The sequence below is a fragment of the Candidatus Phytoplasma oryzae genome (assembly GCF_003263355.1).
GTDB classification, from domain to species: Bacteria; Bacillota_I; Bacilli_A; order Acholeplasmatales; family Acholeplasmataceae; genus Phytoplasma; species Phytoplasma oryzae_B.
In genome coordinates, this window is record NZ_JHUK01000002.1 from 57,672 (window position 1) to 113,482 (window position 55,811).

A 55,811-nucleotide genomic window follows, 5' to 3' on the forward strand; every position below is an offset into this window, starting at 1 on the left:
TTGATTCTATCTTGAGAAAATGTATCTCTATTTCTGATGGTAACTGTATTATCTATTAAAGTTTGATCATCTATTGTACAACAAAAAGGTGTGCCTATCATATCTTGTCTTCTGTATCTTTTACCAATACTTTTATTTTCATCATAATCAATTTCAAAAAAATAACATATCTTTTTTCTTATTTCTTGAGCTTTAACACTATGTTTCTTTTTAATTAACGGCAAAATAGCTAATTTATATGGAGCTAAAAAAGGATGAATTTTTAATACTATTCGATAATCATTTTCTTTAATTTTTTCATTACATAAAGAATTAACGATAATAGCTAAAAATAATCTTTCTACTCCTACAGAAGGTTCAATAACAAAAGGCCAAAATTTTTGTTTATTCACTTCATCAAAATATTTTAAATCTTTTCCAGAATATTCTTGATGAGTTTTTAAATCAAAGTCTGTTCTAGAAGCAATTCCCCATAATTCATCAAAACCCCAAGGAAAATGAAATAAAATATCAGTGGTTTTATTAGAATAATGACTTAATTCTGTAACTTTATTTTCTCTAAAATCTATTTTACTTTTATCAAAACCTAAATTTAAAAGAAACTGATAAATATATTCTTGCCAAAACAAAAACCATTTTTGATATTGAGAAGGTTCACAAAAAAATTCTAATTCCATTTGTTCAAATTCAAAAGTTCTAAATATAAAATTACCCGGAGTAATCTCGTTACGAAAAGATTTCCCAATTTGACCTACTCCAAAAGGTATTTTTCGTCTCGTAGTATTTAAAATATTTTTAAAATTTATAAAAATGCCTTGGCAAGTTTCTGGTCTCAAATATATAGAAGAAGAATTTTCTTTAATAACTCCTTGATGAGTTTGAAATAATAAATTGAATTCTTTTACTGAAGCCCAATTTTTAGTTCCTAAAATTTTATTTTTAATTAAATATTCTGTCATTTGTTGATAACTCAAATTATTAATGTTTATATTAACATCATGTTCCTTAATTAAATGATCAACTCTATAACGTTTATTATTATCTTTATTTTCCGCTAATAAATCCATAAAAAAGTTTAAATGGCCGGAAGCTTCTAAAATTTTTGAATTTAATAAAATAGAACTATCTAATAAAATATTAAATTCACTTTCCTGAATAAATTTTTTAATCCAAGCTTTTTTAATATTTTGTTTTAATAAACTACCTAAAGGACCATAATCAAAACTATTAGCTAAACCTCCATAAATTTCACTTCCTGCAAAAACAAAACCATTTTTTTTTGCAAAAACAATTATTTCTTTTAAAGATATCATGTTATTCCTTTTTTTATTTGATTAAATAAATAAAAATTACAAATTATATTAAAATGAGTATATTAAACTTAATATAATAAAATTGAAAAAAATATTAATTATCTAAAATTAATCATAAATTAAGATATTATTTTATTTTTTATATTCAATATGAAATAATATAAAATATAATTTTTTTTAATTATAAAAATATTTTCTTTTCTACTTTAACCCACAAATTAAGAGAAACTTTTGTTTGAAAAATTTTACTAATATTTTTTTGTGATTGGATTCTAATTTTTTTTATTTTCTGTCCTTTTGTTCCAATAATAATTTTTTTTTGACTATTTTTTTTGACTAAAACTAAAACAGAAATATCAGTTAAATTTAAACATTTATTAAAATTAATATTATCTACTAAAACATTACAATAATGTGGAATTTCTTGATTAATATAACAAAGAATTTTTTCTCTTACAAAATCTGATATTAATTCTTCTTGAGTCAGATTAGTTAAAATATTTTGAGAAAAATAAGGTGGTTTTTCTTTTAAATATAACAAAATTTTTTGTATTAAAATATGAAAATTTTGTTTTAAATGACATGACAAAGGAATTATTTCATCAAAATAAAAATTTTTTAAAAAACTAATAATAATTTTATCAATAAATATTTTTTTTCGAAAAGAGTCAATTTTATTAATTAATAAAAAAATTTTTTTATTATATTTTTTTAAAATGTTCAAAACTACCTGATCTTCCGGTTTATATTCTCTATCAACCATAAATAAAATAATATCTAATTCCTGAATATAATTTAAAGATAATGAATTTTGTTGTTTTGGAAAAATAATTTTTTTTTTAAAAAAAATTATTCCTGGATTATCAATAAAAACTAGTTGATATTTTTTTTGATTATAAATACCCATAATTTGTCTTATAGTAGTACCTGATTTAATACTTGTAATAGAAACTTTTTTTTCTAAAATATTATTTAATAAAGTAGATTTGCCTACATTCACTTCTCCGATAATAGAAATAAAACCTGATTTAAACAATATATTTAACCTCTTTATTTTTATTAACAAAAAATCTATTTAATACCTGTTTTTGTACTTTAACCATTTTTTTTAAATTATCTTCGGTATTATCTGTATAACCTTTTAAATGTAGATAACCGTGTAGAGTTAAAAAACACACTTCTTTAATTAAACTATTATTATATTTTTTAGCTTGTTGCGAAGCTTTAACAAGTGAAATAAAAATATCTCCTAAAGAATCATCTTTTATTTCATTAATAAATGTCAAAATATCTGTAGAATATTTTTTTTTTCTATAATAATAATTCATTTTTTTCATTTTATTATTTTTAATAAAAATAATATGCATTTTTTTACTATCTTTAATATAATTAAAAACTTTAAATAATTTTTTTTTTAAAAAATTAATTTTAATTTTAGTTTGATTATGTATTTTGATATTCACTAAAATTTTTTTATTATTACTCCTTAATATTTATTAATAAAAAATAAAAAAAATTAACTTTGAATAATTTAATAAAAAAAATAAAAAATAAAAGCAACTTTTTTTAATTTTTATATTATTAGGTTGCTTTTTTTACTATTAATCAATATTATTAAATTTTATTTATGTGTTTTTTTACCTTTTAAAATAAATTTTTTTCTCTTTTTCATATTATTTTTTATACGAGCTTTTCTCGCTACGCTGGGTTTAATATAATATTCTTTACTTCGATATTGAGCTAAAATACCTGATCTTGAAACTTCTCGCCTAAAACGACGCAAAGTATCGTCTAAATTTTCTCCTTCTTTAATAAAAACTTTAGTCATTATATTTATTGATCAACCTCCTATTTAATTTTATTTGATTTACTTAATTCTTATTTACTCAATAATTTTATTTATTAAATATCAAAAATTTATTTTCCTAAATACAAATAAATACATTAACAAATATATTAACAAACTAAAATATAAAAAAATCTTAAATAATTATAACATAAGTAATAATGAAATAAAAAAATTAAAAAAAACTATAAAAAATTTATTTTTAAATTTACATAAGAATGTAAAAAAAGCATAACAACCAAAAATAATATTAAAAAATTTAAATAAATTTCAGATTTTGGTATAACATAATTACCATATTTTTCAGCAAACATATCTATAACACTTTTTTCAGAAGAAAATAAAATAAATAAAATAATTAAAATACAATCCATATATAACCAAAAATTTGTTTTAAATAAAAAGATATTATACCACATTATTGTACATATCTCCTTTCGGAATAACTAAAGCCTTCAAAAAAAGATCTTTAGCATTTTCTATTGCAATAATTTCCAATTTATTTCGTACTTCTTCAGGTATATCATCTATATCTTTAATATTATCTTTAGGAATAAAAATAGTACTCAAACCGCTTCTATTAGCAGCAATAGCTTTTTCCTTTAAACCACCAATAGGTAAAACAGAACCCCTTAAAGTAATTTCTCCTGTCATTCCTATTTCTCTACGAACAAATTTTCCTTTAATAGCAGAAAAAATAGAAGTGGCTATCGTTATACCAGCTGAAGGACCATCTTTAGGAATAGCACCTTCTAAAAAATGAATATGAAAATCGTTTGAGTTAAAAACTTCATATTTTATACCTAACTTTTTGGCATTTGATTTTAAAAAACTAAAAGCAGTTATAGCACTTTCTTCTAAAACCTTACCCAAATGACCAGTAAGAACTAATTTTCCACTTCCTTTATAATAAGTTACTTCCACAGGTAAAATATCACCACCAAAAGCAGTATAAGCTAATCCATTCACAACTCCTATTTGATTTTTAGAAGAAGACAACAAATGTTGATAAATAATTTTTCCTAAAAATTTTTCAATATTGTTTGTACTTATTTCTATTTTCTTAGTTTTATTAATTAAAATATCTTTTACTGTTTTTCTTATCAAATTAGCTATTTGTTTATTTAAATTTCTAACTCCGGCTTCTTTAGTATAATGTCTAATAATATACATTAAAGTTTGATCATCAATCGAAAAAAACTCATCTTTAAGACCGTGTTCTTTTAATAATTTAGGCAATAAATATTTTTTAGCAATGGATAATTTATCTTGTTCTGTATATGAATTTAATTCTATAATTTCTAAACGATCTTTTAATGGTTCAGAAATATTACTCAAATCATTAGCAGTTGTAACAAATAAAACTTTTGATAAATCAAAAGGTTCAGAAAGATAAAGATCCACAAAATTTTTATTTTGTTTAGGATCTAATACTTCTAATAAAGAAGAAGCAGGATCATGTTGAAAATTATTAACTAATTTATCTATCTCATCTAATAAAAAAACAGGATTCATAACTCCTACATCTTTCAAACCACTTAAGATACGACCGGGCATAGCTCCTACGTAAGTTCTTCTATGTCCTCTAATTTCACTTTCTTCTTGTAAACCACCTAAAGATTGTTTAACAAACTTTCGACCTAAAGCTTCTGCAATTGAAATAGCTAAAGTAGTTTTACCAACCCCAGGAGGCCCTACCAAACAAATAATAGTTTGTGGATTTGTTTTAGTCATAATTTTTACAGCAGCATATTCTATAATACGTTCTTTAGCTTTTTTCAAACCATAATGATTTTTTTCTAAAATAAATTGAATTTTTTCTAAATCATTAATATCTTTGCTATTTTTTCCCCAAGGCAAAGCGATTAAAAAATCTAAATAACTTCTAATAACGAAAGAATCTGCAATAGCTGAGGAAATACTTTGATAACGCGATAATTCTTGCAAAGCTTTTGTTTTTATATTACTAGGCATTTTAGAACAATTAATTTTTTTTCTTAATTCTTCTATTTCTTCTTCTTTTTTAACTCTATCTCCTAATTCATTTTGAATAGCACGTATTTTTTCTCTTAAATAAAATTCTTTTTGATTTTCATCAATACTTTTTTTAACTTCTGAATTGATTTTATTTTCTAATTCTATAATTTCAGTTCTAAATTGTATATCTTGCAGAATATACAATAATCTTTTATTTAAATTAGTTTCTTTTAGATACTTATATTTATTTTTTTCTTCGATTTTTAATGAAAAAATAATCAAATCTGCAGCTTTTTCAGTAGTAACTCCGTTTTTTACTTGTTCTAAAAAAGCATTTTCAGAAATTAATAAAAGTTGATTAACATTACTAGATATTTGTTGTAATATTAATTTAATCAAAGCTTTTTCTTCTTGTAAATCGCCAAATAAAGTAGAAACGTTTTTATATTGAGTTAAATAAAGATGATTATCCTTAATAATTTTTTGAACTTTAACTCTTTTGATAATACGTAATTTCACTTTATAAAGATCATCATCTATTTTTATAGAAACTAAAATTTTTGATAAAACGCCATATTGTTCTATATCAGATATTTTTGGATCATCTTTTAAAAAATCTTTTTGTAATAAAATAACAATATAAGGGCATTTGTTTTTTTCAGCTAACTTCAAAGCATTAACTGAAAAAGAACGACCTATTTCAATTCTTAGATCATTGAAAGGGATTGGTACAACATCTCTTACAATAATAGAAGGTAATTCTTTAGGAATAGCTTCTAAATCTATTTTTTTTTTATCTTCCATATTTTATATACATCCTTATTTTTTCAACAATTCAAAATAAAATCTACAATTATCACTTATTATATATATTATACAATAAATTAAATTTCATCTAAAGATATTTGGACAATATTCAAGCAAAAAATAAAAAAACATATTCACATACTTGTTTATGTTTTTTTTATTTTTTTTCTATATTTTTTCCAACTGTATATTTTCTTTATTTTTTTCAATAGAATTTTTTATTAAAAAATCTATTATTTTACTTTTTAAAATATTTTTTTTTATATCTTCCATTAAAAAAAAATTTTTTTTTATTTGATCAACAGATATATTATAACTAAAACTCATTTCTTGAGAATAATAATCTAATTCTGTGGGTAAAACTTTTATATTTTCTTTTTCAATTATTTCTTCTAATATTAAATCAATTTTGATATTCCTTATAGCTTGTTTTCTAATTCTTTGTTCAAATTCTTCCATATTTATTTTATAAATATTTAAATATTTTTCTATATTTAAATTATTTTTATTTAATTCTTGGTTAAAATTTTTTTTTAAATCTTCTATTTCATAAATAATTAAGTTTTCGTTTATTTTTAAAAAAGAATTTTTAACTAAGAAATCTAAAATTTCCTTTTCTTGTTTTTGACGAATTTTATTTTGCTGATCTAATTCTAACTTTTTTTTAATTTCTTTTTTTAAATCACTAATTGTAAAAATACGTGGTATTTTTAAACTTTTAATAAATTCATCATTTAAGTTAAACTCTTCTTTAATTTTTATACTTTTTAAAAAAACTTCAAAAAAAATCTTCTTAGAAGCTATGGATTGATCATAAAAATTATCCGGAATAATTAAAGAAAAAATTCTATTTTCTTTGACTTTCATACCTATTACTCCATCATCAAAACCCATAATAAATTGATTATTACCTATTTCTAAAGAAAAATCACTAATCTCGCTATGTTTGATACTTTTTTTTTCATCCAAAAAAATACTTAAATCAAAAATAGCTAAATCATTTTTTTCTAAAGATAAATATTGTGGTTTAAAATTTTTAAAAGTATTTTGTTTAATAATATCATTAATTTTAATTTGTATTTCTTTTTCTCTAATAGAAATATTATCAAAAAAAGTCACTTTGATATCTTTATAGTTACACAAGATAACTTCAGGTTTAAGAAAAAATTCTAAAGCAAAATCAAAAAAATCTTTTTTTTTCAAATCTTCTATATTACAACTCACTAATTTAGGTTGACCCATAACCATAAATTTTTTTTTATTCTTTATGATCTCTTCTGATTTTTTTTTTATTAAAATTTCTAAAGCATCTTTATAAAGTTTTTGATCTCCAATTTTTTTTTTAAAAATAGATCTAGTAACAAAACCCTTACGAAAACCCTTGATTTCAATTTTATCTTTAACTTTTTCAAAAGCATAACATAAATAATTTTCAAATTCTTCGTTATACAAACGAAATTTAAATTGTAAAAAATCATTATTAACTTTTTTAATTTGCATCTTTTTTTCCTATAATTTTATTAAAAAAAATTTAAATAAATTTTATTTATTTTTTAAAATTAATTTTTTTAAAAAAATTATAAATAAAATTTTACTCTATTTTATAAATTTTCTAAATTAAATTTTAATACAGTTTTATTATCTTAATTCTTCAATTTCTTTAGTTATCGTAAATTTAAATCAAATTATTAATATTCTATACGAATATTAGAAATAAATTACACTTTAAAAGATTAAAAAAAAATTATAAAAATATCTATGATAATATAACATAACAATTATAATAGATAAAATAATAATATAATAAACATTTATTTATATGATATTATAAGATTGTAAGATACAAAAGAAAAATTAAATAAAAAACTAATAAAATATAATAAAGTTTAATATTTTTTCACTAAATTAAATTAGCAACTATAAATTAAATTAAGAAAATGATACAATGCATAATTTTACAAATTAAAAAATATAAACAAAACTAAATTTTAAAATTATATATTTATAAACTAAAACCATAATTTAAAGACATTCAATACAAATTTAATCAAATAATAAATTTATCGAAATAGAAAAATATAAATACTTTTTCCTAATATTTTTTTAATTAAATTTTTTTTATTTATACAAATATTTACAATAAGATCATTTTTTTAAGATTTAAAATTAATATTTCATTATAATTAAAATAAATTAAAAATAATTTCTATCAAAATTCAATATAATAACACTCTAAATTATTTTTAATTTTAAACTATTTTCAATTTTGTTTTAATAATAATAAAATAATATCAAAAAATATTAAAAAAATTTATATTTCGCAATAATATGAAAAATTAAATTAACCAAAAAATTCAAAAATATTATTTTATGTTATAATGACTGGTATAAATTTTTTTTATTAAAATATTAGAAAAATTTAAATTTTTTATAAAAATTATCATAATTTATAAAATAAAATTAAATAAAAACAATATTTCAAATTTAAATATGATATTTAGTTAAATAAAATTTTAGTTACTAGTGTAAAAACATAATTATAAAGGAGAATATTCATTAAATAAATGATTAAAAAAAATGATTATAATGCTGAAAGTATTGAAATTTTAGAAGGTTTAGAAGCTGTCAGAATAAGACCAGGTATGTATATAGGTTCTACTTCTGAAAAAGGGTTATATCATTTAATTTGGGAAATAGTAGATAATTCTATAGATGAAGCATTAGCTGGATTCGCAAATGAAATTATTATAGAAATTTTTCCAAATAATATAATTCGTGTATCTGATAATGGTAGAGGGATTCCTGTAGGAATACATCCTAAAACTAAAAAACCAGCCGTAGAAACAATTTTAACTACTTTGCACGCAGGAGGGAAATTCAATAATAATTCTTATCAATTTTCTGGAGGATTACATGGAGTAGGTGCTTCTGTTGTAAATGCTTTATCCAAGTGGTTTCAAGTAGAAATACATTTAAACAATAAAGTGTATTTTCAAAAATATGAAAAAGGAATACCTATAACTTCTTTACAAATCAAAGATAATACTGAAAAAACAGGAACTATTATAACTTTTTTACCTGATAATGAAATTTTTAAAGAAATGGATAATTTTGTCTATAAATTAGACATTATAAAAAACAGAATTCAACAATTAGCTTTCTTAAACAAAAATATAAAATTAAAAGTCATTGACACAAGAACAGAACCGAAAAAATATTTTAATTTTTGTTATGAAGGAGGTATTAAAGAATATCTTAAATATTTAAACGAAAACAAAAAAAACATTGGTACAGAATTTTATCAAGAAAGTAAAATATCTGATATTTACTTTGAAATATCTTTTCAATATTCTGAAAATTATTCAACACATATTTATTCTTTTGTTAATAATATTCATACCTTCGAAGGAGGAACTCATGAAGAAGGTTTTAAAATGGCGTTAAATCGAATATTAAATAAATATGCAAAAGAAAAAAATTTTCTAAAGAAAGATATTAATAACTTTATTAGCGAAGATACTTTAGAAGGTATTACTGCTATTATTTCTTTAAAATATGGTAATCCTATATTCGAAGGACAAACAAAAACTAAATTAGGTAATACAGAAGTTAAACAAGTTATTTCTAAATCATTTGGAGAAAATTTTGAAAGATATTTATTAGAAAATCCTAAAGAAGCTAAAAAAATTGTTGAAAAATGTTTATTAGCTATAAAAGCAAGAATAGCTGCTAAAAGAGCACGTGAAATAACACGTAGAAAAACACCTTTAGATTCATTTGGTTTTGCTTCAAAATTAGCTGATTGTTACATAAAAGAACCTTCTTTATCAGAACTTTATATTGTCGAAGGAGATTCAGCAGGTGGTTCAGCTAAACAAGGAAGAGATTCAAAATATCAAGCAATTTTACCTTTGAGAGGCAAAATTATAAATGTAGAAAAATCTCGTTTAGAAAAAGTTTTAAGCAATAATGAAATTATTTCTCTCATACAAGCTATTGGTACAGGAATCGATAAAGAATTTAACTTACAAAAATTAAGATATCATCGTATTATTATAATGACTGATGCAGATGTTGATGGAGCTCACATCAGAACTCTGCTGTTGACTTTCTTTTTTAGAAACCTAAAACCTCTCATTGAAAACGGATTTGTTTATTTTGCTCAACCTCCTTTATATAAAATTCAAAGTAATAAAAAAACTAATTATATATATAACGAACAAAAACTTAAAGAATTTATTGAAAACAATAAAAATAAAATTTACTTACAAAGATATAAAGGATTAGGTGAAATGAATCCAGAACAACTTTGGGAGACTACAATGAATCCTGAAAAAAGAACTCTATTACAAGTAACTTTAGAAGATATAGTAGAAGCAGATAAAACTTTTAATATGTTAATGGGGGAAGAAGTTTCTACAAGAAGAGATTTTATTAAAGAAAATGCAATATATGCAGATTTAGATGTTTAATAAAAAAAATATTTTAAAATAGAATCAGTATAAGGCGATAATTATGTCAAATAAAACAAAAACAAAACAAAAATCCAAAGAAATTTATTTAAAAAATGGAGACAATAAATTTCTGAATAATTGCGGATTTATTAAGAAAATAGATATCAAAACAGAAATGGAAAAATCTTTTTTAAGTTATGCTATGAGTGTAATTGTATCCAGAGCTTTACCAGAAATTAAAGATGGTTTAAAACCTGTTCAAAGAAGAATTTTATACGGAATGAAAGAATTAGGAGTTTATAATCATTCCAGTTATAAAAAAGCGGCAAGAATTGTGGGCGATGTAATGGGTAAATTTCATCCGCATGGTGATAGTAGTATATATGAAGCAATGGTAAGAATGGCACAAAATTTTAATTATCGTTATCCTTTAGTAGATGGACATGGTAATTTTGGTTCTATAGATGGAGATGCTGCTGCTGCTATGCGTTATACAGAAGTAAGAATGTCTAAAATAGCAATGGAAATGATTAAGGAGATAGAACAAAATACAATTGATTTTGTTAATAATTATGATAATAGTGAAAAAGAACCAATAATTTTACCTACTAGTTTCCCTAATTTACTAATCAATGGTTGTTCTGGTATTGCTGTTGGCATGGCTACTAATATTCCATCTCATAACTTAGGAGAAGTAATAGATGCTGTATTAGCATATATAGAAAATAAAAATATCACAATTACAGAAATCATGAAATATATAAAAGGTCCTGATTTTCCAACTGGTGGAGAAATTTTAGGTTCTGATAACTTAAAAGAAGCTTATGAAACCGGAAGAGGAAAAATTTATATTAGAGCTAAAACAGATATTATTAAATCTGAAAAAAATAGATATTCCGTTATTATTACTGAAATTCCTTATCAAATTAAAAAAACAAGTATTATCGAAAGAATTGCTTTTTTAGCTAAAGAAAAAATTATTGATGGTATTACCGATTTGAGAGATGAATCTTCTAATAAAAAAGGAATTAGAATTGTTATAGATCTAAGGAAAGATGTTAATCCAAAAGTTTTTTTAAATAATTTATATAAACATTCTCAAATTCATATTTCTTATAACTTTAACATGATAGCTTTAGTTAATGGTATTCCGCAAATAGTTAATTTAAAAAAAATTATTCAAGAGTTTTTTCTTTTCAGAATTGAAGTTATCAATAGGCAAAAAAAATTTGAATTAAAAAAAGCTGCAGATAAAAAACACTTGATTGAAGCTTCCGTAATAGTTTTAAATGATATAGATAATGCTATAGAATTAATTAAAAAATCTGAAAATATTCCAAATGCAAAAGAAAAATTAATAAAAAAATATAATTTTGATGAAATACAAAGTAAAGCTATTTTAGAAATGAGTTTGCAAAAAATTACAAATTTAGAAATAGAAAAAATTAAAAAAGAAGAACAAATTCTTATTAGTAAAATTGCTGAATACGAAAGTATAATCAATTCTCAGAATAAAAAAGAAAAAATATTAAAAAAAGAATTATTAGAAATTAAAAAAAAATTTCAAGATAAAAGAAAAACTATAATTAATAAAAAACAAGAAATTTTAGATATACCAAATGAAGATTTAATAGAAGAAGAACATATTCTGATCACTGTTACTAACAAAGGTTATGCTAAACGTTTGAATTTGAATACTTATAAAAAGCAAAATAAAGGAGGAAAAGGAGTTATTGGTATTACAATAAATGAAGATGATTTTGTAGAACATTTTATTATAACTTCTACTCATGATTATCAATTATTTTTCACTAATAAAGGTAAAGTATACCAATTAAAAGGATATCAAATACCGGTTTTTTCTCGACAATCAAAAGGAATACCATTGATAAACTTAATTCCTTTAGAAAAAGGTGAATTTTTAACTTCATTAACAAGTATCAAAAATTTCAAACAAATAGAAGGTTTTTTAGTATTGATTACTAAAAAAGGATTAATAAAAAGAAATGCAATTCAAGAATATGAAAATATAAGAGTAAATGGAAAAATAGCATTTGTTCTAAAAAATGATGATGAAGTATTATCGGTTTTAAAAACTTCTGGAAATCAAGATATTATTCTTGCTGCTTCTAACGGGAAAGCCATTCGTTTTAATGAAAGTTCTATTCGTAAAACATCCCGTATGAGCACAGGCATTATAGGTATGAGAATTTTATCAGAAGATAATATTATTGGTTCAGCCGCAGTTTCTACTCCTGAACAAGATATTTTAGTTTTAACAGAATTCGGATATGGTAAAAAAACAAAAATTAATGAATATCGAAAACAAAAAAGAGGAGGAAAAGGAACAAAAACTTTAAAAATAACCAGTAAAAATGGTAAATTAGTTTCCTTAAAAACAGTTTTACCTCAAGAAGATCTTATATTAATTTCTGATCGTGGAAAAGTTATAAGAATGGAAATTGATAAAATTTCTACTACTAAATCAAAAGTAGCTCAAGGAAATAAATTATTTAATTTAGATAATAACCAAAAATTAGTTAATGTAGTTGTTGTAAAAGAAAAAATTAAAAAAATTTCTGATTTATAAAAAATATCATTTTAATAAACTAAAATAAGAATATTAATAAAATATTACATTATGAAATTATATAAAAAACAAATAATATTATCTATAATTTCTGTCTCTGCATTTGATACAAAAAAAATAGGTTATAAATTTGCTCATTTTTTTTTAAATCACAAAGAATTCAAACAAAAAAAAAATATCATTTTATTAGAAGGTTGTATAGGTTCAGGTAAAACTACTTTTATAAAAGGAATAGCTAAAAAATTAGGCATTACAAAAAATGTTAATAGTCCTACTTTCTTTTTATTAAAACATTATCCAGGAAAAAATATTCAATTATATCATTTAGATTTATATAAAATATTACAATTTAAAAGAAATGTTATTTTGACTATCATTGAAGAATTAACAGAAGATATTGAATTAGGTGATATGTTAGTAGTAGAATCTACTCAAAATATTTTGTCTTTTTTTCCAAACTGGAATTTTAAAATAAAGATTTATTTACTAGATATTAAGAATAGAAAAATTTTAATAGAAAAAAATGAATAAAAAACTGTTATCAAAATAACAACTTAAAAAAGATATATGAAAATTAAATCAATAAAAGATAAAGAAAAAAAATACCTTATTTTAGATATTTCGATTAAAACAAAATTAATTATTTTAGCTACAAAAAATAAAATTATTGATATGATAAAATTTTCTATATCTAAAGAATTTGTAGAAAATATAATACCTTTCATTCAAAAAATAATACATAAAAATAATATAAAACTAAAAGACTTAAATGGTATTATCGTAGGACAAGGACCAGGTGCTTTTATAGGTATTCGTATAGCTGTTTTAACTTCTAAAATTTTATCAATAGGTTTAAATATTCCTTTATACAAAATTAGTAGTTTAATTCTTTTATCTAGTGGTCATATTAATAAAAATAATATTATAACACCTAAAATATATGCTTATAATAATCTTTATTATGGGATTAGCTTTCAAAAAAATAAAATAATTTTATCCGAAAATATTTATAATAACTCTGTTTTAAACCGATTTAGTAATCATTTATTATTAGATCTAAATAATATAAAAATATCTTTATTACAAACTTTTTTTTATATGAAAAAAGTACTTAATCCTCATTTTTTAAAACCGAAATATTATGATATAAATTAAAAATAAATTATTAAAGGATTCTTTTTCATTATGAATATTTTATCTATTGAAACAAGTTGTGATGAAACTAGTGTCGCTGTAACAAAAAATGGGAAAACAATTTTATCAAATATAGTTTTTTCTCAAATTCATTATCATAAAAATTTTGGTGGAGTTGTACCAGAAATAGCCGCTAGAAAACATTCAGAATCAATCACTATTATCTTAAAAAAAGCATTAAAACAAGCTAATATAAAAGAAAAAGAAATTGATCTAGTTGCAGTTACAGAAGGACCTGGTTTAATTAGTTCTTTGCTTGTAGGAATAAACGCAGCTAATACATTTGCTTATATTCACAATAAACCTTTAATAGGTATTAATCATTTAATAGGACATATTTATTCTGCTCAAATAGAAGAAAATGAATTAAAATTTCCAAATTTAGCACTTCTTATTTCCGGAGGTCACACAGAACTATTTTATATCCAAGATCATTTTAAAATTCAACATATTGGTTATACTTTAGATGATGCAGTAGGAGAAGTTTATGATAAAATTGCTAGAAGTTTAAAATTAGAATATCCAGGAGGTCCTATAATAGAAAAATTAGCTAAAAAAGGAAAAGATGTTTATAATTTTGTTCGACCTTATTTAAAAAATAAAAATTTAAATTTTAGTTTTTCTGGTTTAAAAAGTAAAATTATTAATTTTATTTCTCAAAAACAAAATTATAAAGAATTTATAAATGATATATGTTGTTCCTTTCAAGCTAGTATTGTTGATGTTTTATTAGAAAAAACCAAAAGAGCTTTTAAAAAGTTTCCTGTAAAACAATTAATAATTGTAGGTGGAGTTGCATCAAATAAATTTTTAAAGAAAAAATTTCTAAAAAATCTAGATTTTTTAGAAATAATAGTACCTAAAAAGGAATATTGTACTGATCAAGCAGCTATGATTGGTATTGCTGCTTATTATAAAAATAAATTTTTTCAAAAAGCACAAAAAAAATATAATTTAAAAGGAAACGCAAATTTATATTTTTAAAATAAACCAATTATCTTTAATTTCATTTTAAATAAATTAAAAAAATAATAGTTATTTTAATGAAAAAAATAAATAATTATTATTTTTTTAATTTGAAAATTTAATCTATTTTCAAAAAAAATAATTCAAACAATTATTAATTGTAATTATATATAAAAATGGATAAAATAAAAAAATGAAAAATATAAAAAAAATTTCTAACTTTATCAAAACTATAATACAAAAAGATTTAGACAAAAAAAAATATAATAAAATTATTTTAAGATTTCCTCCAGAACCGAATGGTTTTCTACATTTAGGGCATGCTCGTGCTATTGTTATTAATTTTGAATTATCACTTTTTTTTAAAGGAAAAGTATATTTAAGATATGACGATACAAATCCTAAAAATGAAAAACAAATTTATGTAGATGCTATTTTAAAAGATATAATTTGGTTAGGTTATAAACCAACAAAAATAACTTTTGCTTCAGATTATTTTCCACAAATGTATAAAAAAGCTTTAATTCTGATTAAAAAGAATAAAGCTTATGTGGATGATTTAACTACAGAAGAAATTAAAATTTATAGAGGTAATATCGTTCAAAAAGGAAAAAATTCTCCTTACAGAAATCGTACGATGGAAGAAAATTTAGCTTTATTTCAAAAAATGAAAAAAGGTTTCTTTACAAAAGGGTCGAAAGTCTTAAGAGCTAAAATTGATATGTCTAATCCTAATATTAATTTAAGAGATCCTATTTTATATCGTATTTTAGACGATTTTACACTAAAAAACAAACATTGGTTTATTTTTCCTTCTTATGATTATGCTCACCCTTTGGAAGATGCAATAGAAAAAATAAGTCATTCTTTATGTTCTTTAGAATTTGAAGATCATAAACCTTTATATAATTGGATTCTACGAGAAACAGAAATTAAAAATCCTCCAACTCAAATTGAATTTGGTCGTTTAAATATAAGTCAAACTTGTTTAAGTAAAAGAAATTTAAATTTATTAGTTCAATCTTCTTTAGTAAAAGGATGGGATGATCCTAGAATGCCTACTTTAACAGGATTAAAAAAAAGAGGTTATACGCCAGATTCTATTAAAAATTTTATTCTGGAAGCTGGTGTAGCTAAAAATAATACTAGCGTAAAAATAGAAATGATGGAATATTTTTTAAGAAATGATCTAAAAAATAAATCTAAAAAAGCTATGGCTGTTTTAAATCCTTTAAAAGTTACAATTTCAAACTATCCTGAAAATAAAATAGAATTTTTAAAAGTTCCTTTTTATCATAATCCTATTTCAGGAGAAAGAAAAATATTTTTCTCCAGACATATTTTTATCGAAAAAGAAGATTTTTTTATTAATAAACCAGATGAGAAATATAAAAGATTATTTTTAAATGGAGAAGTCAGACTATTAAACGCTTATTTTATTAAAGCTTATAAAATAATAAAAGATGATAATGATAATATAATAGAAATTTTAGCTAAATATGATGAAAGAACTAAAAGTGGTACAGGTTTTAACGAAAGAAAACCTAACGGTACTATTCATTTTGTAGAAAAAAATACTGCCAAAAAAGCTATTTTTAACTTTTTTCAACCTTTATTTATGCAAGAAAATAATTTTGATATTCATAATTTTAATCATAACTCATTAATTAAAAAAAAATCTTTTGTAGAAAGTGCTTTAGAAAAAATAAATAATTTAGAAAAAATTCATTTTATGAGGCATGGTTATTTTAATCTAGAAAAAAAAGAAAAAGAAATTTTTCATTTTAACGAAATTGTTCCTTTAAAAAAAACCTATAAATAAATAAATCATTTTAAAAAAAGAATAATTTATGGTAAAAATTAATGAAAAATAATATAAAAGTAATTATAAAAAATTCATATGAATTAGAATTACAAGAAAATGCAAAAAAAGGAGATATTATTAATTTAAAAGAAAGCATTAAACTAAACATGGATATAGTGCAAAAAAATATTCATGATCAAGAAAGAAAAAAAATAGAAGATTTTTTTAAAAAAGAAAAAGAAGAAGCTTTAAAAAATTTTCAAAATCAAAAAAAATTAGAAATACAAAAAATAATATATGAACATGAAAAAAATAAAATGAAATTAGAAAATGAAAAAAATCAAGAAATTTATCAATTAAAACTAAATAGAAGTTATTTAAATAATAAATTAATCGGAGAAAAACTAGAAAAATGGTGTGATAATGAAATTCAAAATCAAATGTTAATTTTAAATGATATAAGTTGGCATAAAGATAACGAAATTATTAAAGGTAGTAAAGCAGATTTTATATTTAAATTATATAGAAATAAAGAAAAAAAAGAAGATGAAATTTTAACATCTGCTATTTTAGAAATGAAAAGTGAAATAAAAAATATAGATTTTTTTAAAAAAAAACAAAAAAATGAACAATATTTTAATAAATTAAATATAGATCGTCAAAATAAAAATTTAGAATTCGCCCTTTTAATAAGTGAACTAGAATATGATCAAGAAAATGATTTACCAATTAAAAAAGTTCAAGAATATGAAAAAATGTATATTATTAGACCTCCTTATTTAGTTACTTTTTTAAATATTATTATCGCTTTAGCCCGAAAAAATAAAGAATTAATTTATCAAATAAAAAGAAAAAAACAAGGTTTTAAACAAGAAAAAGAAATAAGAGAATTATTTGAAAATATGAAAAATAAAATTTTAAATAATTATTTAAAAAAAATAGAAAAAAATTTAAACGAAATTATAAAAGAAAATAAAAACATAAAAAAAACAGCAGAAAATATTTTATCATCATATCAAAAAATAGAACATAAAACTCAAATAATTTTAGCACATCATTTTAAATTTTTAATTAAAAAAATAGAAAATTTCCAAATAGAAAAAATTATTAAAAAAATAAATCAAAATAAAGAAATAATTAAAAAATATCAAAAAAAAGTATAATATTTTTAAAAAATTAAAAAATTTATCAAAAAAATAAAATAAATAATTAATAAAAAGCAAAAATGAATATTTATAAAAAAAACGATTATCAACATAAAAAAAATTTTAAAAAAAATATTATTTATTTTTTAGTTATTTTTATAAATACAAATGATAAGATTATTTTGCTTTAATAATTTTAAGATAATATATTATTTTGAAAAAAAAAGGTTATAAATAATATTATTATGTTCAAATCTAAAAATAGTTTGTTTATTTTTAATAAATTATTATATTTAAAAATAATTTTAGTTTTATTTTTTTATTAATGAATCACTATTTAGATAAAAATAAAATTTTTGGTTTTTATGATGAAAAAAAATAAAGATATTTTAATATCATCAAAATAACAAGAAATTGACAATAACTCAATAGAAGAAGTTAATTTAATAATAAATAACCAAAACAAAACAGAAGAAAATAACAAATTAATAATGAACCAATATAAAGATTTTTTAAATGAATTAGTTTATGGAAACACTATCTAAAATAATATATTTATATTCGCAAAAATAAATAATTTAACCTAAACAATAACAATACAAAATCTTAAATGATTCTAAAAAATTTTTTTAAGCAAATTAAACAAAGATTCATTAAAAATCATAAAAGCCATAAATAATTTAGTAGAAAATAAACATTATTTTAATAATAATCTAATAACAAATATTATAAACATATATACGGAAACATTGCCGCTAAAACATTAGAAAGTTCCTGCTCATCTATATTAAAACATTATCTATTAGATGAAAATATTATCAGACAAATTTATTCTGCTATAATAGAACAATCTCCTGGAATAAAACCTGTTCATCAAATTTTGAGATAATTGAAAATAATATTAGATAATTATTTTATAATGGATAAAATTTTATATAACAATTTTATTTTATTTAAATTAAAAAAATAACACAATGAACAATTTAATAAAAATATAATAAAAAAACTAAAAAATGTATTTAAAAACTTTTTAACTTTAAAAAAACTTCTAAATAATAATAATAAATATTACTTATAAGTATTTTATTTTTTTATTAATTAAACATATTAAACATTTTAAAATATTCATTATAATATATAACAAATAATGAAAAAATAATAGAAAATATAATAAATTATGTTGTTTTATTAAATTGAAAATTTACTATATTAATCATTTTATTTTTTTAAACAAACAATATTTTGTTTAAAAAAAATAATTGAAATATTTATAATACAAAATATAATCATAATGTTATAATTCTATTTTTAAAAGAATTGAAAAAAATTTAAAAAATTTAATTATTACTATTTTATTTACATTCTGACAAAATTATTTTTTTATATCAAATTATTTTAAATTTAAGTCAATTTAAAAATAAATAGTCAATTGTTAATCAAAGCAACAATAAAATTAAAAAAAATAAATTATATGTAAAAAGATTTATAATATTACATTTTATTTTTTTAAAAATATATTATTTTATTTTATAATATTGTTATTTTATATTTTTTTAATTTTAATTAATACTTTCATACTTTTAAATAATCGTATATTTTTATTTATTTTATCTTATTCGTTATTTTATATTTTATAATTAAAATGAATTTTTATTAATATATTAATAAAAAAAGTTTTTAAAACTATTTTTGAAATAGATCCATATAAAAAAATAATAACCATATATAATATATATTATTTATTTATATAGCTATTATATAAAAATTAAACATTTTTTATAAAAAAAATATTTTCAAAATTTAAAAAATTATTCTAATAAATTTAAAATTCTTTTTCGACAAGTAAAAAAAGTTGGAATAAGCATAGCAACAAATGAAATTAAAATAGAAAAAAATGCTAAATAAGAAAAAAAAGTTATATTTCTCATCATACAAGAAACAACAAAATATGGATGAAAAAATAAGGTATAAAACCTTAAAAAACGATAATATTGATCTTTATTTTGTGGATATTTAGATTTTAATAACATCGATATTGAACTAGATGATATTTTTGACATATCTAAAAATGTGAAAATATTTACATCAAAAAAATGATTAAACATAAAAAAAAGGAAAATGGATGTTATAGTTACAAGAATAAAAGCAAAAATAAAAGCTTCTAACAAAAAAATCTTAATAACATTAAAAGTATTACAACCTAAAAGTCGTAAAGTCCCTATTTCTTTTTTTTTCAAACGTATGCAAGCGTTGAAATAAAGAAAAATCATAAACACAGGAAAAATAAACAAAATAAATAATATTACACAACCTACTTTTTTTTCATCTGCTATCCAACTTTTAAAATATAAATAAAAAGAATACAAAATATTTTTGTTATTATAAAAAGCATATTTAGATACGCCAAATCCTAAAGTAATAATATTTAGTGATAACGCTAGACAAGAAGTAACTAAAACAAAAAATAAAAATTTTTTTTTAAGCCATAAAGATTTAAAAGCTATTTTCCAACGAAAAAGAAAACTTAAATAACTTTTTGAAATTCTAAAATCATCATCTACAAAAGAAATATTTTCTAATTTTGAAAGTTTAGTAGCAACAAAATTTTTGTTTTGTATTTCTTTTTGTTGAATATAATCTTGATTAAATTGATTAGATTTTATTTTTTCTAATATCTCAGGAGTAATAACAGTACCAACTGCAATTTCATTTTCTTTTGATTCTAACTGAACATCTTTTTTATCTTTGATACGAGAAATATCAACTTCCATCACACCATATTTCATTTTAATAATACGATCTGCATATTTATAAGCATTTTGTTCATCATGCGATATAACAATAACTAATTTTTCTTTAGATAATTCTTTAAATTTATTAAAAATTTTCAAACTTGTCAAATTATCTAAATTAGAAGTAGGTTCATCTGCAAAAATAATTTTACAATTTTTTACTAAACCACGAATAATAGAAATTCTTTGTTTTTGACCACCTGAAAGTTCACTTATCCTTCTATTTTTAAAAGAATAATCTAAACCAAACTCAGATAATAATTTATCCACTAATTGTTCATTTGGTTTTTGACCTTGTAAAACAAAAGATAAATTAATGTTTTCTATAACATTTAAATCATTAATTAAATAACATTCTTGAAAAATAAATCCAATCATTCCGTTTCTATAATGATCTAAAGATTTTAAATTTAATTTAGTAATAGAATTATTAGCAACAAAAACTTCACCTGAATATTTATCTTCAATACCAGCTAAAATATTAAATAAAGTAGTTTTTCCAGATCCCGATTCTCCTAAAATAAAAATTAATCCTTTTTTAGGTAAATTAAGAGAAAAATCTTTCAAAGCATGTACATTATTTTTAGATATTTTAGTAACATAATTCTTGTTAATTTTTTTTAATCGAAACATATTCAACAATCTTTCTTTATAGTATAATAATCTTTGATATATTAATTTTTACATTCTTAAAATAATAAAAAATAATAAAATATTATTTACTATGAATTTTCAGATATTTTAAAAATTTCATTATGTAAAAAATAATTTCTATTATATTATATAATAAAATTAATTACAATTTTTTCATATATTAGTTTTTTTATTATATTAAAACAAAAATAATTCAAAATAATTAAAAAAATTATATAATTAGTTTACAAATAGATAAATATTTTTCACTATTTAATTTTTTTAATTTTTTTTAAATAATTTTTTTAATAAAATCAACAAATTTTAAACCCTTCTAAATTCATTTTTCTTCAATGCACGAGCAGAAACATAAATTTTACAAATCTTTCCTCTTTTATCTAAAATACGAATCTTATGTAAATTGGATTTCCATTTTCTTCTTGTAGCATTCATCGCATGACTTCGTTTATTCCCAAATAAAGTACTTTTTCCAGTTATATAACATTTGCTCATTTTCTATATCAAAAACCTTTCTTTGATAAATTTTTAATCATTTTAAATAACAATAATAAATGAACATAAAACAATCATTTTTATTATACATTATATAATTAATATATTCTTTTAAAAAAATTTTAAACTTATTATTTAACATTATTTTTTTATCAAAAATTTTTTATTAAAAATAAAAATATATATTTAATAAAAAAATAAAAATTATTAGTTAATATAAAATAAACAAAATATATGTTTAATAAAAATTTTAAATTTAAAAAAATTAATTTCAAAATAAAAATAACTAATAAAAAAATTATTAACCAAAAATTTTAATTATAAAATTCCAAATTATAAATTTAAGTTTATAATTTTTTTTAATAAAAATAATTAAAATTTATTTTTTATAAAAGGTTTATTAAAAAAATGTTATTAAAAAAAATAAAAAATTTACCTAATTCTCCAGGATGTTATTTATTTAAAAACCAAAATAATGTTATTATATATATAGGAAAATCCAAAAATTTAAAAAAAAGAATTGAAAACTATTTTTCTCCAAAAGAAAAAAATAAAAAAACAAATTTGTTAATTTCCGAAATTAATAATTTATCTTATATTTTAACTAATAATGAGTTAGAAGCTCTTATATTAGAATCTAATTTAATTAAAAAATACACACCTAAATATAATTTTAAATTAATAGATGATAAAACTTACCCTTATATTGAAATAACTAATGAAAAACACCCTAGACTAAAAATATCCAGATACAAAAAATTACCTCCAAATAAAAATATTTTCGGACCATTCCCTAATCAAAAAGAAATTTTAAAACAAATAATCAATATTTTGTATCAAATTTATCCTTTAAGAAAATGTCATCCTCTTGAAAAAAAACCTTGTTTTTATTACCATATAAAACAATGTATAGGTCCTTGCTGTCAAAAAAAAGTTAATTATCAAGAAAATATTAACGCTATAGTAAATTTTTTCAAAGGAAAAAATTATCAAATTTTTAAAAAAATAAAAAAAAAAATGTTGCTAGCAAGTGATAACTTAGAATTTGAAAAAGCTGACAAATATAAAAATATTTTGATTAATCTAAAAAAAATATTAGAAAAACAATTTATTGATTTAAAAAAAAATAAAAATTATGATATTATTGCTTTTGATTCTAATCAAAATGAAATATCTATCTATATTTTACAAATGAATAATGGAAATATTTTAGATAAAGATCAAATAGTTTTTACATACGTTAGTTCAGTTACAAGTAACATACTAACCTATTTAAATTTTTATTATCAAAAAAAAATAATACCTAAAGAAATTATTGTAGGACAAGAATTAAAAAAAGAAAAAAATAATATTAGAAAATTATTAAATATTAAAGTGTGTATACCTACCAAAAATGTTAAATTTAAATTATATCAATTAGCATTAAAAAATGCTCAAGAAAATTTATTAAAATACAATTTAATTTATCAATCTAAATATCAAATTATTCAAAATAATTTGATAAAATTATCTGAAATTGTAGAAAAAGAAATTAATTATATTGAAATTTTTGATAACGCTCATTTATTTGGACAATCTTTTGTATCTAGTATGATTGTTTTTAAAAATTTTAAATTTGAAAAAAAAAAATATATAAAATTTTTATTAAACAAAAAAATAAAAAACGATTTCGAAGCTTTCCGAAATATTATCCAAAAACGTTATAAAAAAATTTTAAAAACAACAAAGATATTGCCTGATTTAATTTTAGTAGATGGTGGATTAGCACAATTTAATACTGCTTTAAAAATTCTCAAAAAAATGAATGTAAATATTAAATTAGGAGCACTTAAAAAAAATAAAAAACATCAATTGGAATCATTAATTTTAAATAAAAAAGAAATTTTTTTAGATAAAAAAAGTGAATTATTTAAATTTTTATCAAAATTAAGCAAAGAAGTTCATAATTTTACCATTAAATTTCATCAAAAAACCAAAAAAAAAGAAGATTTTAACACTCTTTTATTAAAAATCAAAGGTTTAGGAAAAATAAGATATAAAAAAATATTAGAAAAATTTAATAATATTACAGAAATTAAACAAGCTTCTTGTGAAGAATTTAAAAAATTAAAAATTCCATGTAATATTTTAGAAAAAATAAAAAAAATATTAAAAAAATAAAAAAATATATTTTTTTATCAAAAAGAAAGATTAAAAAAGGTTAAAAATTTGTGAATATAAATAAATTTATTACTATTAAAGGCGCAAGAGTTAATAATTTAAAAAATATTAACTTAAAAATTCCTAAATTTAAGTTTATCGTAGTAACTGGATTATCAGGTTCTGGTAAATCTTCTTTAGTTTTTGATACTTTATATCAAGAAGGAAAAAGAAGATATATGGAATCATTAAGCACTTATTCTCGTCAATTTTTAGGTAATTTTGAAAAACCAGATGTTGATCAAATAGAAGGATTATGTCCAGCTATCAGTATAGCACAAAAAAATATAGCTAAAAATCCTAGATCTACTGTTGGAACAATCACAGAAATATATGACTACATAAGATTAATTTATACTAATATTTCAATACCTTATAATCCTTCAACAAATAAACCTATCAAAATTAAAAGTATAGAAAAAATAACAGAAGATATTTGTAAATTAAAAATCAATAGTAAAATTTTAATTTTATCACCTATCATTGAACAAAAAAAAGGAACACATAAAGAAACTATTAAAAAATTAATCCAAAAAGGGTTTAATAGATTAATGATTAATCAAAAAATATTTTCTTTAGATAATGATTCTTCAATAAAACTAAACCAAAATAAACATCATGATATTTTTGTAATTATTGATCGTTTCAAACTAAACTTAAATATGAAACAAAGAATTTATCAATCTTTAAAATTATCTCTTTCTTTGATTAAAGAAAAAATTTTTTTATTTATTAATGATGCAGAAATTTTAAAAATTAATCGTTCTTATTCGGATAATGATTTTGATTTTAAAATACCAAAAAAAGATATACGTTTATTTTCTTTTAACACAAACATAGGTGCTTGTTCTTTATGTAAAGGAATAGGTTCGCAAAATAAATTTGATAAAAAATTAATTCTTGATTTAGACAAATCTATCAACGAAGAAAGTATTATTCCATTCAGAAAATATAAAAATAATTTCAATCAATTTATTAATTTAAAAAAAATTTGTCAATTTTATAAAATTGATATGAATATAGCTTTAAAAAAAATAAATCCTGATTTACTAAAAATATTGTTATATGGAGATAATCAAAATGAAAATCAAAATAATTTTAAGGGTATTATTCCTATTTTAGAATATTTTATAAAAAAATTAAATCCTAATAATTTTATGATTTTTTGGCTAAAAAGTTTTATGTTAGAAAAAAAATGTGAAAAATGTTTAGGTTCCAGAATAAATGAAAAAGCTTTATTGTTTAAAATTAATAACAAAAATATTTATGAATTAACTAAACTTTCTATAGAAGAATTATTATTTTTTTTTCATAATTTAAAACTTAACGAAGAAGAAGAAAAAATTATTTCTTTAGCAATTAAAGAAATTTTATATAGATTAAATTTTCTGAAAAACATTGGTTTAGGTTATTTATCTTTAGATAGAAATAGTGATAGTTTATCAGGGGGCGAATCACAAAGAATTAGATTAGCAAAACAAATTGGTTCTAAAATTACAGGTATTTTATATACTTTAGATGAACCTTCTATTGGATTACATCCAAAAGATAATGATAACTTAATTATTTCTTTAAAAAAAATAAAAAAATTAGGTAATACACTTTTAATAGTAGAACATGATCATAAAACAATATTATCAGCTGATTATTTAATTGATATAGGTCCATTAGCAGGTAACAAAGGAGGAGAAATAATAGCTCATGGTACTATTGAAGAAATAATAAAAAATCCATATAGTATAACAGGTAAATATCTATCTGGAGAAAAAAAAATAGATATTCCTACACAACGAAATAGTTTTGATAAAAATAAAGTTATCCAAATAAAAAATGCTTGTTTAAATAATTTAAAAAATATTAATATAGATTTACCGTTAGGCATTTTTATTGTTATAACAGGTGTTTCTGGTTCTGGAAAATCAACTTTAATTAACGAAATTTTATTAAAAAAATTTAAAAAAAAAACAGATTATAATATAAAATCAAATAAAAACATAGTCATTGATCATTCTCATTCAATCAATCAAATTATAGAAATTTCACAGTCTTCTATCGGTAAAACTTCAAGAAGTAATCCAGTAACTTATATAGGTCTTTTTAATCATATTAGGAATTTATTTGCTGGACTTAAAGAATCTAAAATAAGAGGATACACAAATAGTCATTTTTCTTTTAATGTAAAAAGCGGAAGATGTGAATATTGTTTAGGTGAAGGTATTAAAAAAATATCTATGTATTTTTTACCAGATGTTTTTATAAAATGTCAAAAATGCAAAGGAAAAAAATTTAATAATGAAATACTAGAAATTAAATATAAAGAAAAAAACATTGCAGATATTTTAAACATGAATATAGAAACAGCCTGGGATTTTTTCAAAAATCACCTAAAAATAAAAAAATATCTTCAAGTATTAAAGGATGTAGGGTTAGAATATATAAAATTAGGACAATGTTCCAATACACTTTCGGGCGGAGAAGCTCAAAGAATGAAATTAGCAAAAGAATTACATAAAAAAATTACATCTGATACTTTATATATTTTAGATGAACCAACCACCGGACTTCACTCAGAAGATATTAAAAAATTAATAAATATTATGCACAAAATAGTAAAAAAAAAAGCAACTATTATTATAATAGAACATAATTTAGATATTATGAAAAATGCAGATTATATTATAGATTTAGGACCTGAAGGAGGAATTAATGGAGGACAAATTATAGCTAAAGGAACTCCTGAAGAAATTAGTAAAAATATTAAAAGTTATACAGGTCAATATTTAAAAAAAATTTTAGAAAAAAATTTTAAAAATTAAATCAAAAAAATATTATGGATAAATTTAAATTAAAAAAAATATTTTTACCAAGCGGAGATCAACCACAAGCTATTAAAAAATTATTATTTAATTTTAAAAATGGGATCAAAGAACAAATCATTTTAGGTGCAACAGGGACTGGTAAAACATTCACTATAGCTAATATTATTGCTAAATTAAACAAAAATACCTTGATTATAGTTCATAATAAAACTTTAGCTGGACAAATATATAATGAGTTAAAAGAAATGTTTCCTGTAAATAAGGTATCGTATTTTATTTCTTATTTTGATTATTATCAACCAGAAGCATATATTGCATCTCATGACACTTATATCGAAAAAGATTCTTCCATTAATGAAAAAATAGATCAATTACGTCATCATGCTGTTAATTCTTTAGCTGAAAATAACAAAAAAGTTATTATTGTATCTTCAGTATCTTGTATTTATGGCATTGGAGATATTAGTAATTATAAAAAATCTCTTATTTTTTTAAAAGTAGGGAGAAGATATTGTTTAAAAGATTTAATTAATCAACTAATAGAAATGCAATATCAACGAAATAATATTGAATTAAAAAGAGGTAATTTTAGAATTCGAGGAGATATTTTAGAAATTGTTCTTTCTTCACAAAATAAGAAAGGTATACGTATTATTTTTTTCGATAATGAAATAGAAGAAATTAAAATATTTGATTTAATAACTAATTTTATTTTAGAAAGTTGTCCTTCCGTTACTATATTTCCTAGTTCTCTTTATGTTGCAGATAAAGATAAATTAACCAAAAGTATTAAAAAAATTAAGCAAGAATTAAAAGAACATATCTTATATTTTGAAGAAAAAAAACAATTTTTAGAAATCCAAAGAATCAAAATGAGAACAAATTATGATTTAGAAATGTTGCAAGAATTAGGTTATTGCAATGGTATTGAAAACTATTCTAGACATTTAGCTTTGAAAAAAGAAAATGAATGCCCTACAACTTTAATTGATTATTTTAATAAAGATTTTTTAACAATTATTGATGAATCTCATGTCACTATTCCTCAAATAAAAGGAATGTATTTAGGAGATCGATCTAGAAAAAAAAATCTTGTTAAATATGGGTTTCGTTTACCAAGTTCTTTAGATAATAGGCCTTTAAAACTCGAAGAATTCGAAAAAAAAATAGATAAACTTATTTATTTATCTGCTACGCCAGGGCAATATGAACTCAACAAAAAAATACCCATAATAGAACAAATTATCAGACCGACTTATCTCTTAGACCCTATAATTGAAATTCGTTCAACAAAAAATCAAATAGAAAATTTATATTTTGAAATTAAAAAAACAATTAAAAAAAAAGAAAGAATATTAATTACCACCATAACTATTAATATGAGCGAAGATTTAACAAATCATTTCAAAGAATTAGGTATTAAAACAGCTTTTTTACATAGCGAAATACAATCTTTAGAAAGATTAAAAATCTTAAAACAGTTAAGATTAGGAATTTATGATTGTCTTATTGGGGTTAATTTACTAAGAGAAGGTTTAGATCTGCCAGAAGTTTCTTTAGTAGTTATTTTAGATGCTGATAAACAAGGTTTTTTAAGAAATGAGTCAAGTTTAATCCAAACTATTGGTCGAGCAGCCAGAAATATAAATGGTAAAGTTATTATGTACGCTGATAAAATTACTTATGCTATGAATGCTGCTATCCAAGAAACAAATCGTCGTAGAAAAATACAAATAGAATATAATAAAAAAAATAATGTTTTTCCTACTCCACTTAAGAAAAAAATAAAAAAAGAAAATGATATTATTATTGATAAAAACAAAACATTAAGCAAAAAAAATAATAATCAAAAAATATATGATATAAATAAAATTCATAAATTAATGAAAAAATCCGCTAAAGAATTAAATTTTGAAAAAGCAATTTTTTATAGAAATTTAATAGAAAAATTAAAAAAAACACAATAACTATTTTATATATAGATTAAAAAAAAATTATAAAAGTATTATAAAAGTAAAGTTTAATTAAAAAATTTTTTTCAAAAATCATCCATAAAATATAAAATATTGAAAAATAAAACATTTTATAATAAATCAATTATAAAAAAAATTTTTTTATTGCTTATAATTTTTTTATTATAAATATAATAAAATCATTAGAAAAATAATTAAAAAATAAAACAATTTTGTTTTATAATAAAAGATAATTAATCTGTTATAATCTTTATATAAACTTACTTATAAATAATTTATAATTAAACTATTATTATAATATGGTTTGATTTGCTAAAAAAATTTTTATCTAAAATTAAATATAAAATAAAAAAATAAAAACTTTTTTTAAAAAACTCAAAAAAAGTAAAAATACATAAAATCATTATATTAATATTAAAAAAAATATTTTTATTATTAAAATAAATTATTTTCTATAATTGAAATTTTAAACTAAAGAAAATTTATAATTAATTTTCATTAAACATAAATTTTTGTATTTTATACATTATTTTATTAAAAAAAATTATTTAATAAAATTTATTAATTTGAATTTACATAATATTTATCTAAAAGATAAAAATATAATTATAAAGTTTTGGATTTCACATAAAAAATAAATAAATGAAAGATTTGGTTAAATAATGGAAATGATAGAAAAACATAAAACTATAGATGGAAATTTATTTAAAAAAATGTTTATAAAAGGCACCATTAATTTAAAAAATAAATATCAAGAAATAAATAATTTAAATGTTTTTCCTATTCCTGATGGAGATACAGGGACAAATATGCAATTAACTATGATGAAAGGAGTAGAAAAACTTAAAAAAATAAAAGATAAATCCATTATCAAAGTTACTAAAGTTTTATCAGATGCTTTATTATTTGGTTCTAAAGGTAATTCAGGAGTTATCTTATCTCAATTTTTTTCAGGTATTTATGATAAAATTAATAAATTACAAAAAAAAAACATAAATATTAGTGAATTTATTGATTCTTTAGCTTATGGTTATCAAAAAGCATATAATTCAGTTATAAAACCAGTAGAAGGGACTATTTTAACTGTTTTAAGAGAATCAATAGAAAAAACAATTAAAATTAAAACCAAATTAAAAACTATTAAAGAAACTTTACAAAAATTATTTCAATATGCAAAAATTTCTCTAGAAAATACTCCTACACTGTTACCAATTTTAAAAAAATCAAATGTAGTAGATAGTGGTGGAGCTGGTTTTGTATCTTTTTTAGAAGGAATAGTTTTATATTTAGATAATAATTTATTAACTAAGGATAAAAAAGAAATAAAAAAAGTTTCATCTTTGCAAAATTATCTTAATTTTTCAAATAAAAGACATAGTTTGAATATTGATAATGAAGATATAAAAAATATTAAATATAATTATTGCACAGAATTTATTTTTAAAATAAAAAAAGATAATTTTAACTTAAAAAACAAACAAAAAGAATTTTCTCAAAACAAAATTGGAGATTCTTTAATTTTAATAAAAAAAGATAATTTGCTAAAAATTCATATTCATACCAATAAACCAGGATATATTTTAAGTGATTTATTACAATATGGTTCTTTAATCAAAAGCAAAATTGATAATATGCAAGAACAAAAAAAAATTTTTTCTAAAAAAAAAGAACAAAAGTTTTTTTTAATAACAATAACTTCAGATAAAAATATTAGAAAAATTTTTAAAGATTTACAAGTAGACTATATAATCAATCAAGAAAATCCTACTATAAAATTTTTTCAAAAAATAATAAAACAAGAAGAAATGAATAATTTAATTATATTACCTAATAATGAAAAAACATTAAAAACAATTTTAAAATTAAAAAAAAATAATCCTGTTCATAATATTAAAATTTTAGAAACTAATAATATAGGACAAGTTTATAATGCTCTTTTAGCATATGATCCAAAATTAGATTTTGAAGTTAATTTAAAAAATATGAATAAAAATATCAAAAAAAATAAAATTATTCAAATTTTAGACAATATTCATGATACAAATACAAAACAAAAATTAGATGAAGAAAAAAAATTTGTAGCTATTTTTGAAAAAGAAAAAAATTATGATACAAATTTACTTTCTTTAGTACAAAAATTATTAAAAAAAATTATAAATAATAAAAGTAAATTTTTAACTATTTTTTATAAAAAAAATGATTTTATTAAAAATAATTTAAAAGAAATAGAATTTTTTTTAGAAAAATATTATAAAAATTTAGAAATAGAAAAAATAGAAAATGAAAAAACATCCAATTTTTTATATATCTTTCTTTTAGATGAATATTAAAAATTAATATTTAAATTTTTTTTAGTTAATTTTTTTTTATTAATATTCTTTTATATTATTTTGTGGGTATGGCGGAATAGGTATACGCGCATGTTTGAGGGGCATGTGAGAATTATTTTCTCTTATGAGTTCAAATCTCATTACCCACACCAAATTTTAATTAATTCATATATTTTTTAAAATAATATAAATTATCATTAATATACATAACTAAAAATATATTTTTAGTTATAAATGAAAAAACAACTATCTAAAAAAATATTTAATATTTTTTCATAGAAAAAAATTTATAAATAAAAATAATAATAAAATCAAAAAACTAAATAAAAATAAATAATTATCTTGAGGTCTTGGAAAAGAATAAACATAATTCCAAGCATCAGTAATTTTTTTTTTATTTTTTTCATTAAAATAATAAAAAGAATCATATGAATTTATATTTAAATTAAGTGGAGAATTTTTTTTTTGCCAAAAATCTATATAAGGAGAATCATATTGAGTAAAAATAATATTTTGCTCAATATTTTCTTTTTTTAATAAAAAATTAATAAAATCATAAGCTCCTTCTTGAGAACTACCTTTAAGCAAAACTAAACTATCTAACCAAATATTACTTCCTTTATTATCATCATTTTCTTCTTGTGAAAAATCATAATATTCTAAATTAGGATTTTGTTTCATTAAAAACCTAGCATCTCCTGAATAAACTAAACTAATATCATAACGTTCTTCATTTGGAATTCTCATATAATCTAAAATTTGATCTGTAACAAAAGATAAATTACTATTTTGTTTTTTTAATTGTAATAACCAATTTTGAGCTTTTTTTATGTCTTCTTCGTTATTACCACTAATATCTCCGTTTATAGCTTTTAATCCTATAAAAATACCTTCAAAAGAATTATTATATAAAGCTATTCTATAATGATCATCTTTTACTAAATTTCTCCATTGAACTATTTGATCTTTATTAACCTTTTTTTTATTATATAAAAGTCCTATTTTCCCCCAAAAATAAGGAATAGATAAAGTAGAGTCAAATTTAGAATATCGGCTAATCAAATCTTGAAACTTTTTTGTTTTGTTAGTATTTTCTGTTATTTTTTCAAAAATAATAGTTTCTAAAAAATCATCTTTTAATTGTTCTATTGCGTATTCACTTAAAATAGCAATATCATACTTATTGCCTGATTTAATTTTATTAATAGCTAATTCATTAGAAGAAAAAAAACTAGATTTAATAACAAAACGAGAAGATTGTTTGTTATATTTTTCAATAATATTAGGATCAATATATTCACCCCAATTAAAAAACAAAATAACTTTTTTATCAAAAATAATATTCTTTTTATATTTATTATAAAATAACGAAAATGATATACTCAAAAAAATAAGAGAAAAAAAGATTTTTTTGTTCATAATTTAATAATAATCTCTTCTTAATTTTTTATAATCTAAAACAATTTTAAATAAAACAAATAAAATTAAAATTGATGAAAGAGCATTAATAGTAGGATTAATAGTGCCTTTTAAACTATAAATATAAGCAGATATATTTTGATAATCCGAACCTCCCACAAAATAAGAAATTATAAAATCATCAAAAGATAAAGCAAAAACAATACCAGCACTAGTTAACATAGCATTTTTTAATTGCGGCAAAATAACTTTAATAAAAGTTTGGAAAGGAGTAGCACCTAAATCATAAGCTGCTTCTAAAAAATCAATATCTAAATTACAACATTTAGTATAAACAGAAAACAAAACATAAGGAACACTAAAAGAAATATGAGCTAATAACATTCGAATAAAACTATTGTCTAATCCGATAAAACTAAATAAAACAAATAAAGATAAAGCATTAATAATTTCTGGTATAATCATAGAAAACTGATTAGTATTTAAAATTAATTTCTTCCATTTTTTTTTATAATTCATTAAAGAAACAGCAGCTAAAGTTCCAATAATAGTAGAAAAAAAAGTAGATAAAATAGCTATACGTAAAGTAACACCAATAGCAGAAATAATAGCTTCATCTTTAAAAATTTTTAAATACCATTTAAAACCAAATTTGTCAAAATGAACTAAAGATGAAATTCTTCCTTCGTTCTCGTTAAATGAAAAAATAATCAATGATATAATAGGTAAATAAATAAAAAGTAAAGTTAAAAATAAATAAATATAGCAGAAATATTTCTTATTTTTCATCGTTAAATTCATGACTATTATAATGATTCCTTTTAAAAAATGCTAAAATACAAAACATTAATAAAGATAAATTTACAGCAATAGCGCATGCACTTTTTATATCCCCATTCAAAAAAACTTTGTTTTCGATTAATTCACTAATAACAATAACGGTAGTAGGTCCTAAATACTTAGGAACTACAATATTTGTGACAATTTGCAAAATAACCAATGATATTCCTGTCATTAAACCAGGCAAAGAAAGAGGTAAAATAATTTTTTTAAAAATTTGTTTTTCATTGGCTCCTAAATCTTTAGCTGAATCAATTAAATTGGAATCTATTTTTGAAATACTAATATAAATAGATAAAAACATATAAGGAAAAAACAAATATATAAAACCAATAAACATAGCTGTATTACTTTCTAATAAACGAATTGAAAAAAATTTTTCTATTAAAGAAAAAATTTGTACTAAAGCTTGTGTTTTTAAAATTATATTAATCCAAATTGTTCCATTAATTAATAAAATTAAAATAGATTGAGTTAAAATATTCATTCTCGAAACTATATAAGCTAAAGGATAAGTCAAAATAATAATAAAAAAAGTAGCTATAATTGATATAGAAATCGATCTGAGCAAAACATAAACAAAGGTAATATTAGAATAAAAATTACGATAATATTCAAAAGTTAAAAAAATTTTAAAAAGATTTTTATTATTATACTTTTGAATAGAATCAAAAAAAGTAATAAAAATAGGTATTAAAACTAAAAATAAAATAATAAAAAAATAAGGTAAAAATAAAAAAATATTAAATTTACTTTTTTTAGATGAAATCATTTCCTAAATTACCATATTTCCATAACATGTAAATCTTCTGGTTTAAAAAAAATACCTACTTCTGTATTCGCTTGAATAAAATCTGTAGTGTGAATAATATAATCACGATAATTAGTTCTTACAATTACTTCCCAATGAACTCCTTTAAAAGAAATAGAATGTATAAAACCTTTTAATAAACCATCTTTAACACTAACAATATCAATATCTTCAGGTCTAATAAGAATATCTACTTTTTGATTTTCTTTAAAACCATAATCTACACAAGTAAATTGTTTATCATCAAAAAAAACTAAATAATCTTTTTTAAAAACACCAGAAACTAAATTTGATTCACCAATGAATTGAGCTATAAATTTATTTGCTGGTTCATTATATATATCTTCTGGAGTACCAATTTGTTGGATTTCTCCTTTATTAATTACAACTATTTTATCACTCATTGTTAAAGCTTCTTCTTGATTATGAGTTACAAAGATAAAAGTAATACCTGAATTTCTTTGTATTTCTTTTAATTCATATTGCATTTCTTGTCTTAACTTTAAATCTAAAGCAGCTAATGGTTCGTCTAATAATAATATTTTAGGCTCATTAACTAAAGCTCTGGCTATAGCTACTCTTTGTTGTTGACCTCCTGATAATTGATAAATTTCTCTCTTTTCTAAACCTTTTAAACCAACTAATTTTAAATAATGTAATACTTTTTTTTGAATAAATTCTTCTTTATCTTTTTTAAATAAAATTTTTTTATTTAAATCTAAAATATTTTGTTGATATTTAATCACAACATTTTTATTTTTATTTTGAAGTTCTTTTTTTAATAATTTTAATTTAATATCATTCCGTTTTTTAAACCAAAAAAATAAACTATTTTTAAAAAAAGGATAAATAGATTTTAATTTATCTCGAAAATTTTTATTATTTTCTTCAATTTCTTCTTTTTTTTTAATATTCATTTTTTTTATTGCTTTTTTTATATTAAAATTTAAATCTTTAATTCTTAAACTAAAAGCTATATTTTCAAAAACATTTAAATGAGGAAATAAAGCATATTTTTGAAAAACTGTGTTAATTTGTCTTTTATGAGGAGCAACATTAATAATACTTTTATCATTAAACAAAATATCACCACTATTAAAATCTTCAAATCCACCAATAATTTTTAAAATAGTAGTTTTACCACAACCTGATGGGCCTAATAAAGTTACAAATTCATTTTTTTTAATTTTTAAACTGATATCTTTTAAAATAATTTGATTGTTAATAACTTTATTAATATTTTTTAATTCTATTAAATTTGTCATTTTATTATATGCCTTTCTGATAAAAAACAAACTTTTTTATTAAATATTTTAAAATTAAAAAAATATAAATAATTATAATAATACTTTATTTTTCATATGAAGATAATATAGCTAAAAAAGCTTTTTGAGGTAAAATAACTTTTCCTAAATTTTTCATCTTTTTTTTACCTTTTTTTTGTTTAGCTAAAAGCTTTTTTTTTCTACTTACATCTCCACCATAACATTTGTCTATAACATTTTTTCTTAAAGATTTTATAGTTTCTCTAGTAATAACTTTTTTACCAATAGCCGCTTGTATAATGATTTCAAACATTTGTTGAGGAATTAATTCTTTTAATTTCTGACAAATATTTTTAGCTTTATTAAAAGCAAAATCTTCATAAACAATAAAAGATAGAGCATCAACAATTTCAGAATTTAATAATATATCAACTTTCTTTAATTTACTAGGATAATACTTATCCATTTCATAATCGAAAGAGGCATAACCTTTAGTGGCAGATTTTAATTTATCAAAAAAATTATAAATAACTTCAGAAAAAGGTAGTAAATATTTTAACATTACTTTTTGATTATCTAAATATTGAATATCCTGTAATCGTCCTCTTTTATTTTGAGCAATTTCCATTACATCTCCTACATATATTTCAGGACATTTAATGAAAGATCTTATATAAGGTTCTTCAATTTTTTCAATAGATTGATTTTTTGGCCATTTAGATAAATTATCTATAATAATCTTTTTATGAGCTGTAAAAACATGAAAAATAACAGAAGGAGCTGTAATAATAACTTCAATATTAAATTCTCTCACAATTCTTTCTTTTGTAATTTCCATATGTAACAATCCTAAAAAACCAATCCTAAAACCTAAACCTAAAAAATTTGAACTTTCAATTTCATAACTTAAAGAAGAATCATTTAATTTTAATTTTTGCAAAGCACTTTTTAAACTAGAATATTTGCTAGAATCCACAGGATATAAACCACAAAAAACTACAGGATTAACCTTACGATAACCTGGTAAGGGTAAAACTGCATTATTTCTACTTAAAGTAATAGTATCTCCTACTTGAACATCATCTATATTTTTAATAAAAGCGCTTAAATAACCAACATCTCCTACAGATAAAAAATTTCTTTTTGTTGGTTTAGGATTGAAAATACCTACTTCCATCACTTCATAAATGGCCCTACTAGCTATAAAACGAATTTTATCACCTTTTTTTAAAATACCATTCATAATTCTAATTGAAGGAATAACGCCTTTATAAGTATCAAAAATAGAATCAAAAATTAAAGCTTGCAAAGGAGCTTGAACATCACCATCAGGAGGATTAATTTTTTCTATAATATTTTCTAAAATTTTATCAACACCAAAACCTGTTTTTCCACTTGCCAAAATAATAGAATCAGGATCTAATCCTAAAATATCTTTCATTTCTTTTTTAGTTTTTTCTACATCAGCATATGGTAAATCAATTTTATTTAAAATAGGAATTATAGTTAAATTATTTTCTAAAGCTAAATTAACATTAGATAAAGTTTGTGCTTGAATGCCTTGAGTTGAATCTACTATTAATAAAACTCCTTCGCAAGCAGCTAAAGAACGAGAAACTTCATAATTAAAATCAACATGTCCTGGAGTATCAATTAAATGCATAATATACTCAATTTGATTTTTTGATTTATAAATAATTTCTACAGAATTTAATTTAATAGTAATACCTCTTTCCCTTTCTAATGCCATAGAATCTAAATATTGAGATTTCATAGATCTTTTTTCAATTGTATTTGTCATTTCTAAAATTCTATCAGCTAAAGTAGATTTTCCATGATCTATATGTGCAATAATAGAAAAATTACGTATTTTACTTTTTTTCTTGTTAATTTCTTCGAAATTCATATTTTATATTTGAACCTTTTTGGAATTTTATGTTTTTTTAATATTTTTGAATTTAATCATCATGGAATAATTATACATATATAAAATAAATTTAAAAAATTTTTTTTTCTTTTTTTTTTGTCATTTCTATAAAAAAAGATAAATAATTTTTATACCTTTTATCTAAAATTAATCCTTTTTGATAAGCTTCTTTTACAGCACATTTATTTTCTCTAAAATGTAAACAATTATTACCAAAAAAACATTTTTTTGAAAAAATTAAAAAATCATCATAAAAATTCTTTATCTCTTGAGGTTTTATATCTAATAAAAATAATTTTGAAAAACCTGGAGTATCAGCTATATAACCATCTTGAAAAAAATATAATTTAGAATTTTTAGTGGTATGTTTACCTCTATTTAAATAATCAGAAACTTCTTGAGTTTTAATATTAAAATTAGTTAAAGAATTAATTATAGTAGATTTACCCACTCCTGTTTGACCAGCAAAAATAGTTATTTTATCTTTAAAAAAAGGGTATAAAAAAATCAAATTTTTTTTGTTTTTATAATTAATATAATAAATAGAATAAAATTTTTCATAATAAGATAATTTTTGTTTCAATACAATTAATTTAGCTTGAGATATTAAATCAACTTTAGTAAATATTAAAATAACTTTTAAATTAGTTTTTTTTAAAATTAATAAAAATTTATCTAATAATTTAAATTCTAAATAAGGTTTTATTACAGAAAAAACTAAAAAAACTTGATCTATATTAGCTATATTGGGCCTAACTAAAAAATTTTTTCTAGGTAAAATACTATCAATTAAAAAAACATCTTGCTTATATTCATATAAAACAATATCTCCAATTTTAATATCTATTTTATTATTTATACAAATATTTTTTTTATTTATATTATATTTTTTTAATTTACCTTTATTTTGAGCATAAATTTTTTTTTTTATTTTTAAATCTACTAAAATATATCCTTTAACTAAAAATTCTACTATTATGCCTTTATGCACGAAATATTTCCGCCTTTTTAAATTTTTTTATCTATCTTATTATAATTTTATATTTTTTTTTCATTTTAGATTCTATCTTTAACATAAAATCATTAACCTGTTCTTTATTTAAATTTTGGATTGAACTATTAAAAGTTAACCGAAAAGTTAAAGAATATTCATTAACAGATATATCATTTTTTTTTTCAAAAAAATCTAAAAGTTCACATTTAACAAAAAAACTAGATATTTCTTCTTTTAAAGTTTGATTTAATTGTTCAAAACTATATTTTTTATTAACAAAAAAACTAAAATCTCTAGTAATGGAAGGAAATTTACTAATTTCATGTAATAATACTCTCTTTTTTTTTTTCAATAAAAGATTCTGTAAATTAATTTCCATAACAAAACTTTTTTTAACATAATATTTTTTTTCTAACAAAGGGTGTATTTGTCCTATAAAACCAATTTTTTTTTCTTTAAAAAAAATATCCGCTTGTTTTGAAGGAAAAAGATTCTTATAGGAATCAGTGCTAACTAAATTAAATGTAATATCTAAAAAAGACTGAATAACATCTAAAATACCTTTTAAAAGAAAAAAAGAACTTTTAATATCTTTTTTAAGCCATCCAGTATTAAAAAAAGTACCACTTAAAACTATCGCTAAATGAAGTTCTTCTTGTTCTGGCATATAAACATTACCTATTTCAAAAAAAGAATTATCAAAATTTTGATTTTTTTGATTATAACTTAAAACTTCTAATAAACTACAACTTAAATTTTGTCTTAAAATGGTTTTATCATAAGAAAGAGGTTTGAAAATACTTAAATATTTTTGAGAATTAGAAAATAAAAAAAATAATTCATCATTAATTAAACTATAAGTTATAGTTTCATTCAAACCTAAATTAGATAATAAATGTCTTAAATGATATATATTTTTTTCTTTAATATCTCTTATATTATATTGTTCTACTTTTAATACAGCCAAATTATAAGATAATATTTGATTATAACCATGCATCCTAATTAAATCAGAAATAACATCTTCAGCAATTTTAATATAATATCTATGCGAAGGAGCTTTAACTTTTAAAATTTGAAATGAAACAATTTCAATTTCATAATTTAAAGATGTTAAAAAATCATAAACTTGTTTAAAAGAAAAATTAATACCTGTTTTTAAATAAATAAATTTTAAAGAAATTAAAATTTTGGTATTGCTATATTTACTATGTTGAAGAGAAATCATTTTTTGTAATACTGAACAATTAGTTATTTTTTGCAAAATAAAAACAGCTTTATCTAAAGCTTTTTTTAATAAATTTTGATCAATACCTCTAGATAAACGTAAAAAATTTTCATTTTTTATCCTTAGTTTTTTATTTATTTTTAAAATAGATTCGGGTTTAAAGTAAAAAGAACATAAAATAATTTGATTAGTTTGTTGGTTTATTTCAAACAAATCATTTGTTTTAATACCAGCTATAGAAATAATTTTATTATCATTTTCAATCACTAAATCATCACTTTTAAAATAATGTTTTTGTCCATTGGATAACATAAAAAATTCATCTTCATAAGCATTTCTTATTTGAATTAAATTATCATTCAATAAAGTAGCATTAAAAACATTAAGAGGAATTCCATATTCTAATAAAATCAAATTCATAACATCAATTACATTATTTATAGGAATAATATTATGTAAAAATAATTTATTTCTCAACCATAAAGGTGAAATATCTATTTTAATATTATTGATATAACGAATATTATATTCAAAACAACTAGAAGTTAAAATTTTAATTTCTAAAGGATTTATTTTTTTTTCTTCATTAATAGTTAATGATATTTCTTTTTTTAATTTAATTTGATTATCTTGTAATATAGACTTTAAATCTTTAGCAAACCCAACATAAGATAAAAGATCATTTCTATCAGGAGTAAGTGTTAAATCTAAAAAAAAACCTTTAATGCCTAAATATTTTAAAGCACATTCTCCAATAGAAGCTTCATCTTCTAAAAATAAAATATCTTTTTGTTCATTATCAGTTAAAAATTCTGGATTTAAATTTAATTCTTTAGCAGAACAAAAAATAGCATCAGAATTAATATTGTTTAAATATTTTTCTTCTACATTTTTTTTTTTATTTTGAAAATTATATGTTTCTTTTAAAATAATGATCACTTTCTTATCTACTTCAAGATCAGGAGATAAAGAAATAATATGAATAATTTCTCCAATATCTACTTCAACTAAATAATTATTATTAAATTCATTTATTTTATAAAATTTTTTAATTTGACCTATAATAAATTGACGATTATCATTTAAAAAGTAACAATAACTAGAAGCTTCGATCATATGATTATTAATTAATAATTTTAGTTTGTCTATTTCATAGTTTAAAGGTGATATATATTGTTTTAAAATATTCTCGTTAATTATCATAATTTAACCTTAATTTAATTAATTATATTTATTTAATATTTAGAAAATTGTTTTAAAAAACGAATATCGTTATTATAAAAATTTCTAATATTATTTATAGCATATTTCAACATCGTAATACGTTCTATTCCCATACCAAAAGCTAAACCGTTATATTTTTGAGGATCATAATTACCTTTTTTTAAAACTTCAGGATGTATCATTCCTGCGCCCAAAATCTCTAAATAAACATCATTGTTATTATTATCTTGAATTATTAGATCTACTTCTAAACTGGGATTAGTAAAAGGAAAATAAGAAGGGCGAATTCTCATTTTTTGTTTATGGCCAAAAAAACTTTTTATAAACATTACAATAATTTCTTGTAAATAAACTAAATTAATATTAGAATCAATCATAAAACCTTCTAACTGCATAAATTGATGACTATGAGTATCATCATCTCTATCTCTTCTATAAACTTTACCTGAAGAAATTATTTTTAAAGGTTGAGAATTGCTTTTTAACATAGCTTTAATTTGTACAGAAGAAGTATGAGTTCTTAAAAGTTTTTTCATAGAATTAATATTTAAATAAAAAGAATCATGCATATCTCTAGCTGGATGATATTGATCTATATTTAACATTTCAAAATTATACAAATCAGTTTCTATTTCGTCACCTCTAAAAATAGAGTAACCTAATCTTAAAAAAAAATCTTCTATTTCTTCAATAGTTTGGTTCAAAGGATGTATACTTCCTTTGCGAAAAGCAAAAGAAGGTAAAGTAATATCAATTTTTTCTTTTTTAATAGAAAATAATATATTTTCTTGTTCTATTTTTTTTTTTTGTTCTTGGATCCAAAAAAAAAGTTTTTTTTTCAAAAGATTAATTTCTTTTCCGATTTTTTTTTTAGTTTCTAAACTGTGTTTTTTAATATGCTTTAATAAAATAGAAATATTACTATTTTTTCCATTATATTTTACCTCTATTTTTTTTAAACTTTCAGTATCTTTAATATTTTTTAAATCATTTTGGATGTCTGTCTCTAATTTTTTTATTTTTTTCAATAAAATAAGCTGATTTTCATTTTCATTCATTAATATTTTTTTAATCCTTTTTATAATTTAGATATTTTTTTATTAAATATTTTTTTATTATTATATTTTAAGAAAAAAATATTTAATTATAGGTAAAATAAAAAAAGTTTATATAAATATATTATATAAACAAATAATAACACAATAAATAATGAACCAAACAAATAAAAATAATAAACAAAAAAACATATTTTTGACTAAAAAAATAAATTAAATTATTTTTTCTTTTCGTTAAGTATAAAAAAATTTATCATTAATATTAATTAACCATATGAGTATATCAAAAAATAAAAAATTCAACTTCTTTTACACCTATTTTTTGTAAAAAAATATTTTTTATTTATCTTCAAAAAAAATAAAAATTTAACAATTTTTTCAAATAAATAAATTTATTTTTATTGATGATCTATCTAACCTTGAAAAAATTTTCTCAATCATTTAAATTATCTTTTATGTTTAAAAAAAATATAATTTTTTTATTAGTTTTATTATAAAAAATAATATTATTTTAACCTTAAAAAAACATTAAAAATAATACTTATTATTTTTTAAGAATTATTCACAAGATTTATTAAAAAAAATAAAAAAATAAACTTAATTAATTATATAAATATTAAATATTATGTTTTAGATGAAAAAATATTTCTTCTTATTTTTAAAAATAAGAAGAAATAAAAATAACCTAAAATAAAAATAAAAATTATTCTAATTGTATATCAAATTTAATATAAATTAATGTAAATAAAAAATAATTTTTTATTTATAAATATTTGATTTAAATATTTTTATATTATTACATAATAATCTTAATAGCTAGAAATAAATCACCATAAAAATCAAAATATTATATTCTATTTGGTAAAATGTTTATTTCTCACAATAATAATGTATAAAAAATTATTTCAAAATCAAATTTAACAATAATAACGAATAATAATAAAAACAAAATTCATTAATAAAAAAATAATTTATTTTAATAATTCAAAAAAGAATCAAAAAAATCATTATTTAATATAATTAAAAACAAAAACAACATTATTTTTAACTTATTTTATTTGAATTAATAATTAAGTAAATATCAAAAAATATTCTTGAAAACATCAAAAAACAACTAAAAATCTATCATTAATCAAATAAAATCTAAAAAAATTATTAATATATAAATTTATATAAAATTGTTTTTTTATCAAAAAAAATATTAACCAAAAATTTTTTCATAAACCAACAAAATCTTTTTGAGAGTCTTAAAAAAAATAAAAAATAAATTCATTATTCTAAAAATTGTCCATATTATTTGATTTTAAAATATAATTATTTTTTTTAATAAAACAAAAATTAATCATTATTTAAATTAATCAAACAATTTTTTTTTAATTCCGATAATCAAAAATGGAACAAACAATAAACTACAATTTAAATAAAGATTAAAAAATAATTATTTTTTTGTAAATCTTTAATTAAAAAATATTTCATTAAAATTTACTCTTACTGTTTATAATAAAATTAGATAATAATAATTTTCCTTATTTATAATATAGAGATTATTATATTATTTTTTTTAAAAGAAATTCATATCAAATAACTTCGACTTTAATTTTTTTTCATTTAAATAATTAAACTTATTTTTTTAAAGTTTCTTCTCCTAACCATTCTAAGACATCTTTTATTACTTGTTGATAATTTATATCATGAAATAAATTATGATATGCTTCTGGATATAAAATGATCTTTTTGTTTTGATTATTCATTTTATTAAACATTTCTTGACTATTTTCACAAGAAATAATGTAATCTTGTTGTCCATGAAGTAATAAAATAGATTTTGGATAATAAAATTGTTTGTCTTTAAATTCTTTTTCAAAATATTGAATACTATCAACCATAGTAGTTTTTATAAATTGAGGAGTTATACAAGAAATTCGATATTTTTTCTCTTCTTCATTTAAAGGTATTCTCGCAAATTTTTCATATTGATCTTCTGTAGCAGTTGGAATATTAGATATATTTTGGATCTGATTTTTATCCATAAAAATTTGTACTTCATTTATAATTTTTGTAGGAGAACCGCTATTAATAACACCATCTATATCGTTATATTTAAAAATATAACAATTATTAATGATTCCGCCTAAACTATGTCCTAATAAAATTATCTTTAAGTTATTATCTTGTTTAATTTTTTGAACTATTAAATTTAAATCTTCTAATAAAACATTGTAATCTTGAATATTTGCTATGTTATTTTCATTATAGCTCCTTCCATGACTTCGAAAATCATAAAGAAAAACACTAAAATCAAATTCATTTAAAATTTTTGCTAATTTTATATATTCTTCTGAACTTTCTCCAATACCATGTGTTACAACAATATTAGCTTTAGCGTTATTTACTTTCATAAATTTTGTATAAATATTTTTATCATTTTTAAAAGTATCAGAATCACTTATATTATTATAATTCATAGCTTTTATAAAATTATCCATATTAAGTAAAATAAAAAGCAAAATTAATAAGCAAAATATTAAAAATTTTAAATATTTATATTTATTAATTTTATTTATTTTCAATTCTTTTATCCACTCTTTCTTAATAATATGTTATAAAAAAATATTAAAAAAATTATTATCATTTCAATAATTAAATAATTATTATAGATTAAAAAAATATTTTTTTTAAAAAAAATTTAAATCATTATTTTAAAAAATAAAATTTGAATAATAAATTTAAAAACAATAATAAATATTTTTTTAAAAAACATTAATTTATTAATTTTTAAATCAAAAAAATAAATTTATTAGCTAAATATTACTTTTACTGAAAACTTTATTTATTCACTTTATTTAAACTAATAATATTTGTGCTCTTGAATATATATTCAAAAATATTTATATATTTATTACAATTATTTTTTATTAATTTTCTATAAAAAAAGATTTATAATTATTATGTTTTATATTTAAAAATTTTTTATAATTGATAAATAATTATAAAAATATATGGAAATAATAAAAAATTAATAATTTTTTGAATTTTTATTTTTGAAACTTTTTTCATTATTCAAATATTAAACGAATAATATTAAAATAAATTAAAATCTAAAATAATCTTTGGTACTTTTTTATATTTTAATAACCTGATATTTTTTCATAAACTTTATTTATTATGACAAGACTTATAACTTCTTTATCATTCTATTTAGAAAGTTTTTTAAAATGATGCATTTTAATTCCAAAAAAATACCTTTTAATTTCCTTTTTTTATTTATAATATTTTTATTTTTAATATTCAATCATAATTTAACATCTCATTTAATTTATGCGGGACCAGTTTTTTCTCGGCAAGTTCCAACTGTTTCTTTAGAACAAGAAAAGAAAATTCAACCTTTACAAAATAAAATATATTTTTTATTAAAAGAACAAGATTTAATCACAAAAGAATTATTTCAAATAGAAACTAAAATTCTTTATTTACAAAACGAAAACCAACAAATATTATTATACTCAGAAAAAAACTTTAAATTAAAATCTTTTACTGAATCATCAATATTTCATTTAATTAACAAAAAATATTTTTTTAAAAGAAGAATAAGAGAAATTTTATTAGAAAAAAAATTTTTAGAAAATCAAATAAAAGAAATTTTAAAGTTTAACAATCAAAATATTTAAAAAAAATAAAAGTCTTTTTTATACATTTTAAAAAATATCGTATAAAAAAGACTTTTTATTTTCATATTTATTTCGGAGTAAATAATCATAATGCACACTAAAAACACAATATTGAAGGAAATAATATTACCTAAACATCTCTCAACTAAAGTTAATTATTATGAATCTTGTGCAACGATAAACTCTTTTACTAAAATACAACGATAAACTCTTTTAATCAAAAAAGCTTTTTTTCATACCTCTTCAATAAATACTATTTTCATTTTATCAAAAATAAATTAAAAAACATTTATTTGATAACCCAAAAGTTTTTTAAAATTTTTTGAACTTAATTAGAGACAAATTAAATATCTATTATTTTTTAATTTTTTTTATTTTTATCAAAGAAACTGTAAATTTAAATTTTATTTTATTTCAATTTAAATTGTTGAAAAATATCTAAAAAATTAATTTTAAAAATCATAAATAATAATAAATAATATAAACAATCATAATTAAATAAATAAAAAATTAAATATCATTTAATAACTTATTCAAACTTTATCAAAAATATTCATATCACAATGAAATATTAATATTTTTTAATTTTAATTATTTATATTTTAGTTTTATATTCTTATATATAAAAGTTTCTACTTTATTTAATATTTGTTTTTTAGAATTATATTTTTTTCATAAAATTATTAATAATTTTTTCATAAATCTAAAATTTAATCAAAAATTATTATTTTAACTTCATTATTCTATGTAATCGAAACTACTAAATAATCTAATTTTAAAAAAATTTTTTTTAAAATTTTTAAATTCACTTTCTTAAAAAAGAAATACTATTTAAAATAAAATGACCTTCGAAAAATAGTGAAGATTCTTTTATGAAAGAATATGTGCTCAAAAAAAATTCATAATAATATTATTATCATATTTTTAACTTGAAATATTTATATCAAAAAAAATCCAAAAAATTTTCTTAATTCCATCTATAAACTAAAAGGGTTATTTAATCACAAACATAAACGTTATAAATATAAGTTATAAGAAAATAATTTGTTAATTTCTTCTTTTGTTCAGATTTTCTGCATTATCTTTTTTTAACTATGAATTCATCTAAAAATATTGAAATGATAATTATTTTTTCTTGTTTTTGATTTCATTTCGAAATCCTATTAATACAAAATCATAAAAAAACCAAAATCGAGTAACGTTTAAATTTCGATTATTTTACATTTTTCTTTTAATTATTCATTCAAAATTAATGTTATTTTGTAAAATAATCTTTTTTGGGATTAGTTCAAGTGTATGATAAACTAAATTAATTTCTTAGTTTATCTTCAATTTTTATTCTTAATTCTATTTTATCATTTAGAAGAGAGAGAGACTATATAATATCTTTTTCTTTATTCATTGCTCATAAGTTATTTTGTAGAAAAAAAACAAAATAAAAAAAGAAAAATAATAAATAATTTATTTGCTTAGTTCTTTTAATAAGAAAAGAAAGAGTTTCATTTTTTATCAAAAAATCCTTTATTAAACAATATTTTTGATCTATTTTATAGAAAATAATTAAGATTAAGTGGATCAAAATAAAACAAGTTTTTTGTTGTCGTGGATGTAGTAACATTTGTTAATATTTTGTTTCTTTTCTGTTTTAAATTTAAATTTTTCAGTTTTTTTATATTATTAAAATAATATTAAAAAAAATCAAAAAAATCTTTTTTAATTTATTTTTTAGATTTTATTTTTTTATATAAAATATATAAAAAAAGGATACAGAAAATTAAAACAATTAATAAAAAAATATTATTAATAAAAACTCCTAAAAAACCTTGTTTTTCTTTATAATTATTTATTTTAAAAAAAATAAAAAAAGTTTCACTTAAAACACACTTTTCATTAGGATTCACAAAATTATAAGGATAAGGATATAATTTTTCTTTTGAAAAATATCCTAATAAAAGAGAATAAAAAAGATAAAATAATGGATGGATTAAAGCATAATATGCTTTACGAAGAGTAAAAAAAGAATTAAAATCAACATAATGATAAAAATAAAATATAGTATACAAAATAGGAATATAAAAATGTTGAAATAAACTTATTGTAAAAAAATTATCTGTTATTTCTTTTAATTCATTAGTAGGAGCAGCTATTAAATTCCAAACTATTCCTGTTAATAATATATCAATTAAAACAATAAAAGCTAATATTGGATAATATTTATTTTTTTTAAATTTAGTAAGATTTAAAATTAAAACAATTATTACTAAAAAATTACTTTGACTCGTAAAAAAATAAAAAGTCTGATTTATAAAAGTATATAAAATTATTTTGATACTTTCTATAAAATTTTCTTTATTATTAAAACTTAAATATACGATATCAAAGATTTGTAGTTTCGTTAAATAAGTAATGATAGTAATAATGATAAAAAAATATAAAAATAAATTATAAAAAAAAATATTTTTGGTTTTTCTAATTTTGGTTTGATTTCGATGTTTTTTTAAGATATAATACATACTTTCCTTCTTTTTTAAACTTAAATTGATTATCTCTTTTCAAAAATTTAAATTGGTTAAATCTATAATAAAAAAAATTATTAAATTGATAAGTAAATCTGTTTATTATATAATTATAAATGATTAATAATTACTTTTTATAGTTAAATAGTCAAAAATATATTATGTTTTATCAATTTTTTATTTTATTGATCTAAAAATATTAAAAAAAATATTTTTTATAAAATTTTGATATTATATCTCTTTTTATTATTATTTTTTTATATTACTATCTTTTTTATCATAACTTCGATATAAAAAAAATTAAAAATAAATATTTTGATGAAAATTAATCATTTTTATTATATTAATCTTATTAATTAATTATTTTATATTAATTGTTTTTATATAAAAACAATTAATATAAAATAATTAAAAAATAAAAATTATTATTATTTATTGAGTTATTTTTTATTTTTGTAAATTATCTTTTAATATTTTTTAAAAAAAATTTTTTAAATGTTAATATTATTTTATATTATTTATATTATTATTAATTAATAAATTTAATATGTTTTTTCTTATACCATCGGTTTATGTGTAATTTTAATACTATGATCGAAGATATAAAGATAAAAATAAATAATGGAACAAAAATAGATAAAAAAAGCATAAACATTTCTTTTATATTTTGTTCTTGAATACTTTTTTGAATCGCAACCATAAAAGTACCGAAGTATTGAATCCTCTTCGCAAAATTAGGCATAATCATTTCTAAGAAACACATAAATAAAATAACAAACAGCAATGACATTGAAAAATGATAAAATTCTTTTACTGAAAAAATTCTTTTTATATTTTTTTTAGAAATACCTAAATATTTTAAAATTGACATATTTCTTTCATGTATTTTAAAATATTGTTGGTGTCGAGCGAAAATAATGATTAAACTTAATGGGAACAAAAATAGCCAAAACATAGCAAAACTTATTCCCCAAGATATTAATAATATTTCATTTGGGTCTGCAACTTTTGTCTTGAGAAGAAGGATTTGATAAAATACCTCAAACAATTTTGCAAAAAAATTATCAAATATTGGAGGTTTAGTCAAAAATAATTTATAATATGGTTTAATAATCACCGAATATGTAAAAATACTCATTGCAGTTATAAAATATATAAGAGCCCAATTGTTACAAAATACGGTCAACAAATTTTTTGTGTTTTCTTTGCAAACTTTGAAAATCATTTTAAAATTCAAAGGAAATTGTTTTTTTGACAAAATTGTTTGAAGATTGGTGTCTTTCATTTCTAAAGAATTTAATTTACCTATTTTTGTTTTTAATTCATTTTTTTCAGTTAAATCAAAATTATGTTGGAATATTTTTTTTAAATCATTAGCACTAGTAATATTTAATAAATTGTAATTGATATTTTTTATTGTTTCATCATTACTTGATTTTTTTTTAGACAAATCAGATATTATTTCGCCATTAGAAAATTCAATAATACGATCGCTATAAGTATATGCACTTAATAAATCATGAGTTATTATAATAATTAATTTGTTTGTAGATAATTTTTTTAAAATTTGAAAAATATTTCGACTAGTCTCAAAATCTAAATTACCAGTAGGCTCATCAATCAAAAAAAAATCAGGTTTTTTAAAAATAGTTCGACCTAAAGAAATACGTTGTTTTTCTCCTCCGGAAGTATAAAGCACTTTTTTTTCTTTTAAACTAGAAATGTCTAATTCTGTTAATAAATCATCTATTTTCTTAATATTTGTAGATTTTCCTATTAATTCTTGAGATAAAGAAATATTTTCTCTTACATTTAAAAAAGTAAATAAACAAGATTCTTGAAAAACCATTCCCAATATATGACTATGATAATTATTTATTTCATTTTCTCCTAGACTATGTAATGAAATACCATTTATAAAAATATTTCCAGAATCATAAGATTCAAAACCACTTAATAAGTTTAAAAAAGTTGTTTTACCAGAACCAGATTTACCTATTATACAAACTAAACCAGAAGAAGGCAAAGATAAATTTATATCTTTTAAAGCAAAAGTGTTTTGTTTTTGCTTATCAAAAAATGTTTTATTTAATTTTTGGATGTTTAAAAAACTCATATTCATTATGTTGTTACCTTTTACATTTTTTTTCAACAAAATAAAGTAGTTTATAAAATAAATGATATTTTATTTTAAAATTTTGTCTCAATAAATATCTATTTTATTCCATGATAATTCTAAATTATATTAATTTCGCATTATATAAGTTAAATTATAAGACAATTTTAACTAACTCAATTCTAAACTATTTTTTGTTTTTTGTCAATAATTTTATTAAATATCATAAATAATTTTGAATAAAATCAATATTAAGAAAAAAATAAAAGTTTAAAAAAAAAGAAAGTATTAAAAACTTTCTTCTTAAAATTAAAATTTAATATATTATTAATTTTTGATATTAAATTTTTATATTAAAAACAAATATTTTTTGAAAAAAAATTCTGGATTTTTTATTTAAAAAAAATATCTTTTAAAGTAAAATTAATTTGAAAAACATAATTTGAAACCGTAAAAGAATAATTTTTAAAATTCAAACTTAAAAAAACATTATATTGTTCTATTTCTTTTTTTTCTTCTACTATATTCAAAAAGTCTATAAAAATTATAAAAAGATTTTTTGCTTCAAATATAGAATATGGTCGAGATGTTATTTGAGATGTTATATTTTTTTTGATTTGTTCATCATACATAAAATTAAAAATTTTTCTGTCTCTCCGATAATTAATAGTATCAGGAAGATTTAATTGTTGTATAGAATTATTTATTTTTTTATTTTGTAAATCAGATAATTTTATTTTTTGAGTTTCTTCAAAAGTTTCTTCAAAATCTTTACTAGAATTACTTAAACTTAAGTCTAAATTATTTTTTAAATATTGAATAAAAGATAAATTGATAGAATAATCAATTTGTATTTCAGAATACTTGTTTTGTAATTCTTCTAAAGAATTAATATTTAAAAATTGATTTAATCTTATTGGATCGATATTTTTTAAAGATTGATACAAAAATTGTTCTCCTGCTAAAGAAAAAAGTGGATTTGATAGATTTAAAGAAACTGTTTGTTTATTATAATCATTTAACTCTAATTTAACAGAAGAACAACTTTCTTGAGGAATATATTTTTTTTGTATTGTTTCCATAGCCATCAATTTGTTATTTTTAAATAAAAAAAAATTTATCATAATTAAAAATAAAAATAAATTTATTAAAGTTAAAAATATTTTTTTCTTCTGTTTAACTATCAACATTATTACTTTTCATTTAAACTCCTTATTTTTTTCATTTTAACTAATTTTAAAATAAGTATTTAAAAAATTATTATTTTTTCACCCTTAAACAATAATAATTTTATCACATAAAAAAAGATTTTCTATTTTTTTAATAATCATATTTAGACAATAAAATAAAAAAGTTTTTTACTATTACTATTAAAATAGTACTAAAAAAATTTATAAAAAATGATTTTTAATTGGATTTGCTTTTATTTAATTTTATTTTATGAGTTTCCCTTATATTGAATAATGTTGTTGTTTTGTAAAAGGAAATTTTTTTTAAAATAAATTATTCAATTTTTTTAATAAAAAAATAACAATTTCAACGGAATAACAACAATATTTAATTAACATTATATTATTATATTTTTTTTAAGAAATTTTTTTGACAATTTTTTGTTTTTAACTTCATAAACACTATTTAAATTAATAATATTAAATTTGTTTTTTAAAATAATAAAGAAATATAAATAACCAAAATATTTTAATTTTCTTTTGAATTATAATTTTTAGTAAAAAAAGTTATTTTGTTTAATTTAAACAGAATTTAAAGTTTTAACAATATCTTTTAAATAAAAATATTTTTCTTTTATAAAAAAAAATAATATTTTAAAAATTAAAATAATTGTTAAAATATAAAAAATTAATATAATCTAAAAAATAATTTTTTTAATTTTTGAATAAAAAATAATTGTAGTAAATGCAACAATTATTTTAAATATATGAAATTTTTAATAACCTATATTTCAATATAAAAAATAAAATAGATTAAGTAAAAAGTTTATTTTCTTTCTCATTAAACCATTTAATAATATTATTATAATGTTTACCAAAAATTAATAAAGTTAATAAAAAAATAACTAAAATATCTTCTAAAAAAATAGGATAATAAGGTTGTAAATTAAAATAAAAAAAAATCCATAAAAATAAATTAACTAATAAAGTAGAAATTAAAGATGCTAAAAAAGCATAACCAAATATCCTTACTAAACAAACAAAAGATAAAATACCAAAAATACCAATCCAAGGATTAATACAAAAAATAACACCAACAGAAGTAGCTATTCCTTTTCCTCCTTTAAATCGATTAAAAATAGAAAACATTTGACCTAAAATAGCAGCTATACCAAAATAAATTCTAATTTCTTCTTTTTTTATGATATTAATAAAATTTCTTATATCCAACATTTTAATTAAAAAATAATAACCTAAAGAAATAGAAATAATACCTTTTAAAAAATCTAAAACAAAAATAATTAAACCATATTTAAAACCTAATACACGAACAGCATTAGAAGTGCCAATATTTTTAGATCCTAATGAACTTAAATCTTTTTTTTTAAAAATTTTACCTATAATTAAACCAACAGGTATAGAACCTATCAAATAACAAAAGAAAAAAACTACAATAAAAAAAAGAATAATATTTAAAGATTTTAATTTAACAAATATTTCCCACATTTCACACAATACCTTTTTTCTCAAAAAAATGATAAAAAACAAATTAAAAAAAATAATTTATGATTTTCTAAAATCATATTATCTATTTATAAAATATTGATAAAATTATAGATAGCATAAATATGAGATAAATTACCTAAAATAACAAAAATATGCCAAATAAAATGATAATATTTATAATTTGATGATTTAGAATAAAAAAAAACTCCAATACTATAAATAAAACCACCTAATAAAAGGAAAAAAGTAATAATCCAACTTAAAGATAACAAATCTTTAATACAAATTAATCCATTCCATCCTAAACAAAAATATAAAAACAAATGTATCCTTTTGTTATTCTTAAAATAAAATAATTCGCCTAAAATACCAAATAATACTAAAAAAGTTTGGATAATAAAAATAATCTTGCTTTTATGAGAGAATAAAAAAGACATTTTCTGTTCCACAGGAATATTTACAAGAAGAAAAGGAGTAAAACTTCCCCAAATTAATAAATATATACAAACATGATCTAATTTTTGTAATAAAATTCTAAATCGTGTAAATGAAAAAGCATGATAAAGACAACTCATAATATAAAGCAACAACATAGTAAAGGTAAACAAAAATAAAGGTAAAATATTATAAATATGAAAATAATTTTTTTTTATTAATAATCTATAATAAATGATAAAAATCCAAATACTGACAGGAATCATTAAACCATGAGAAATAGAATTAACTATTTCTTCTATTTTAGTTTGTTTTCTTTTTAATTTTGATTTCATAAAATTCATCCTTTTTAAAAAAATTTAACAAAATAAGTTATAAATTTAAATTTATATTTTTGTAAAAAAGTTATAAATTTAAATTTTTGAGAATATTTTGCTGAATAATTTTGTAATCATTTTCTTTTAATTTATAATTATGATTATTAAAACTAAAATTAACTTCTTTGTTATGAAAACGAGGTATCAAATGAACATGATAATGAAAAATAGTTTGTCCGGCTACTTTACCATTATTATTAATTAAATTAAGACCTTTAGCGTTAAAAGTTTTAATTAAAATTTTACTAATTTTTTTAATTATAACAAACATATGCATTAAAATAAAATCTGGAACTTCAAATATAGAACTATATTCTTCTTTAGTAGCTACTAAAACATGACCTTTAGTTAAAGGATTAATATCTAAAAAAGAAATAACAAATTTGTCTTCATAAATAATATAACTAGGAATTTCTTTATTTATAATTTTTGTAAAAATAGTAACCATATAAAATTATTAATTTTTCTCCTCTACTAAAATTAATTTTTTATCACTTAATATTTTTTTTATGTTTTTAAAATTACATTTAGCTATTTGATTAAAAACAGAAATATTTTTTTTATTATAAATTTCTAATATTTGTTGGTCTACGACAGAAGAAGCACCTAATTTTAAATTAATATTATTATTTTTACTTAATTTTTCTATTTCCTTTAAAAAAAAATATCTAGCTATAATAGAAGCTAAAGCAACACTTAAATAATGTGATTCTGCTTTTGTTTTAAATATAACTAATTTATGAACTTTTTTTTCTTTTTGTAAATAATTAAAATAATTTTTAGGAGAAACAAATTGATCCACAATAACACAAACATCTTTTTTTTTTAATAATATCAATAAATCTAAAATAGCTTTATTATGCATCAAAGCTTTAATTTTATTTAAATTATTTGTTCTAATTAATAAATTATATTGAGGAGGATTTAAAATTTTAACAATATAAGGTATTTTATGATTAATAATCAAATTAGCTATTTTAAAAATTCTTTCCGAAGAAATTTTTTTAGAATCACGAATATTTATTTTATGAAAAAAATCTTTTTTTTTTTTATCTATAAATACCGCACAAACAACTACAGGACCAAAAACATCACCCGTACCTACTTCATCAGAACCAATATTATCATATTCTTCATTACTAAAAAAAGAAAAATTTTTATAAGCAAAAATATCTAAACTTTTAGAATCTAAATTTATATCTTTTATATTTAAATTTAAAATATTAAAAATTAATAAAACATTTTTTTCAATTTTCTTTCCTTGAATTAAACAAATACCGCTATTAAAAATTGTAATCGTATCATTATCTTTTTTAATTATAAAATAAATATGTTTATTTTTACTGTTTAAATTATTTATAATAAAATTTTGAAACTTATTTTTAATAATTTGGATCTGATCAAAATTTAGTTTTAAACTATAATATTTTTTCATAATTAATAATAACAAACTCATTCTAAATAATAAATAAATATTAATATTTGGAAAAAAATTATTATCTATTTAAATTCCAATTAATCGGAATAATATTATTTTCTTTCAAATATTTATTAGTTTTAGAAAAAGGTTTTGAACCAAAAAAACCTTTATTTACAGAATAAAATGAAGGGTGAGAACTTTTAATAATATAATTCTTATCTTTTTTAATATATTTTTCATATTGTTGAGAAAACTTACCCCATAATATATAAACTATTCTTTCTTTTTTATTTAAAAATTTAAAAAAATTTTGAGTAAAATATTGCCATCCAATGTTTTGATGACTTAAAGGTTTCCCTTTTTCTACAGTAAGAATACTATTTAAAAGATCAGGATAGAATTATGACGTTTAACCATACAAGATGGATTTATTACCATAAGCCCCCTACACCACCGGACAAGCAAGTTTCCAAGCATCCGGCGGTT

At 19.0% G+C, this 55,811-nt stretch carries 38 protein-coding genes and 1 tRNA gene (1 of these 39 only partly in view); 13 read left to right on the plus strand and 26 right to left on the minus strand.

Annotated elements, in window-relative coordinates; genetic code table 11:
- From DH96_RS00885 to tig, 7 genes are all read right to left on the minus strand, one after another.
- Positions 1-1,313 carry the 5' portion of a glycine--tRNA ligase gene (locus DH96_RS00885; protein WP_066540055.1) on the minus strand. It extends 46 nt beyond the left edge of the window, so 1,313 of the gene's 1,359 nt are visible here — the first part of the coding sequence; it begins with the start codon at positions 1,311-1,313; its stop codon lies off the left edge, out of view.
- Between the two features lie 181 nt (positions 1,314-1,494).
- A complete protein-coding gene (gene era, locus DH96_RS00890) occupies positions 1,495-2,349 on the minus strand; it encodes a GTPase Era (RefSeq protein WP_066540063.1) in 855 nt (284 codons plus the stop codon).
- On the minus strand, positions 2,342-2,776 hold the full coding sequence (gene ybeY, locus DH96_RS00895; RefSeq protein WP_083515898.1) for an rRNA maturation RNase YbeY: 435 nt from the start codon (positions 2,774-2,776) through the stop codon (positions 2,342-2,344). The genes era and ybeY overlap by 8 nt, the downstream gene beginning before the upstream one ends.
- A 158-nt stretch (positions 2,777-2,934) precedes the next feature.
- A complete protein-coding gene (gene rpsU, locus DH96_RS00900; RefSeq protein WP_066540066.1) occupies positions 2,935-3,141 on the minus strand; it encodes a 30S ribosomal protein S21 in 207 nt (68 codons plus the stop codon).
- A 203-nt stretch (positions 3,142-3,344) separates the two neighbouring features.
- Positions 3,345-3,578, minus strand: a complete 234-nt coding sequence (locus tag DH96_RS00905) for a hypothetical protein (RefSeq protein WP_066540069.1) — start codon at positions 3,576-3,578, stop codon at positions 3,345-3,347.
- Positions 3,568-5,940 carry an endopeptidase La gene (gene lon, locus DH96_RS00910; RefSeq protein WP_066540072.1) on the minus strand — a complete coding sequence of 791 codons (2,373 nt, stop codon included), beginning with the start codon at positions 5,938-5,940 and terminating at the stop codon, positions 3,568-3,570. The genes DH96_RS00905 and lon overlap by 11 nt, the downstream gene beginning before the upstream one ends.
- A 171-nt stretch (positions 5,941-6,111) precedes the next feature.
- A complete protein-coding gene (gene tig / locus DH96_RS00915; RefSeq protein WP_066540074.1) occupies positions 6,112-7,443 on the minus strand; it encodes a trigger factor in 1,332 nt (443 codons plus the stop codon).
- A gap of 1,064 nt (positions 7,444-8,507) precedes the next feature.
- On the opposite strand from tig, the gene gyrB reads away from it, so the two are divergent.
- From gyrB to DH96_RS00950, 7 genes are all read left to right on the plus strand, one after another.
- The gene (gene gyrB, locus DH96_RS00920; protein ID WP_066540075.1) at positions 8,508-10,415 is read left to right on the plus strand and encodes a DNA topoisomerase (ATP-hydrolyzing) subunit B; all 1,908 of its coding nucleotides are present in this window, start codon (positions 8,508-8,510) and stop codon (positions 10,413-10,415) included.
- 43 nt (positions 10,416-10,458) lie between these two features.
- Positions 10,459-12,987 carry a DNA gyrase subunit A gene (gyrA, locus tag DH96_RS00925; protein WP_066540077.1) on the plus strand — a complete coding sequence of 843 codons (2,529 nt, stop codon included), beginning with the start codon at positions 10,459-10,461 and terminating at the stop codon, positions 12,985-12,987.
- A gap of 51 nt (positions 12,988-13,038) precedes the next feature.
- On the plus strand, positions 13,039-13,518 hold the full coding sequence (gene tsaE / locus DH96_RS00930; protein ID WP_066540079.1) for a tRNA (adenosine(37)-N6)-threonylcarbamoyltransferase complex ATPase subunit type 1 TsaE: 480 nt from the start codon (positions 13,039-13,041) through the stop codon (positions 13,516-13,518).
- A 36-nt stretch (positions 13,519-13,554) separates the two neighbouring features.
- Complete coding sequence (tsaB, locus tag DH96_RS00935) at positions 13,555-14,142, plus strand: tRNA (adenosine(37)-N6)-threonylcarbamoyltransferase complex dimerization subunit type 1 TsaB (protein ID WP_066540081.1); 588 nt, start codon at positions 13,555-13,557, stop codon at positions 14,140-14,142.
- 30 nt (positions 14,143-14,172) lie between these two features.
- Positions 14,173-15,165, plus strand: coding sequence for a tRNA (adenosine(37)-N6)-threonylcarbamoyltransferase complex transferase subunit TsaD (gene tsaD, locus DH96_RS00940; protein WP_066540084.1), 993 nt, complete (start codon positions 14,173-14,175; stop codon positions 15,163-15,165).
- 175 nt (positions 15,166-15,340) lie between these two features.
- Positions 15,341-16,969, plus strand: a complete 1,629-nt coding sequence (gene glnS / locus DH96_RS00945) for a glutamine--tRNA ligase (RefSeq protein ID WP_066540087.1) — start codon at positions 15,341-15,343, stop codon at positions 16,967-16,969.
- 41 nt (positions 16,970-17,010) lie between these two features.
- Complete coding sequence (locus tag DH96_RS00950) at positions 17,011-18,114, plus strand: DUF2130 domain-containing protein (RefSeq protein ID WP_066540089.1); 1,104 nt, start codon at positions 17,011-17,013, stop codon at positions 18,112-18,114.
- A gap of 1,790 nt (positions 18,115-19,904) precedes the next feature.
- Here the strand turns inward: DH96_RS00950 and DH96_RS00955 are convergent.
- Both DH96_RS00955 and rpmB read right to left on the minus strand, forming a co-directional pair.
- Positions 19,905-21,521 (minus strand): ABC transporter ATP-binding protein/permease, encoded by a 1,617-nt coding sequence (locus DH96_RS00955; RefSeq protein WP_066540092.1) that lies wholly within the window; start codon positions 21,519-21,521, stop codon positions 19,905-19,907.
- A 324-nt stretch (positions 21,522-21,845) separates the two neighbouring features.
- Positions 21,846-22,034 (minus strand): 50S ribosomal protein L28, encoded by a 189-nt coding sequence (rpmB, locus tag DH96_RS00960; RefSeq protein ID WP_066540097.1) that lies wholly within the window; start codon positions 22,032-22,034, stop codon positions 21,846-21,848.
- A gap of 408 nt (positions 22,035-22,442) precedes the next feature.
- Between rpmB and uvrC the strand changes: the two genes are divergently transcribed.
- From uvrC to DH96_RS00985, 5 genes are all read left to right on the plus strand, one after another.
- Positions 22,443-24,194, plus strand: coding sequence for an excinuclease ABC subunit UvrC (uvrC, locus tag DH96_RS00965; RefSeq protein ID WP_066540100.1), 1,752 nt, complete (start codon positions 22,443-22,445; stop codon positions 24,192-24,194).
- 50 nt (positions 24,195-24,244) lie between these two features.
- Complete coding sequence (gene uvrA / locus DH96_RS00970; protein WP_066540103.1) at positions 24,245-27,049, plus strand: excinuclease ABC subunit UvrA; 2,805 nt, start codon at positions 24,245-24,247, stop codon at positions 27,047-27,049.
- A 14-nt stretch (positions 27,050-27,063) separates the two neighbouring features.
- Positions 27,064-29,019, plus strand: coding sequence for an excinuclease ABC subunit UvrB (uvrB, locus tag DH96_RS00975; protein WP_066540112.1), 1,956 nt, complete (start codon positions 27,064-27,066; stop codon positions 29,017-29,019).
- A 668-nt stretch (positions 29,020-29,687) separates the two neighbouring features.
- Positions 29,688-31,355: a DAK2 domain-containing protein gene (locus DH96_RS00980; RefSeq protein WP_066540114.1), complete on the plus strand. Its 1,668-nt coding sequence runs from the start codon at positions 29,688-29,690 to the stop codon at positions 31,353-31,355.
- A gap of 62 nt (positions 31,356-31,417) precedes the next feature.
- Positions 31,418-31,507: transfer RNA gene (locus tag DH96_RS00985), tRNA-Leu, on the plus strand.
- Positions 31,508-31,628: 121 nt separating this feature from the next.
- Here DH96_RS00985 and DH96_RS00990 read toward each other — a convergent pair.
- The 9 genes from DH96_RS00990 to DH96_RS01030 form a co-directional block, all read right to left on the minus strand.
- Entirely contained in the window at positions 31,629-32,774 is a 1,146-nt protein-coding gene (locus tag DH96_RS00990; protein ID WP_066540117.1) for an extracellular solute-binding protein, read from the minus strand.
- A 3-nt stretch (positions 32,775-32,777) separates the two neighbouring features.
- Positions 32,778-33,563 carry an ABC transporter permease gene (locus DH96_RS00995; protein ID WP_102135024.1) on the minus strand — a complete coding sequence of 262 codons (786 nt, stop codon included), beginning with the start codon at positions 33,561-33,563 and terminating at the stop codon, positions 32,778-32,780.
- Positions 33,553-34,386: an ABC transporter permease gene (locus tag DH96_RS01000; RefSeq protein ID WP_066540128.1), complete on the minus strand. Its 834-nt coding sequence runs from the start codon at positions 34,384-34,386 to the stop codon at positions 33,553-33,555. Before DH96_RS01000 ends, DH96_RS00995 begins: the two co-directional genes overlap by 11 nt.
- A gap of 8 nt (positions 34,387-34,394) precedes the next feature.
- Entirely contained in the window at positions 34,395-35,690 is a 1,296-nt protein-coding gene (locus tag DH96_RS01005) for an ABC transporter ATP-binding protein (RefSeq protein WP_066540134.1), read from the minus strand.
- Between the two features lie 85 nt (positions 35,691-35,775).
- Positions 35,776-37,596 (minus strand): translation elongation factor 4, encoded by a 1,821-nt coding sequence (gene lepA, locus DH96_RS01010; RefSeq protein ID WP_066540136.1) that lies wholly within the window; start codon positions 37,594-37,596, stop codon positions 35,776-35,778.
- 91 nt (positions 37,597-37,687) lie between these two features.
- Positions 37,688-38,608, minus strand: a complete 921-nt coding sequence (gene rsgA, locus DH96_RS01015) for a ribosome small subunit-dependent GTPase A (RefSeq protein ID WP_066540138.1) — start codon at positions 38,606-38,608, stop codon at positions 37,688-37,690.
- A gap of 31 nt (positions 38,609-38,639) precedes the next feature.
- Complete coding sequence (gene pheT, locus DH96_RS01020) at positions 38,640-41,042, minus strand: phenylalanine--tRNA ligase subunit beta (protein ID WP_066540140.1); 2,403 nt, start codon at positions 41,040-41,042, stop codon at positions 38,640-38,642.
- 32 nt (positions 41,043-41,074) lie between these two features.
- Positions 41,075-42,121 (minus strand): phenylalanine--tRNA ligase subunit alpha, encoded by a 1,047-nt coding sequence (pheS, locus tag DH96_RS01025; protein WP_066540143.1) that lies wholly within the window; start codon positions 42,119-42,121, stop codon positions 41,075-41,077.
- A 1,619-nt stretch (positions 42,122-43,740) separates the two neighbouring features.
- Entirely contained in the window at positions 43,741-44,604 is an 864-nt protein-coding gene (locus DH96_RS01030) for an alpha/beta fold hydrolase (protein ID WP_083515900.1), read from the minus strand.
- A gap of 729 nt (positions 44,605-45,333) precedes the next feature.
- Here DH96_RS01030 and DH96_RS01035 point away from each other — a divergent pair.
- Entirely contained in the window at positions 45,334-45,786 is a 453-nt protein-coding gene (locus tag DH96_RS01035; RefSeq protein ID WP_146735084.1) for a hypothetical protein, read from the plus strand.
- A 1,718-nt stretch (positions 45,787-47,504) separates the two neighbouring features.
- Here DH96_RS01035 and DH96_RS01045 read toward each other — a convergent pair.
- The 8 genes from DH96_RS01045 to DH96_RS01080 all read right to left on the minus strand — a co-directional run bounded on the left by DH96_RS01045 (position 47,505) and on the right by DH96_RS01080 (position 55,701).
- A complete protein-coding gene (locus DH96_RS01045; protein ID WP_083515915.1) occupies positions 47,505-48,299 on the minus strand; it encodes a hypothetical protein in 795 nt (264 codons plus the stop codon).
- A gap of 532 nt (positions 48,300-48,831) precedes the next feature.
- Positions 48,832-50,424, minus strand: a complete 1,593-nt coding sequence (locus DH96_RS01050) for an ABC transporter ATP-binding protein (RefSeq protein WP_066540512.1) — start codon at positions 50,422-50,424, stop codon at positions 48,832-48,834.
- A 386-nt stretch (positions 50,425-50,810) separates the two neighbouring features.
- On the minus strand, positions 50,811-51,608 hold the full coding sequence (locus DH96_RS01055) for a hypothetical protein (protein WP_066540514.1): 798 nt from the start codon (positions 51,606-51,608) through the stop codon (positions 50,811-50,813).
- A 792-nt stretch (positions 51,609-52,400) separates the two neighbouring features.
- Entirely contained in the window at positions 52,401-53,093 is a 693-nt protein-coding gene (plsY, locus tag DH96_RS01060; RefSeq protein ID WP_066540516.1) for a glycerol-3-phosphate 1-O-acyltransferase PlsY, read from the minus strand.
- An 86-nt stretch (positions 53,094-53,179) separates the two neighbouring features.
- Complete coding sequence (trhA, locus tag DH96_RS01065; RefSeq protein ID WP_160330320.1) at positions 53,180-53,863, minus strand: PAQR family membrane homeostasis protein TrhA; 684 nt, start codon at positions 53,861-53,863, stop codon at positions 53,180-53,182.
- A 70-nt stretch (positions 53,864-53,933) separates the two neighbouring features.
- Positions 53,934-54,353: an HIT family protein gene (locus tag DH96_RS01070; protein WP_066540523.1), complete on the minus strand. Its 420-nt coding sequence runs from the start codon at positions 54,351-54,353 to the stop codon at positions 53,934-53,936.
- Between the two features lie 9 nt (positions 54,354-54,362).
- Positions 54,363-55,340, minus strand: a complete 978-nt coding sequence (gene rnhC, locus DH96_RS01075; RefSeq protein WP_066540526.1) for a ribonuclease HIII — start codon at positions 55,338-55,340, stop codon at positions 54,363-54,365.
- Positions 55,341-55,401: 61 nt separating this feature from the next.
- Positions 55,402-55,701, minus strand: coding sequence for a uracil-DNA glycosylase family protein (locus tag DH96_RS01080; RefSeq protein ID WP_083515918.1), 300 nt, complete (start codon positions 55,699-55,701; stop codon positions 55,402-55,404).
- Positions 55,702-55,811: the final 110 nt, after the last annotated feature.

Bases quoted from the DNA above. Each gene is read 5' to 3' on its own strand.
- pheS (WP_066540143.1), bottom strand. From the start codon at position 42,121: ATGAATGAAAATGAAAATCAGCTTATTTTATTGAAAAAAATAAAAAAA.
- tsaE (WP_066540079.1), top strand. From the start codon at position 13,039: ATGAAATTATATAAAAAACAAATAATATTATCTATAATTTCTGTCTCT.
- pheT (WP_066540140.1), bottom strand. From the start codon at position 41,042: ATGATAATTAACGAGAATATTTTAAAACAATATATATCACCTTTAAAC.
- DH96_RS01030 (WP_083515900.1), bottom strand. From the start codon at position 44,604: ATGGATAATTTTATAAAAGCTATGAATTATAATAATATAAGTGATTCT.
- DH96_RS00905 (WP_066540069.1), bottom strand. From the start codon at position 3,578: ATGTGGTATAATATCTTTTTATTTAAAACAAATTTTTGGTTATATATG.
- DH96_RS01045 (WP_083515915.1), bottom strand. From the start codon at position 48,299: ATGTATTATATCTTAAAAAAACATCGAAATCAAACCAAAATTAGAAAA.
- uvrB (WP_066540112.1), top strand. From the start codon at position 27,064: ATGGATAAATTTAAATTAAAAAAAATATTTTTACCAAGCGGAGATCAA.
- lon (WP_066540072.1), bottom strand. From the start codon at position 5,940: ATGGAAGATAAAAAAAAAATAGATTTAGAAGCTATTCCTAAAGAATTA.
- lepA (WP_066540136.1), bottom strand. From the start codon at position 37,596: ATGAATTTCGAAGAAATTAACAAGAAAAAAAGTAAAATACGTAATTTT.
- DH96_RS00990 (WP_066540117.1), bottom strand. From the start codon at position 32,774: ATGAACAAAAAAATCTTTTTTTCTCTTATTTTTTTGAGTATATCATTT.
- tsaB (WP_066540081.1), top strand. From the start codon at position 13,555: ATGAAAATTAAATCAATAAAAGATAAAGAAAAAAAATACCTTATTTTA.
- gyrB (WP_066540075.1), top strand. From the start codon at position 8,508: ATGATTAAAAAAAATGATTATAATGCTGAAAGTATTGAAATTTTAGAA.
- glnS (WP_066540087.1), top strand. From the start codon at position 15,341: ATGAAAAATATAAAAAAAATTTCTAACTTTATCAAAACTATAATACAA.
- rpsU (WP_066540066.1), bottom strand. From the start codon at position 3,141: ATGACTAAAGTTTTTATTAAAGAAGGAGAAAATTTAGACGATACTTTG.
- uvrC (WP_066540100.1), top strand. From the start codon at position 22,443: ATGTTATTAAAAAAAATAAAAAATTTACCTAATTCTCCAGGATGTTAT.
- DH96_RS00980 (WP_066540114.1), top strand. From the start codon at position 29,688: ATGGAAATGATAGAAAAACATAAAACTATAGATGGAAATTTATTTAAA.
- DH96_RS01055 (WP_066540514.1), bottom strand. From the start codon at position 51,608: ATGTTGATAGTTAAACAGAAGAAAAAAATATTTTTAACTTTAATAAAT.
- DH96_RS01000 (WP_066540128.1), bottom strand. From the start codon at position 34,386: ATGATTTCATCTAAAAAAAGTAAATTTAATATTTTTTTATTTTTACCT.
- tig (WP_066540074.1), bottom strand. From the start codon at position 7,443: ATGCAAATTAAAAAAGTTAATAATGATTTTTTACAATTTAAATTTCGT.
- DH96_RS01035 (WP_146735084.1), top strand. From the start codon at position 45,334: ATGATGCATTTTAATTCCAAAAAAATACCTTTTAATTTCCTTTTTTTA.
- tsaD (WP_066540084.1), top strand. From the start codon at position 14,173: ATGAATATTTTATCTATTGAAACAAGTTGTGATGAAACTAGTGTCGCT.
- trhA (WP_160330320.1), bottom strand. From the start codon at position 53,863: ATGAAATCAAAATTAAAAAGAAAACAAACTAAAATAGAAGAAATAGTT.
- gyrA (WP_066540077.1), top strand. From the start codon at position 10,459: ATGTCAAATAAAACAAAAACAAAACAAAAATCCAAAGAAATTTATTTA.
- DH96_RS00950 (WP_066540089.1), top strand. From the start codon at position 17,011: ATGAAAAATAATATAAAAGTAATTATAAAAAATTCATATGAATTAGAA.
- DH96_RS01050 (WP_066540512.1), bottom strand. From the start codon at position 50,424: ATGAATATGAGTTTTTTAAACATCCAAAAATTAAATAAAACATTTTTT.
- DH96_RS01005 (WP_066540134.1), bottom strand. From the start codon at position 35,690: ATGACAAATTTAATAGAATTAAAAAATATTAATAAAGTTATTAACAAT.
- DH96_RS00955 (WP_066540092.1), bottom strand. From the start codon at position 21,521: ATGTTTCGATTAAAAAAAATTAACAAGAATTATGTTACTAAAATATCT.
- DH96_RS00995 (WP_102135024.1), bottom strand. From the start codon at position 33,563: ATGAAAAATAAGAAATATTTCTGCTATATTTATTTATTTTTAACTTTA.
- DH96_RS01070 (WP_066540523.1), bottom strand. From the start codon at position 54,353: ATGGTTACTATTTTTACAAAAATTATAAATAAAGAAATTCCTAGTTAT.
- rnhC (WP_066540526.1), bottom strand. From the start codon at position 55,340: ATGAAAAAATATTATAGTTTAAAACTAAATTTTGATCAGATCCAAATT.
- rpmB (WP_066540097.1), bottom strand. From the start codon at position 22,034: ATGAGCAAATGTTATATAACTGGAAAAAGTACTTTATTTGGGAATAAA.
- plsY (WP_066540516.1), bottom strand. From the start codon at position 53,093: ATGTGGGAAATATTTGTTAAATTAAAATCTTTAAATATTATTCTTTTT.